Here is a 52,549-nt window from a genome sequence, read left to right on the forward strand (position 1 = left end):
GTCGCTCGTATGCTCGGTGCTGACGGCGAATACGGCAAAGACCTGAAACTGCCGAAAGACTGGGTAGTGCAGATCGTCAAGCAAGTCGGTAACTACGGTGAAGTTTTCGAACGTAACCTGGGTGAAGGCACCGCGTTGAAAATCAAACGTGGCCAAAATGCTCTGTGGAACAAAGGCGGCATTCAGTACGCTCCACCAATTCGCTGATTGACCCTGCGCCCGACAGTCTGAACAACAGGCTGTCGGGCGTTGTTCTGTTCCATTTTTCCTGGGGCATTCAATGGAAAAGCAAATCGTCGCACCCAAGCAAAAGCTCTCTCTGAGCGACCCGAAAGTGCGCGCGTGGGCATTTCAGATCATCACCATAGTGGCGGTGATCTCAATGGGCTGGTTCTTGTTCGATAACACCCAGACCAACCTGGAGCATCGTGGCATCACCTCGGGTTTCAGCTTTCTTGAGCGCAGTGCCGGCTTTGGCATTGCTCAGCATCTGATCGATTACACGGAGTCGGACACCTACGCTCGCGTATTTGTCATCGGTCTGCTTAACACCCTTCTGGTTTCGTTCATCGGTATCGTTCTGGCGACCCTGCTGGGCTTCATCATTGGCGTTGCACGCTTGTCACCCAACTGGATGATCAACAAGCTGGCGACTGTCTACGTTGAGGTTTTCCGGAACATTCCGCCGCTGCTGCAGATTCTGTTCTGGTACTTCGCAGTGTTCCTGACCCTGCCGGGTCCACGTCAGGCGCATGGCTATCTGGAGATGTTCTTCGTCAGCAGCCGTGGCCTGAACATGCCAAGAGCACTCGCCGCTGATGGCGCGTGGCCGTTCATCATCAGCATCGTGTTGGCCATTGTCGCTGTGGTCATGATGACCCGCTGGGCCAACAAGCGGTTTGAAGCCACCGGGCAACCGTTCCACAAGTTCTGGGTCGGCCTGGCGCTGATCATCGTCATTCCCGCCTTGTGCGCCGCGATCTTCGGCGCGCCTGTGCATTGGGAAATGCCTGAGCTTAAAGGCTTCAACTTCGTTGGCGGCTGGGTTCTGATCCCTGAACTGCTGGCCTTGACCCTGGCGCTTACGGTGTACACCGCAGCGTTCATCGCCGAAATCGTGCGGTCGGGTATCAAGTCGGTCAGCCACGGTCAAACGGAAGCTGCACGTTCCCTGGGCCTGCGCCCTGGGCCGACGCTGCGCAAGGTCATCATCCCGCAGGCTCTGCGCGTGATCATCCCGCCGCTGACCAGCCAATACCTGAACCTGGCGAAGAACTCCTCGCTGGCGGCCGGTATCGGATATCCGGAAATGGTTTCCCTGTTTGCCGGTACGGTGTTGAACCAGACCGGGCAGGCGATTGAAGTCGTTGCCATCACCATGAGCGTGTACCTGGCGATCAGTATCAGCATTTCCCTGCTGATGAACTGGTACAACAAGCGCATTGCGCTGATTGAGCGGTGAGGAAGCGCCCATGACTACCCATACTTTCAAACCTGATATGCCACCACCGGGCAAAGTGTTCGGCCCCGTGGCGTGGATGCGGCAAAACCTGTTCTCCAGCTGGATCAACACGCTGCTGACCTTGTTTTCGATCTATCTGGTGTTCCTGGTCGTGCCGCCGATTCTCAGCTGGGCGTTCATCGACGCCAACTGGGTCGGCACCACACGCGCCGATTGCACCAAGGCCGGCGCCTGCTGGGTGTTCATCGAGCAACGTTTTGGTCAGTTCATGTACGGCTACTACCCCAGCGAACTGCGCTGGCGTGTAGACCTGACCGTGATCCTGGCGATTGTCGGCGTTGCGCCGCTGTTCATCTCGCGCTTCCCGCGCAAAGCGGTGTACGGCCTGAGCTTCCTGTTCATCTACCCGGTGGTTGCGTTCTTCCTGCTGCATGGCGGCGCGTTTGGTCTGACCAACGTTGCAACCAGCCAGTGGGGTGGCCTGATGCTGACGCTAGTAATCGCCACCGTCGGTATCGCCGGTGCATTGCCGCTGGGTATCGTGCTGGCGCTGGGTCGTCGTTCGAACATGCCGGCGGTCCGCGTGGTCTGCGTGACGTTCATCGAGTTCTGGCGCGGCGTGCCGTTGATCACCGTGCTGTTCATGTCCTCGGTAATGCTGCCGTTGTTCCTGCCCGAAGGCATGAACTTCGACAAACTGCTGCGCGCCCTGATCGGCGTCATCCTGTTCCAGTCGGCTTATGTGGCTGAAGTGGTTCGCGGCGGCATGCAGGCCATTCCCAAGGGTCAGTACGAAGCGGCTGCGGCCATGGGCCTGGGTTACTGGCGCTCCATGGGGCTGGTCATTCTGCCCCAGGCGTTGAAGATGGTTATCCCCGGCATCGTCAACACCTTTATTGCCCTGTTCAAAGACACCAGCCTGGTGATCATCATCGGCCTGTTCGACCTGCTCAACAGCGTCAAACAAGCTGCTGCCGACCCGACCTGGCTGGGTATGGCCACTGAAGGCTATGTCTTCGCGGCCCTGGTGTTCTGGATCTTCTGTTTCGGCATGTCCCGCTATTCCATGCATTTGGAACGTAAGCTGGACACAGGCCACAAGCGTTAGGAGTTATGTGATGAGTGAAGTTATCAGTAAGCCTCTGGGCGCCGAAGGCATGATCCGCATGGAGGGCGTACACAAGTGGTACGGCCAGTTCCACGTGCTCAAGGACATCAACCTGAACGTGCGTCAGGGTGAGCGAATCGTGTTGTGCGGCCCTTCCGGCTCCGGCAAGTCAACGACCATTCGTTGCCTGAACCGCCTGGAAGAGCACCAGCAAGGCAAGATCGTGGTTGATGGCACCGAGCTGACATCGGACCTGAAACAGATCGAAGCCATCCGCCGCGAAGTCGGCATGGTGTTCCAGCACTTCAACCTGTTTCCGCATCTGACCATCCTGCAGAACTGCACGCTGGCACCGATGTGGGTCCGCAAGCTGCCCAAGCGCAAGGCCGAAGAAATTGCCATGCATTACCTTGAGCGTGTGCGTATCCCGGAACAGGCCCACAAGTTTCCAGGCCAGCTTTCCGGCGGTCAGCAACAACGTGTGGCGATTGCCCGCGCGCTGTGCATGAAGCCGAAAATCATGCTGTTCGATGAGCCGACTTCGGCACTCGATCCGGAAATGGTGAAAGAAGTGCTCGACACCATGGTCGGCCTGGCGGAAGAAGGCATGACCATGCTCTGCGTCACCCACGAAATGGGCTTCGCCCGCACCGTGGCCAACCGCGTGATCTTCATGGACAAAGGCGAAATCGTCGAACAGGCTCCACCAAACGAGTTCTTCGACAATCCACAAAGCGATCGCACCAAACTGTTCCTGAGCCAGATCCTGCATTGATTGGGTGAAGGTGACAGAGAAACCCGGACCTTGTGTTCGGGTTTTTTTATGGGGGCGGTAATTGGTGCCGAGGCCTCTTCACGCAATCCCGTTGGAGCGAGGCTTGCCCGCGAAGGGGTCGGCGCATTGTAGGACCGGATTCATCCGGGAAGGCGGCGTGTCAGGTAATTACGATGTTGGCCGTGTCGCCGCCTTCGCGAACAAGTTCGCTCCTACAAGATTTCGCACTTGCAGAGTTTGTCCTTAGCGCCGGCAGGACGCATATTTTTTTGGAGTATTGATGGGGAAGGTTTATAAAACCCGACCGTACTTTTTCCCCTCATAGAGCGCTCCAATAATGACGGCTGGAACGACGATGACGTAAAGAATCAGGCCTATTGCTCTTACCGCGTGCGGTTCAAGGGTGATGAACTGCAATGGGCCCAACAGGATTGCGCCTGTCACCGGCACGCAAAAAAATGGTACGAAAATACCTATCCTCAGATAGTAGAAAAAGTTCTCCCTGCGGCTATAAATTTCAATATCAGGTTCTCCCGGCTTTAACATCGCGCGTTTTTCTTCGACGGTATATCTAATTGGGCGAGGGATGGCGTAGACATAAGCCAGTATCATATAGCCGGTTGCGGTAACTACAACAGGGCTACGCGCTTCTCCTACGAACTGGATGTGGCCGGTGTTTGCGAAGATCATATGTCCTATGACGATGGCGACGTTATACAGAAAAACGATGAGCTGTTTCTTTCCTGAAAAATTCTCACCCCCGAGTGCGAATTTAGCCCAGAGTGAAGGTGCGAATAATATTGCTGTTATAACGAGATATTGGATGTGAAACCAGGTCGTGTCCATTTTATTCCGCCTTTAAGGATCGCTGCGTGACATTTTAATGGGGGCGTTTATTTGTATTGGGGAAGTGATAGTTGCTGCTACCATAGTAATGTAGGTTTAGCCTAATTTCTAAAACTCCACGGTTTTATATTCCGCTCGGTCGGAAGTGCGTACATATATAGAAAAAGCATTACGAACGAAACCCACCCGATGGTATCGGGCTTTGTATCTCCTATGAGCGGTAGTTGGCTGTTTTGTATGAAATTTAGATGGATGAATATAAGTGTTCCGTTATATATTGTGGCTATTATGCTTTTATTATAGGTGTAGTTTTTTCCAGAGTAACTAAATCTAGCCCAAAGCGAAGGCAAGAAAAATAACAAGCTTAATGTGCAGAATGTGGTGTAAAAAACTGTGTTATTCATTCTTTTCTTTCCATTCGCGACGCATCCCGGCTCCAGTCACGGCATCGGAAGCTCGATCGAACATAAAGGCTCGATTGTTCAAACCTTTATATGCCCGAATATAGTCTGTTTCGACATATTTAAAGAGGCGCCACGATCCAGGTTTTAGCACCTTTCGAAAAGCTCCGTAGCCGGAGAAAGCAAGGTCAAATACCCCGTAAGCCATATTCCCCTCGAACTCCGTCCCGCCGGACATTTCTGATACGCCTTGATAAAACTTTCTAACGTATCCCTGCGAGTCAGTCCGAGCTTCCAGCAGGTTAGTCCCATTTTCGTAGATGTTGTTTAGCCCGTGCGTTGCAGTTAATAGCCCAATACCACAACCTAATCCAGATGTGACTCCACACATTGCGACCCCGCCAGTGACTTGCAGTACTCCAGCCGCTAAACCGATACCTTGCTGAAGAGCAGTTGCGGATTTCGTCAACACGCTCTGCTCAGCCTCCAGCGCCTTCAAACCTTCTTCCGCAGTCTTCCTCCCATCCCCCACATCCCTCACAATCCCTCGCGCGTAATAAGCCACTTCGCGATTGAATTTAATGCGCAGCATTCCATCCTGAATATGCCGCGCGCTTATTGTGCAAGCTTGGGATGTCAGCACGCCCGCCGCGTGGCTGACTTGCCAATATCCATCAGTGCTGGCTATCTTTTTTTTATTTACTGATCCCATTCGGCACCTTCCCATGACGTGTAGCCACTGGTTTTGGCCGCGTGATTTTCCCAGATAATGTCGCGATAGCGGATGGCGATGGTTTCGTTGGGATCTGCGTCATTCTCGAGTACTGAGTGAGGTACGTCGACGGTAAGGCTGGCGATTTGTGCGCCTTTGATTTTGACCGAGTAATATTTTTCCTGCCCCGCCAGATTTGAATGACGGTAGAAGTTTATGGTGCAGGTCAGTTCTTCACGGTCTGACAATGCCTGCGCCAGTAATGGTGATGACTTGTCGAGGAGCTTGGTAATAATTACGGGGTTGTGATGGGCGTGCTTGATATTGCCAATGTTGTTCATGTTGTGAGAGAAGGACAGCACCATTATTTCGTCTTCATGCCCGGCCTGACATTTATTGCCAATGGAAGGCAGACTTGAGCAACCTGCTGAAATCAGGCCTTGATTTTTACCTTCGATAATCATGTAGCTATGACTGGCCATTACGGATCTCCCTGAAAAAATGAGCGACCAGTTTATTCGGATGATTGTCGAGAGGCTGTAGGGCGTTTCCGAAACGCTTGTTGGAAGAGTGAGAAATGTCAGTTGTTGTAGGACCGAACTCATCCGGGAAAGCGGCGTGTCGGGCAATAACGATGTTGGCCGTGCCGCCGCTTTCGCGAACAAGTTCGCTCCCACAGTGTTTGATATCTGCGGGCTGTTAAGCCTCCAACCGATCCAGAGACTTCTCCACCGCCCCGCGCGCCAGATCAATCAGGTGCATGACTGCAAAGGCCAGGTCGCGTTGGGTGCCGTGCAGATGATCGCCTGTTTCGTACGCTGTCGCAGATGCGCAGCGCAGCAGTTCGACGGCGTGGTTCAGGGAATCTTCCACGGTGGGCAGCGGTTGAGCGGGGGTGATCTTGAGCATGTTGAAACTCCTATTGCAGTAAGGAGCCATCACTCGTCGCGACTAAACGAAGGGTGGCGGCTGTGCCACAGGTTAGTCGACCGGCCAATAGGAAACCGGCGCACCCGAAGGCGCCCTGCGCACAGCCACCATGAAGGTGAAACTGTATGCGCCTATTGATCCGGGCGACTAAACCCGATCGCTGATGTGCAGCGACCGACGCAGCCTAGACACCCGAATCGGCAGGCGCAAGCGGCCGGGAGTTTCTAGGAAATTTCACGCAAGGGAAAGAGACGGATCAGGCGATTTTTTTGCAGACTTCCAGAATTCCCTCCGCTTTATATTCCGAGTATGTTGATTTCAAACACGGTAATTGCTGTTTTCGACATAAAATCTTTTATTTTTTTATGGGGAGAAAGATCCTACAAATTAGCTTGTGATTTCCATTAGGTTGCGTCGGCTTTTTCGGATTTTGATAGTTTAAAAGTTAGGCTAGTGTGAGTTACATCGTGTTAGTGATTAATGGCGCGATGCCATGTTGTATTTTATTGGAGATGTTATGATGAGTAACACTATCACTTTGCCGCCTTTGCATATAAACGCCGTGCGGGATGCATTCGCGCCACCACCAACGGGGCTTACTCCTCCAATGCCTAGCCCTGCCATTATTATGGTTGCGCAGCACCGCATGCGAATGAAGATGTATGGGGATGGTTTTTGGCGTGAAATGTTAATAAAGCACATGGAGGAGATGAACAAAGCTTTGAAAAACGGCTGGCGCTTGATGCCTACGGCAGGTTTTTTGTTTGACAGTAAAAAAATTCCCCTCGCAGATAAATACATGTGTATTAACCCCAATGCACTTTCTGCGACTGCGGTACAGGAGGCCATCAATGGCTGGGGTTACGGTAAAAGCATGGCCGACGCACGGGAGATCTCAGGCGGTATTTTGAGTCCTATGGCGGCATTCGGACATTTTTTCAACGGAGGTGGAGCCCAAGTAATTACAAACATAAACAACCTAAGTCTTAATCTATCTCAGTCAAAGATACCTGCGCTAGAAGCAGCGTTTACGGCAGCGATAATTGGCAGTTCACCCATCAGCATCTCAAAGGCGCCGTACAATACGAGCGACAGTTTCTGGATTACAGGGGCTTGGCTAGGAAATATAACGTTGAAGATAGAGGGGGTACTGGATAAGTTTCATGATGGGCGATTGTCATTTGCAGGGTCTGCGCGAGCGTATAATGATACTTTTGATTTTAATGCTAGTATGCATCGAAGCGGATTTGCTGAAGAGTTGACGCGTGTCGGGCGGCTGCTTGGAGAGTCTATGTCCAGTCAGCCTTATGAAATAGCAATTCAAGGAGAGCTGCCATTTTCGATCCACCGTTGAACGGGTAACGGAGTCCGGAACTTTATTAAATATGGTTTACAGAGGTATATTGTATCTTTGTTGTTGTGTTTCAATGTGGCGGGACTGTATATGAGTTCGATCATGGTCAAGGAGCTTAGTTTTCAGAGCACCGTTAAATGCCTGTCATTTTTTGTGGTCGTCTATTGGTCGCTATGGATACCCGTCATCGCGCACTCCGGGAGGGACGAGATTGGGGACGACGGTCCCTTGTTTTTCGGAGCATTGATGGTCATGGGAGTGGGAACCTTGCTGGTATTGCCTGCTTATATTGTGTCGGTTTACCTAGCTATATATTTCCCGGTCAATCGTCTCTTAAGGGGAGCAGCAGTTTTGCTGCTCTCCTTAGTAATCGGTTTTTGTTCAGTATCAGCGCTCCTGTTCAGTCGAGGCAGCGTCGATGGTTTTATACTCTTTCTTTTGCCAGCTTTGGGGTATTGGGCCCTGACAATACTGCTGCTCATGCAGATGGTCTGCGTCTTGCGCCGTCGTTCGTGAATACAAACAGCGTCGATTTGCAAATGCCCTATTCTTGCGCAAACGCTTGGCCGTCCGGGTTTCGTCATCATGCAACAGCACGACTCCGCTGCTCTACGGATCTGTACCCAATCCCCGTGAAACTTGTATTCGTCCTGGTTCTCCAACAGGATGCAGGCTTTGCGCAATGCGCTGTTACACACTGCCCTTTACGAGAATCCCATGACGACCAAGGCGCCATCGGCGAGTACGACTCCAATAAATCATTCCCTTCCTCACGACATCGACGCACAACTGATCGATTGCGAAGCCGACGATACGCCCGCGCAGCCGTTGCTCAAGCGCCCATGGTTGCTGCTGTTGGGGCTGGTGCTGGTGGCGCTCAATCTGCGTCCGGCATTGTCCAGCGTCGCACCGCTGCTTAATAGTGTTTCAACCAACCTTGGGTTATCGGCAGCCGAAGCGGGGTTGCTGACGACGTTGCCGGTATTGTGCCTCGGGCTGTTTGCGCCGTTGGCGCCAAGGCTGGCGCGCCGGTTTGGTGGCGAGCGAGTGGTGTTCGGCATTTTGCTGATGCTGGCGGCGGGAATTATTTTGCGCAGTTGCTTCGGCGAAGTCGGGCTGTTCGCCGGCAGCCTCGTGGCCGGAGCCAGCATTGGCATCATCGGCGTGTTGTTGCCGGGGATCGTCAAGCGGGATTTCCCGAAACAGGCCGGGGCGATGACCGGCGTCTACACCATGGCCTTGTGTCTGGGCGCGGCCATCGCGGCAGGTTCGACAGTGCCGCTGAGCCAGCATTTCGATGACAGCTGGGCCATCGGCCTGGGCTTCTGGATGATCCCCGCCGTTCTGGCCGCCATCGTCTGGCTGCCTCAAGCCCGCCACGGGCATGGCGCGCATCATGTGGCGTATCGCGTCAAAGGCTTGCTGCGCGATCGGCTGGCCTGGCAAGTCACGTTGTACATGGGCCTGCAATCGTCCCTGGCCTACATCGTGTTCGGCTGGTTGCCGTCGGTGCTGATCGGGCGCGGCATGACCGCCACTGAAGCCGGGCTGCTGTTGTCCGGCTCGATCATCGTCCAGTTGGTCAGCGCCCTGACCGCGCCGTGGCTCGCGACCCGGGGCAAGGATCAGCGCTTAGGCATTCTGCTCGCGATGGCGTTGACGCTGACGGGCTTGTTCGGCTGCCTTTACGCGCCGCTGAATGGGCTGTGGGGTTGGGCCATCGTGCTGGGATTGGGGCAGGGCGCGACGTTCAGTCTGGCGCTGACCCTGATTGTGCTGCGTTCCCGGGATTCCCATGTGGCGGCCAATCTGTCGAGCATGGCGCAGGGCATCGGCTACACCATCGCGTCCATCGGACCTTTTGCCGTGGGCGTGGTGCATGACGTCACTGGCGGCTGGGACGCCATCGGCTGGATCTTCGGCGTGATCGGTATCGCTGCCATCGTGGCCGGCATGGGCGCCGGTCGGTCGCTGTACGTGCAGGTCACCAGCGAAAAAATCTGAGTCGGGGTATTTGCCAAGCGAATGGGCATGGCAAATCGCCCGTCGGCCGCTTATCGTGCAAAGACCTTTTGCTCCAACGGACTTGCCTGCATGAGTGACGAAGATAAACGCCTGATCAACAATGCCTTGATCACCCGCTTCTACGAGGCGTTCAATCGGTTGGACGCCGAAGCCATGAGCGCCTGTTACAGCGATGACGTGCTGTTCAGCGATCCGGTGTTTGGCGAGCTGCGCGGCGCTCAGGCCGCTGATATGTGGCGCATGCTGACGTCCCGCGCCAAGGATTTTTCCCTGACTTTCGACAGCGTGCGTGCCGATGAGCGTACCGGCGGGGCGCATTGGGTCGCCACGTACCTGTTCAGCCAGACTGGCAACACCGTGGTCAACGATATTCAGGCGCGCTTCGTGTTTCGCGACGGCAAGATCTGCGAACACCACGATCACTTTGACCTGTGGCGCTGGTCGCGGCAGGCGCTGGGGTTCAAAGGCCTGTTGCTGGGCTGGACGCCAATGGTGCAGAACGCGATTCGCGCCCAGGCGCAAAAGGGTTTGAAGGCGTTTCAGGCTGGGCGTTAAGCCTCTGTTAGAATCGCGCCTTCATGTAACCCGACTTCTGCCATGCCTGACACTTCCCCCGCCGTCATCAGCGCGCCTACCGAACCCGCGGCGAGCAAGCCGTGGTTCGTGTATCTGGTGCGCGCGGCCAATGGCTCGTTGTACTGCGGCATCAGCGACGACCCGCAGCGCCGTTTCGCCAAGCACCAGAGCGGCAAAGGCGCGCGCTATTTCAGCTCCAGCCCGGCGGTGGCGCTGGTCTATGTCGAAGCCTGGCCGGATAAAGGCGAGGCGTTGCGTCAGGAGCGGCTGATCAAGAAGTTGCGCAAGAGTGCCAAGGAGTGTCTGGCTGCGGGTTTTCAGGGATTGGCAGCCGATCCATCCGCGTGATGTCGTGACCTGAGGTTCACTGCGTAGGCCGCAAGCTCGCAGCCAGCTAAGCTGTTGGCTTTCCACCTGGCGGACAGTCCGAACATGACAGAGCTCATCCTGCACCATTACCCAACCTCGCTCTTTGCCGAAAAAGCCCGTTTGATGCTGGGCTTCAAAGGGTTGTCGTGGCGTTCGGTAATCATCCCGTCGATCATGCCCAAACCCGACCTGACCGCGCTCACCGGGGGTTATCGCAAGACGCCGATATTGCAGGTCGGCGCTGATATCTATTGCGACACCGCGCTGATGGCGCGTCGGCTTGAGCAGGAAAAAGTCTCGCCGACGTTTTACCCGGAAGGCCAGGAATTCACCGTCGCCAGTTTCGCCGCGTGGGCTGACTCTGTGCTGTTCATGCATGCCGTGAGCCTGGTGTTCCAGCCTGAGTCACTGGCGGTGCGCTTTGCCAAGGTGCCGCCCGAAGCGGTCAAGGCCTTCGTTGCCGATCGCGCTGGCTTGTTCACCGGCGGCAACGCGAGCCGTTTGCCAGCAGAACAGGCCAGGCATCAATGGCCGACCCTGATGTCACGCCTGGAACTGCAGCTTTCACGTAATGGCGACTTCCTGTTTAGCGTGCCGTCCATTGCGGACTTCGCCGTGGCACACACGCTGTGGTTTCTCAAACAAACCCCGGTCACTGCGCCGCTGGTGGATCAATACCCGGAAATTGTTGCCTGGCTCGGTCGCGTGCTGGGCTTCGGTCATGGCGCTTCCAGCGAGCTGAGTTCAGCTGACGCTGTGGAAATTGCTGCCAAAGCGACGCCCGCCGCGCTGCCGGATGAAGTGTTTGTCGACCCGAATGGATTCCAGCCGGGCGACCAAGTGGCGATTGCTGCCATTGATTACGGCGTTGATCCGGTCGAAGGCGAACTGGTGTTCAGCGGGCGCGAAGAGTTGATTGTGCGGCGCGAAGATGAACGTGCGGGCGGGGTGCATGTGCACTTTCCGCGGTTTGGGTTTCGGGTGGAAAAGCGCTGAGTTTGGTTATGTAAACCCATTGTGGGAGCGAGTTCATCCGCGAAGGGCCGGCATGGCAGGCCTATTTTTCAGCGGTCGGAATATCGCCTCGCGAATAAATTCGCTCTTACCAGGGCTGGCGAGGCTTTTATTGCAAAGCCGCCAATATAGCCTCTTCACTGAAACCCCGAATAATCGTGCCATTCACATCGATCAACGGAATGCCGCGCCCGCCCAGGGCTTCATAGGCCTTGCGGCCCTCCGGCGATTTCTCGATGTCGTATTCCTTGAAGGGAATGCCTTTGCTGTCGAGAAAGCGCCGGGTCTGTTTGCAGTAGCCGCACCAGTCCGTGGCGTACAGCACGACGTTGGCCTGTGCCTGACTTTGCGTCGCGACGACCGGGGACGGGTTGACGAAGTGCTCGATCTTGCCCCAGTTCTGGTAAGCCACCACGAACAGCATGATCAGCACGACTTTCTTCAGAGTGCGCAGCAACATCGCGTCATGCCCTCAGCGGCGTTTGAGCTGATCGGTGAGCTGGGTCGGCAAGCCTTTGATGATCAAGGTACCGGCCGCTTCGTCGTATTCGATCTTGTCGCCCAGCAGGTGCGCTTCAAAACTGATCGATAAGCCCTCTGCGCGGCCCGTGAAGCGGCGGAACTGGTTGAGGGTGCGCTTATCCGCAGGGATCTCCGGCGACAGGCCGTAATCCTTGTTGCGGATGTGTTCGTAGAACGCACGCGGACGTTCTTCGTCGATCAGCCCGGACAATTCTTCCAGGCCCATGGGTTCGCCCATTTTGCTCTGGCTGCTGGCGTAATCCACCAGGGTCTTGGTTTTCTCGCGGGCGGATTCTTCCGGCAGGTCTTCGCTTTCCACGAAGTCACTGAACGCCTTGAGCAATGTGCGGGTTTCGCCGGGGCCGTCGACGCCTTCCTGGCAGCCGATGAAGTCGCGGAAATACTCCGAAACCTTTTTGCCGTTCTTGCCCTTGATGAAGGAAATGTACTGCTTGGAGGACTTGTTGTTCTGCCACTCGGAAACGTTGACTCGTGCCGCGAGGTGCAGCTGGCCAAGATCCAGATGTCGCGACGGAGTGACATCCAGCGCGTCGTTCACCGCTACGCCTTCGCTGTGGTGCAGCAGGGCGATGGCCAGATAGTCGGTCATGCCTTGCTGATAATGGGCGAACAACACATGACCGCCGACCGACAGGTTCGATTCTTCCATCAGCTTTTGCAGATGCTCGACCGCCACACGACTGAACGCGGTGAAGTCCTTGCCGCCTTCGAAGTATTCCTTGAGCCAGCCGCTGAACGGATGCGCGCCGGACTCGGCATGGAAGAAGCCCCAAGCCTTGCCTTGTTTGGCGTTGTAGCTCTCGTTGAGGTCGGCCAGCATGTTCTCGATGGCCTGGGACTCAGCGAGTTCGGAGTCGCGTGCGTGGAGGACTGCGGGCGTACCGTCAGGTTTTTTGTCGATCAAATGGACGATGCAATGACGGATCGGCATGGGCTTCTCGGCTGTGTGTGAGCTCGAGCGGGGTGGCTCGATTTGACGGCGGCCAGTGTAACGCACCAAAGACATGAACACCGCTGCACCCCGTGGTTTTAGCTCCGATCAGGCCCAAACCCTCGTTTTTTTGGGTTGAAACACTTTAATCCTGTCCAAACGGGTAGGTTAGTGCGGATATTTGCGCGGCTCTGTGCTAGTTTTGCGCGGTCTTGCGCACTACAGCGCGCTAAGCACCGCAGTTTGTGTGTGATTGAGCCGAACCAAAGCCCGGTTTCAGTATCTACATTTCGCGATTAATCGTGGCTGCTACTGGAGGGCCAGGTTTATTGCCTGGCCCCAGGCCGACACCGCATCCTGCAATCCAAATGAATTTGATAGGGAAGGAACACCACCATGGCTCTGACTAAAGACCAATTGATCGCCGATATCGCTGAAGCTATCGACGCGCCAAAAACCACCGCGCGTAATGCTCTTGAGCAATTGGGCCAAATTGTTGCCGATCAACTGGAAAACGGCGTTGAAATCACTCTGCCGGGCATCGGCAAACTGAAAGTGGCAGAGCGTCCAGCTCGCACTGGCCGCAACCCTTCGACTGGCGCTGCCATCGAAATCGCTGCCAAGAAAGTCATCAAGTTCGTACCAGCTAAAGTGCTGAGCGACTCGATCAACAAGTAAGCCCACGCTTGCTGTTGAAAAAGCCGTGCTCCGGTCAACCGGGCACGGCTTTTTTGTGGGTGGCGGATGCAAGGTTCGTTGGAGCGAGGCTTGCCCGCGAATCAGGCGCCTCGGTGGCTCAGATCCACCGCGTTACCGTTCTTCGCGGGCAAGCCTCGCTCCAACGGGGTGCTTCCCCTCCCTGATATCAGCTTGCCTCCTGTCACTTCTGACAGCTATTCGGCTTGAACTTCACGTGCTTCCATGATTGCGTGCAGAATTTGCAGGTATGGAGCCGCATCATGAACGCAATTGATGAAATGGATATTGACCACGCTGGCAGTGATGTCCGAAAAATAATACTGGGTTCTGGAAGGATCGATTCGATTCCAGAGGGGATACAGCCCGATTATCTGGCGATTTACTGTCGCCCCGGAAGTTATGATCCCGCCCAAGGTGGACTGGTAGGGCTGCTTGCCGAGATGGGTGTTTCTGTAGACGCCGAACAGGCCGCCCCTGAAATTGACTTTCGTCCAACATTGCCGTGTTGGGTGACGCGTGATTTAAGTAGTGTGGATATTCCCTTCAAAAGATTATTGGTGTGGGAACCCGCAGTTGAAGAAGGTGAAACGCTGCTTAATAAAGTAGAAGAGGCTTTCCAGGCACTGGACAGAACGGCAGGTAAACGGGGAGCGCCGTTTCTGCTTTTACCGTTATGGACAGAAGTAACGAGTGACACTCAGTCAGATATTTTTCGCATGCAGTTTTACACGGCTGCTGCGCTTGCTGCTCGTGCTAGGTGGCAGACAATCTACATGCTGGTTAATAGTGAAGCCGCTGACGAGATGGCAGAACTGTTTGGAACAATGAAGTCGCAGTACCTGGACCCGCCCAGAGTTATTCCAGATCTGCTGGAGCAATTTGCGTCTTTCGGTATTCCGACCAGGCTCTCGGAAGTCAAAATCCACCGGGAGAGCGCGCGCCAGGAGCCTTGGCCTGGCTTGACACAGCGTCAGCACGCAGCGATTTATGATTATTCGCAACTGGCTTATTTATATACAAACAGGGCGCTGCGGCACAACGATTTTGCCCATCCGGATTTCATTGCATTACAGGCGTATATCGAAGCGCTCAGCACCGGATTGGCTAGTCTGCCCAATTATTTGAGCGCTGAACGGGTGCGTCGTCTGGTGACCATTTTTGAGGGTATTGAGGAGCTGTACGTTGATGGGCAGTTGACTCAGGAATTGGCTTTTACCAGTACAACTGCTCGTGAACAGCCTATTGCGGGTGATCGGTATCAACTTCACCTCAAGAGTATTGTGGGGAAAGATATTGCCGATATTTCTTTTTCTCCAGCGGAGAAGGAAGTGTTGTTTGACTACTCAATGCGCCATCTTGTAAGCGATCTCCGGCCAGGGTTGGAGGCCAACTCGGTGCTCGTTACTTGCGATGAGGGGACGGTTCATTCAATGGGCCTGGCATTTACGCATCTTTGATGTGTCGTGTTTATTTGAATGATAGACAACCAAGGGATTCGTTTTCGAGAAGGGAATTGAACATGTCATCGACTATCAGTAACAACGATCTAAGCATTATTTTAACGGCGGCTCCGGATTTCAAACGCTTGAAGGTCGCTGGTTCCCTGGACAAGGCATGGCGGCAAACTTTATGGCTGTTCCTGCATGTGTTGTATCAGCAGGGCTTCGTGTTGAGCTTTGACTGGCAAGCCGAGTTTGCCGGGAAAGAGAAAGACCTCGCCGACGTTGGCGCACTCAGGGTCATGAGCCTTGAAGGCGTCAGAAAGGTGCTGACGGCCCATGTTCGAATGGACCGGCTTTGTGAAGGGCACCTTAATAGCATTGCAGAAAGTGGCTACCTGGAGCAGCTCGTCGAGCGATTGAACGTGCTGAGGTCCTGATGAGGCGTGGGACCGGATTTATCCGGGAAGACGTCGGTTCAGTCAGCAAGGCATTCGGAGCCTGTCCCGGCCTCTTCGCGAACAAGTTCGCTCCCACAAGGCGCTCGATCAGACTTTGATCGAAGCCCAACGCTCCTGCCGCCAGGCTTCCTGCTGCGCCTTGTCGAGGAAGGTCCAGGCCACGAAGCGGCTTTGTTTCTGCCCCTGGCCCATCTCGATGACACGGCTTTCGGCAACGCCGGCTTTTTTCAGAGTGCTTTGAATCAGTGGCAGGTTCGAGGCCTTGGAGACCAGGGTGCTGAACCAGAACACTTGTTTGGGCAAACGCGTGCTTTCGTTGATCATCTGGGTCACGAAGCCGATCTCGCCGCCTTCACACCACAGCTCCTGGGATTGCCCGCCAAAGTTCAATACCGGCAATTTGCGTTTGGGATCGGCTTTGCCCAAGGCGCGCCATTTGCGATGGCTGCCGCGCTGTGCTTCGTCGATGGACGAGTGGAACGGCGGGTTGCACATGCAGACGTCGAAGCGTTCGTCGCTCTTCAACAAATCCAGCAGGATCTGCTTGCGATTGGCTTGCAGGCGCAGGCTGATGGCTTTGCTCAGGCTGTTGGATTTGACGATGGCGGTGGCCGCGGCAATCGCGGTCGGGTCGATATCCGAGCCGAGGAACTGCCAGCCGTAATCACTGTGACCGATCAGCGGATAAACGCAGTTGGCGCCCATGCCGATGTCCAGCGCCTTGATCGATGCGCCACGCGGGATCACGCCTTCGTTGCGCTCGGCCAGCAAGTCGGCCAGGAAGTGCAGATAGTCCGCACGGCCCGGAATCGGCGGGCACAGGTAGTCGGCCGGGATATCCCAGTGCGCCACGCCGTAGAACGACTTGAGCAGCGCCCGGTTGAACACGCGCACGGCGGAAGGGTTGGCAAAGTCGATGCTTTCCTTGCCATACGGATTGATGATCACGAATTCAGCCAGCTCGGGGCTGCTTTTGATCAACTTGGGGAAGTCGTAGCGGCCCTGATGGCGATTGCGCGGGTGCAGCGTGGCCTTTTCCCGCGGCTCGACGGGTTTTGCCGGAGCTTGATGGGCAGGAGTTTTACGCGGAGAGGAGGGTTTGCTCGGGGTCGTCATTGATCTGTCGATTCAGGAGAGGCGTTAGCGCGAGGGCGGCATTGTCCCACATCCCGTGGGGTACCTGTCATTTCTACCAGCTAGACGGGTTGTATTTCCTGTGTTCGGATGATTGTCGTAAGTATACGAACAGGGAGCAATACTGCTATGAAAGCATTTTTCTTTATGATCCTCCTTCTATCTGAGATGTGTATGGCTGCGACCATTTCGGTTGCGGAACATATTATCGATGATCCTTTTATGCCAAAGGCTTCGACGGAGTCAGCACATTATAAGAAACTGGAATATCCAGCCCGTGAGGATTACGATTTCTACCGGGCAATTGGTTTGCTGCAAGGCATCTGCAGTTCATCATTTATCAAGACCAGCAATGACCCTTCCGCGCCAGCGTATCTATTATCTGCCGGGCATTGCGTGCAAGATCTTGATGCGCTGGCTGATAACAGTGTTGTGATAGATAAACCTGTGGAGTTCAGTGCCGCATTCAATAATTTTGTTGATACACAGGACGATAGAATCTTGGTCAATATCGACCAAATCGCCTATTCCACCATGAAGGGCATGGATATCTCGATATTGAGAACTGATAAAACAATCGGTGAGTTACAAGCCCTTAACCTTCAAGCTTTCACGCTGAGCAGGCGTGTCCCCGTCAACGGTGAAGGGACTGTTGTGGCGGGTATGCCTAATGCGGATCCGCTTATGATTGATCGGTGTACAGTCACTGGACGTGTTGATCTTCTGGAGGGTATCTTTCATTTCAATGATTTCCTGGAGAACACCTGTGTGCTCATCGGGGGAATGTCGGGAGGACCATCGTTCAGCGCCGCAACAGATGGGCAGCCAACGGAACTCGTGGCTGTATCGAGCACGGGCGCGGATGAACGTATCTGGCTGGGAACCCCTTGCCACATCAACAAACCCTGTGTCGGCAGGCCAGAAGGTTTCGTTCAGGCTAACAACCATTCCTACATTGTCCCTGTAGCGGGAATACAAGACTGTTTTGACAGTCAGGGACTGTTTCAATTGAGTCATGCAGGCTGCCCGCTGCCGACCCCAACGGGGCTGATCATCGAGAATCATCCCGTCGAAATAACCGGTGCCAGTGCCGCGAGTGAAAATCAGACCTGGAATTTCACGCCGCAGCATCCATCGGGCGGGTTGAAAGTGAAGATGATTGACGTCAGGGGGGCGTCAGATACATGCAAGTCCATGACGGGCTATACACCGGTGGTGTTACCTGGCTTTGATCCGCGACTTGAACAAATACCTGTCCATAAGGAAGGTATCTATCAATACTGTTTGCTTCCTGCTGACAGTCCCACAGCAACTGCTGTCGATGTAATTATGGTCAAGGTCGATAATACACCGTCAGCGGTTCAGCCTGATGTAAGAGTTCTCCCGGGTACTGACAATGCGGTAAAAATATTCTACTCATATATTCTTAATGAAAATTCAAATTTTTACTCTGCGTATGGCCCGCTCGATAGTTTTGTTTGTCCTGTAGTGGGTTCGGGAAGTTATGAGATTGTTGCGCAAATGACCTTTGTTGACGTGCCTTATCCTCGAGTCAAAGTCTGTAGTTATCTCGAAGACTCTGCGTTAAACAAGGGCGTGCTTTATGAACTTGACTATCCACCTGATGGCGCGAAAAAGTGAGGGATGAAGTAGAGAATAATTGGTAAAACCGCGCGCCCCGGAATAAGGGCAAGCAGGATATACAGCTACCCGATAGTTGAGATCGGGTAGCTGTATTGCAGTTACAAACTCGCTATCCGAGCGTGCTGTTCCGCTAGTTTGCCCAAGGCCTGTTCAGCCTCGACCATTTTCGCGCGTTCCTTGGCGATGACTTCCGGCGGCGCCTTGTCGACGAACGCTGCGTTGGACAGCTTGCCGCCCACCCGTTGCACTTCACCTTGCAGGCGCTGGATTTCCTTGTCCAGGCGCGCGAGTTCGGCGTCCTTGTCGATCAAGCCAGCCATCGGCACCAGCACTTCCATCTCGCCGACCAGACCGGTGGCGGACAATGGCGCTTCTGCGCCCGGTGCCAGCACGGTGATGGATTCCAGCTTGGCGAGTTTCTTCAGCAGGTAATCGTTTTCCTTCAGGCGGCGCTCGTCTTCAGCGCTGACGTTCTTGAGGAACAATTGCAGCGGCTTGCCCGGACCGATGTTCATTTCGCCACGAATGTTACGGGTGGCGAGCATCAGGCCCTTGAGCCATTCGATGTCGTCTTCGGCCGCCTGATCAATGCGTGCTTCGTTGGCCACTGGCCAAGGTTGCAGCATGATGGTCTTGCCTTCGACGCCCGCCAGCGGCGCGAGGCGCTGCCAGATTTCTTCGGTGATGAAAGGCATGAACGGATGCGCCAGACGCAGCGCGACTTCCAGCACGCGAACCAGCGTGCGGCGGGTGCCGCGCTGGCGTTCCACGGGTGCGGTTTCGTCCCACAGAACCGGCTTGGACAGCTCCAGGTACCAGTCGCAATACTGGTTCCAGATGAACTCGTACAAGGCCTGCGCTGCGAGGTCGAAACGGAACTGATCCAGTTGGCGGGTCACTTCGGCTTCGGTGCGTTGCAGCTGCGAGATGATCCAGCGATCGGCCAGGGACAGCTCGACCGCTTCGCCGTTCTGACCGCAGTCTTCGCCCTTGTCCAACACGTAGCGGGCGGCGTTCCAGATCTTGTTGCAGAAGTTGCGATAGCCTTCGACGCGGCCCATGTCGAACTTGATGTCGCGACCGGTGGACGCCAGCGAGCAGAACGTGAAGCGCAGCGCGTCGGTGCCATAGCTGGCGATGCCGTCGGCGAACTCGTCACGGGTCTGCTTTTCGATTTTCTTCAGCAGTTTGGGCTGCATCAGGCCGGTGGTGCGCTTGGCAACCAGGTCTTCCAGCTCGATACCGTCGATGATGTCCAGCGGGTCCAGGACGTTGCCCTTGGACTTGGACATTTTCTGGCCCTGGCCGTCGCGCACCAGACCGTGCACATAAACGGTCTTGAACGGGACTTGCGGCGTGCCGTCTTCGTTCTTCACCAAGTGCATGGTGAGCATGATCATCCGGGCGACCCAGAAGAAAATGATGTCGAAACCGGTCACCAGCACGTCGGTGGAGTGGAACGTCTCAAGCGCCTTGGTTTTTTCCGGCCAGCCCAGGGTCGAGAAGGTCCACAGGCCCGAACTGAACCAGGTGTCGAGGACGTCGTTGTCCTGTTGCAGCGCAACGTCCGGGCCCAGGTTGTTCTTGGCGCGCACTTCGGCTTCGTCGCGACCGACGTAAACCTTGCCAGATTCGTCGTACCAGGCCGGAATGCGATGGCCCCACCAGAGTTGACGGCTGATGCACCAGTCCTGGATGTCGCGCATCCACGAGAAGTACATGTTTTCGTACTGTTTAGGCACGAACGCGATGCGGCCGTCTTCGACTGCAGCAATGGCCGGTTCAGCCAAAGGCTTGGTGGACACGTACCACTGGTCGGTCAGCCACGGCTCGATGATGGTGCCGGAGCGGTCGCCTTTCGGCACTTTCAGGGCGTGGTCGTCGACGCTGACCAACAGGCCCGCAGCGTCGAATGCAGCGACGATCTGCTTGCGTGCTTCGAAACGATCCAGACCTGCGTATGCGGCAGGCAGTCGACCATCAACGGTTTCATTGAGGGTGCCGTCGATGTTGAACACCTGCGCCGCAGGCAGCACGTTGGCGTTCTTGTCGAAGATGTTCAGCAGCGGCAGGTTGTGGCGCTTGCCGACTTCATAGTCGTTGAAATCGTGGGCCGGGGTGATTTTCACGCAGCCGGTGCCGAATTCAGGATCGCAGTAATCGTCAGCGATGATCGGGATGCGGCGGCCAACCAGTGGCAGCTCGACGAACTTGCCGATCAGCGCCTTGTAACGCTCGTCTTCCGGGTTCACGGCGACAGCGGCGTCACCGAGCATGGTTTCCGGGCGAGTGGTGGCGACGATCAGGTAATCCAGGCCGTCAGCGGTTTTCGCGCCGTCAGCCAGTGGATAACGCAGGTTCCACAGGAAACCTTTTTCGTCGTGGTTTTCCACTTCGAGGTCGGAAATCGCCGTGTGCAGCTTGGTGTCCCAGTTGACCAGGCGCTTGCCGCGATAGATCAGACCGTCTTCATGCAGGCGCACGAACGCTTCCTTGACCGCGTCCGACAAGCCATCGTCCATGGTGAAGCGCTCGCGGCTCCAGTCTACGGACGAGCCGAGGCGACGAATCTGACGGCTGATGTTGCCGCCGGACTCATCCTTCCATTCCCAGATTTTTTCGAGGAATTTGTCGCGACCCAGGTCGTGACGGTTCAGGCCTTGTGCCTCGATCTGACGCTCCACCAGCATTTGCGTGGCGATACCGGCGTGGTCGGTACCCGGTTGCCACAGGGTGTTGCGACCCTGCATGCGGCGGAAGCGGATCAGGGCATCCATGATCGCGTTGTTGAAACCGTGACCCATGTGCAGGCTGCCGGTGACGTTCGGCGGCGGGATCATGATGGTGTACGGATCACCCGAGCCTTGCGGAGCGAAATAATTCTCGGACTCCCAGGTTTGGTACCAGGAAGTTTCGATGGCGTGCGGCTGGTAGGTCTTGTCCATGCGCGGCGGGAACCTAATTGGCATTAATTCAGGAAAGCCGGCAAGTATAGCGGGGATGAACGGCTGGGCGTAGAGCGGGGCGATCAAACGGGGCAATTTGTCGTAGGACCGGCTTTAGCCGGGAGGGCGTCGGGACTGAGCAGGGAAGTGTTCCGGACGCATTGGCCCTCTCCCGGCTAAAGCCAGTCCTACGGGGCCGTGCCGTTAATTCTGCTGTTGACTGAGCAACCGCTCCATCCTCGCTTCAAGGCGACGTTTGATTTCGGTTTCGATATGCGGGGCGAAGTCGTCGATGACGTCTTGCATGATCAATTGCGCGGCAGCCCGCAGCTCGGTTTCCAGATGCAGCAGGGCATCCGGATTGGCAGCGGGTTTCGGTGACGCTTGTGCCTGAACCGGCTCGGCCTGATGAGCAGGCGGTTGCGGTGTCAGGACCGGGATATCGGCTTCGTCGGTGTCGAAGTCCAGATCATGGCTCAACGCCGGTTTGGCGCCCACCACATCGAACAGCAATGGAATCTGGGTTTCGCTTTTGACCGTATCGGTCAGCAGCGGCGGTTGCAGGGAATCATCGCCGAGCAGTTGCCGGATCGACTCAAGGTCATCCAGCAGGTTGGCGGAGTCTTTCAGGGGTTTCAAAGTATCCATCGTATGCTCAAAGACGCTGTAGCCGGTGATCTTGCAGAGGATAGCCGTGTTCACGATAGAAACGGAAACTCTCTCGTGCGGCCAGACGAATTGCTGGATCTTCGACGACGATTTCCGCTACGCGGGCGAACCGTTTGAAGAACTCGGGGATGCGCAAATCAAGGTTGACCAGCAAATCCTGATGCTGCCCCGGATCGTCCCCCAGGCCCAGAACCACGGGCGAGAGCTGATCGTCTTCGGCGGCACTATGGGGCAGGAAAGCTTCGCCCTTGAAGCGCCAGAGTCGCGCGTCGAGGTCGTCACGTTGCGCGGCATCGCTGCAATGCAGATACACGCGGTGGCCGAGACGCCAGGCTTTTTCGGTCAGTTTGCAGGCAAAGTCCAGGCGAGCCGAAGGTTCGGCGCTGGGAAGAATATAGAAGTCGACTTGGGTCATGTAGAAGTCCGGTACGCAAGATGTGCCTGCCCGATGGCAGGCACATTCATGCAGGCCAGTTATGCGCCGGCGCGGTCGAGCAGGTATTGAGTCAGCAGTGGAACCGGACGGCCAGTGGCGCCTTTGTCCTTGCCGCCGCTCAGCCAGGCGGTACCGGCGATGTCCAGGTGCGCCCACTCATATGCCTTGGTGAAGCGTGACAGGAAGCAGGCTGCGGTGATGGTGCCGCCTTTCGGGCCGCCGATGTTGGCGATATCGGCGAACGGGCTGTCCAGCTGTTCCTGATATTCATCGAACAACGGCAGTTGCCAGGCACGGTCGTCAGCCAGTTTGCCCGCATCCAGCAGTTGATTGATCAGCGCATCGTTGTTGCCCAGCAGGCCGGAGGTATGACCGCCCAGTGCCACGACGCAAGCGCCGGTCAGCGTGGCGATGTCGATCACGGCCTGGGGCTTGAAGCGCTCGGCATAGGTCAATGCATCGCACAGCACCAGACGGCCTTCGGCGTCAGTGTTGAGGATTTCAACCGTCTGGCCGCTCATGGTGGTGACGATATCGCCAGGACGCGTCGCGGTGCCGCTTGGCATGTTTTCGGCGCAAGCCAGCACACACACGACGTTGATCGGCAGCTGCAACTCAAGCACGGCGCGCAGGGTGCCGAACACGCTGGCGGCGCCGCACATGTCGAACTTCATCTCGTCCATGCCGGCCGCAGGTTTGATGCTGATGCCGCCGGTATCGAAAGTAATGCCTTTGCCGACCAGCACGAACGGCTTGTCGCTTTTCTTGCCGCCCGAATAGTTCATGACGATCAAGCGTGGCGGCTGGGCGCTGCCTTGTGCGACAGCCAGAAACGAACCCATGCCCAGTTCAGCGAGTTTTTTCTCGTCATGCACTTCGACTTTCAGGTTTTTGTAGGCTTTGCCCAATGCTTTGGCCTGCTCGCCCAGATAAGTCGGGTGGCACAGGTTAGGCGGCATGTTGCCTAGGTCACGGGTGAACGCCATGCCGGCAGCGATAGCCTGGGCGTGGGTTGCAGCGCGTTCGACGTCGGCAACGCTGAGCTTGTCGGTCAGCAGGGTGACTTTTTTCAGCGCCTTGGGTTCGGCTTTCTGGGTCTTGAAGCGATCGAAAACGTATTCGCCATCGGCCAGGGTTTCCACCAGCAGGCGGGTCTTGCCATAGGTGTCACGGTTCTTGACAGCCAGTTGGTCGACGGCGATGACCGCGTCGGTGCCGCCCAGGCCCTTGAGAATCGACAGCACGCCGCTGATGACTTTCTTGAATTGGCGGTCGGACAATTCCGCGTCTTTACCGATACCGACCAGCAGCACGCGTTCGGCTTTCAGGTTGGGCAGGTTGTGCAGCAGCAGGCTTTGGCCGACTTTGCCGGCCAGGTCGCCGCGCTTGAGCGCTGCCGCGATGGCGCCGCCACTGAGAACGTCGATGGCTTTTGCAGCGTCACTGAGCGCGCGACCTTCGCCCACGGCAACCACCAGCGTGGCGGTCTTCAAGGTTTCTGGGCTTACGCTTTTAACAACCAATTCCATGTCGGGGTCCCCGAATAAACGATGAGCTTTGCGAAATGAATGACGTGCGCGGCAGGGCAGAGGTGTTTCGCATGACGATGCCAGCGACAAGGTCCGCAGTTTGACCCCCGCGCACGACCCCTGACAACCCCGTAAAACGCGCGAGCGGGGCTGCGTGTAGGACGCGTACGTGCGAACTATCCAGAGTGCGCAGTGACAGACCACCTCAATCACAGGATAATGCCGCATATTTTTTTGGTGGTTCCCCTGTTTATCGGGTCTAAACCGTACCGCCGCTGATACCTTTTTCTTGTCCGGCCGCTTGCGCCTGGCAACCCTGGAGTGCCTGGTTTGATTGTCTTCCGTTATCTATCCCGAGAAGTGCTGCTTACCTTGAGCGCTGTCAGCGCCGTGCTGTTGGTAATCATCATGAGCGGACGCTTCATCAAATACCTGGCCCAGGCGGCCTCCGGTGCGCTGGATCCCGGCGTGTTGTTCATGATCATGGGCTTTCGTCTGCCGGGCTTTCTGCAACTGATCCTGCCTTTGGGTCTGTTTCTGGGGATTTTGCTGGCTTACGGCCGGTTGTATCTGGAAAGCGAAATGACCGTGCTCGCCGCCACCGGCATGAGCCAGCAACGCTTGCTGTGGATGACCATGGCCCCGGCGGCGCTGGTTTCGCTGCTGGTTGCCTGGTTGAGCTTCAGCCTGGCGCCGCAGGGCGCGACGCAATTTTCCCTGTTGATCAACAAACAGGATGCGATGACCGAATTCGACACGCTGGTGCCGGGTCGCTTCCAGACCTTGCGTGACGGCAGCCGTGTGACGTACACCCAGGACCTGTCGGACGATCGTTCGAAGCTCGGCGGGGTGTTCATCTCCGAAAAACGTATGTCCCAGGATAAATCCAAGGATCGTGGCATCACCGTGCTGGTCGCTGAAAAAGGCCACCAGGAAATCAAGCCGGATGGCAGTCGCTTCCTGATTCTGGAAAACGGTTATCGCTATGACGGTAATCCGGGCGAAGCCAACTACCGCGCCATCAAATACGACACTTACGGTGCCTTGCTGCCCAAGCCGGACATCAGTGACGAAATCACCGACCGCGATGCGATCCCGACCAGCGAGTTGTTCGGCAACGATACGCCGCGCTACAAGGCTGAACTGCAGTGGCGCGTTTCGTTGCCGATTCTGGTGTTCATCGTCACCTTGATGGCGGTGCCGCTGGCCCGGGTCAACCCGCGCCAGGGCCGCTACCTCAAGTTGCTGCCGGCGATCCTGCTTTATATGGCGTACCTGACGATCCTGATTGCCGCCCGTGGCGCCCTTGAAAAAGGCAAGCTGCCCATGGCGCTGGGCTTGTGGTGGGTTCACGCATTGTTCTTGTTGATTGGCCTGGGACTTCTGTACTGGGAACCGCTGCGCCTGAAAATGGCGAGTCGTCGCAGCGTACCGGAGGTGACCCATGGTTAAGCTCGATCGTTACATCGGTAAAAGTGTATTTGTCGCGATTCTCGCGGTACTCGGGATCATTCTCGGATTGGCCTCGCTGTTTGCCTTCATTGACGAAATGGGCGACGTCAGCGACAGCTACACCTTGCTCGACGCCAGCAGCTTCGTGCTGCTCACCGCGCCACGTCGGCTTTATGAAATGCTGCCGATGGCGGCGCTGATCGGCTGTCTGATCGGCTTGGGCAGTCTGGCCAGCAGCAGCGAACTGACCATCATGCGCGCTGCCGGTGTCTCCATCGGGCGTATCGTCTGGGCCGTCATGAAGCCGATGCTGGTGCTGATGATCGCGGGCGTATTGATTGGCGAGTATGTGGCGCCAGTCAGTGAAAATCAGGCTCAGGCCAATCGCTCGCTGGCGCAAGGCACCGGCGACGCACAAAGCGCACGGCATGGCTTGTGGCATCGCCAGGGTGAAGAATTCATTCACATCAACACCGTGCAACCCAATGGCTTGCTGTATGGCGTGACGCGTTATCGCTTCGACGATCAGCGCCATATGCTGACTTCGAGCTTCGCCAAGCAGGCTAATTTCAAGACCGATTACTGGGAGCTGAAAGACGTCACGACCACGTTCTTCCGCGACGGCAGCACCGAAGTGATCAATACTCCGCAAGAGCGTTGGGACGTGGCCCTCAGCCCGCAACTGCTGAGCACCGTAGTGCTGCCACCTGATTCCCTGTCCATCAGCGGCCTATGGGGTTACGCGCATTATCTGGCGGATCAGGGTCTGAACAGCGGCCGATACTGGCTGGCGTTCTGGACCAAGGTGCTGCAACCGTTGGTGACCGTGGCACTGGTGCTGATGGCCATCTCCTTCATCTTCGGCCCGCTGCGTTCGGTGACGCTGGGACAGCGGGTGTTCACCGGCGTGCTGGTGGGCTTCACCTTCCGCATCGCCCAGGACCTGCTCGGTCCGTCGAGCCTGGTATTCGGCTTCTCGCCACTGTTTGCCGTGCTGGTGCCGGCAGCGGTGTGTGCGGCTGCGGGGATATTCCTGTTGCGTAGGGCTGGGTAGCATCGGGTAAATTGCTGCGATCAAAAAAGCCGACTTCGAGTCGGCTTTTTTGTTTCTCCTGTTGGAGCGAGGCTTGCCCGCGAATCGCAATTCTGGACGATATGTTTATCGTCTGACACGGCGCCTTCGCGGGCAAGCCTCGCTCCCACGGTTGAGTTGAGTTGCATTCACTTCTGCTTGGGAATTCGCACCAGTTGGCTGTTCGAATACATGTCATGCCAGCTGCGCTTTTGCTTGTCGAACAGCGACCAGATGAAGCCAAGCCCGACGCACAGCCACGAAGCGATGGATACCACGAAGCGCAGCAAGGCCTGCCACAGGCTGATGCCAGTACCGTCGGCGTTCTGCACGCGTATGCCCCAGACCTGCATGCCCAGGGTCTGCCCTGAATGTGTCCAGAACTTGGCAAAAAAGCCGAACAGGACGAAGAACAAGAGAGTCGACAGCAACGGGTCGCCGTCCAGGGAACCTGATTCGGACAATGCGCGCAATTTGGCTTCGCCAACGAACGCCATCAGCGCCAGCTTGTAGATGAATGCGGTAATCATCAGTAGCGCAAAGCACAGCAGGGCGTCGTAGCAGATCGCTGCAAGCCGCCGGCCAAGGCCCGCAGCCGGAAATTCACCTTGCGGTCGCAGCAGATGTTTGGACATGGCAAAGCTCTCGGGCAGGGGGAGGACCGACATTTTACGGAATTACGCCCATAAAAAAGCCCCTGATGTCAGCATCAGGGGCTTTTTTAACGAAGAGATTTAAGCTTCCGCTTGAACTTCATCCGCTTGCATGCCTTTCTGGCCCTGCACTGCAACGAAAGTCACCTTCTGACCTTCTTTAAGGCTTTTAAAGCCATTGCCCTGAATAGCGCGGAAGTGCACGAACAGATCCGGTCCGCTTTCTGGAGTGATAAAACCAAAACCTTTCTCGTCGTTAAACCACTTGACGGTACCGCTCTGACGTTGAGACATTTTCTTATTTCCCTGGAACTTGAAATTAATGACCGCTTCTTTCTCATGAAAGAACTGGGGCTGGTTGCAGGAAGTAAGAAACGTAGAGCGGGATGTAGCAAAACTCAGAGCTACTGCCCAGGTCCCGATTCCAGCGACCTATGCAAACACAGTTAGGAAACTCTACGCTATCTCTTGTAACAAAAACAAGCCCCCGCTGAGGCCCGGTTTTGCTGGGTCAAAAGGCTTGTTTTAAATTATTAACCAAACAGGCAGGATCGATAGTTTTTAACTTTCATACGCACTTTTAGGGTGCGTGCCATGGGCTCTAACGGTGCTGGTTTAAACAACGCTATGCAGTTGTATAACTAAGCGGCCCATAGTTATACAACCACATTTTTTTGACGGCAGTTATTAGCCGCGGAAGTAACGCTGTGCTACGAAAGGCATTTTGCTCACTACCATGGGTACTTTCTTGCCACGTACGATGGCCCATACAGGGGTATCCATCGCAGTGAAATCCTTGTCCAGATAACCCATGGCCAACGGGCCGCCCAGGCTTGGCCCGAAACCACCACTGCAAACGGTGCCGATCCCGTTACCGTCGGCATCGACGATTTCCGTGCCTTCACGCACCGGGGTGCGCTCTTGCGGCAGCAGGCCAACGCGCTTGCGGGCCGGAGCCGATTGCTGCTGGGCGAAAATCTGTTCCGCGCCAGGAAAACCGCCAGCACGCGAGCCATCGGCGCGGCGTACTTTGGAAATCGCCCAGAGCAGGCCGGCTTCGATTGGCGTGGTGTCGGTGTTCATGTCGTGGCCATAGAGGCACAGACCTGCTTCCAGACGCAGTGAATCTCGCGCACCAAGGCCAATCGGGGCAACTTCCGGTTCCGCCAGCAAGCGCCGCGCCAGCGCTTCGGCCTGATCGGCCGGGACCGAAATTTCGTAACCGTCTTCACCGGTATAGCCGGAACGGCTGACGTAGCACTCGATGCCCAGCAACGTGACGCTGGCGAATTGCATGAAGGTCATTGTTGCGACTTCCGGCGCCAGGCGCGCCAGGACCGTCACTGCTTGCGGACCCTGCAAGGCGAGCAAGGCGCGCTCGTCGAACAACGGCTGGATTTCACAGTGGCCGGCCAGATGCTTGCGCAGGTGAGCCAGGTCTTCGTTCTTGCACGCGGCATTGACTACCAGCATCAGTTGATCGTTGCCCAGGTTGGCGACCATCAGGTCGTCGAGGATGCCGCCGGTATCATTGGTGAACATCGCATAACGTTGCATGCCAACCGGCAGATCGATGATGTCCACCGGGACCAGCGCTTCCAGCGCCTTGGCGGCTTCGGCGCCGGTCAAGCGGATCTGGCCCATGTGCGACACATCGAACAGGCCGGCTTTTTCCCGGGTGTGCAGGTGTTCTTTCATCACGCCCGCCGGGTATTGCACCGGCATGTCGTAGCCAGCGAATGGCACCATTTTCGCGCCGAGTTCGCGGTGCAAGGCGTGGAGCGGGGTGGTGAGCAGTTGTTCGGTGGTCATGATCGATTTCCTTTTGAAGAGGCGAGGCGCCAGACGTCCGTAGGACCGGCTTTAGCCGGGAGTGCTTCTCTCGCGGCTAAAGCCGCTCCTACGGTCCGATCAGAAAATCACGCCTCTTGATAGCTCTCGATGGACGGGCACGCGCAAATCAGGTTGCGGTCGCCGAACACGTTGTCGACGCGGCCAACCGGCGGCCAGTATTTGCCATCGATCAGCGACTCGACGGGATATACCGCCTGCTCACGGCTGTACGGGTGAGTCCACTCGCCAACGATTTCCGCAGCGGTGTGCGGGGCGTTTTTCAGCGGGTTGTCTTCCTTGTCCAGAGTGCCATTTTCCACCGCGCGGATTTCTTCGCGGATCTTGATCATTGCGTCGCAGAAGCGGTCCAGTTCTTCCTTGGATTCGCTTTCGGTCGGCTCGATCATCAAGGTGCCCGCCACCGGGAACGACATGGTCGGGGCGTGGAAACCAAAGTCGATCAGGCGCTTGGCGACGTCATCGACGCTGATGCCGCTGCTGTCCTTCAACGGGCGCAGATCAAGGATGCATTCGTGAGCCACCAGGCCGCTGCTGCCGGTGTACAGCACTGGATAGTGTTCTTCCAGGCGACGGGAAATGTAGTTGGCATTGAGTATCGCCAGTTGTGACGCCCGCTTGAGGCCTTCGCCGCCCATCATGCTGATGTACATCCAGGTGATCGGCAAAATGCTCGCGCTGCCGAAAGGTGCCGCGCATACCGCGCCTTCCTTGCGCTCCATGGTGCCGTGGCCTGGCAGGAATGGCGTCAGGTGTGACTTCACACCAATCGGGCCAACGCCTGGGCCGCCACCGCCGTGGGGGATGCAGAAGGTTTTGTGCAGGTTCAGGTGGGACACGTCGCCGCCGAACTTGCCGGGTGCGCAGAGGCCGACCATGGCGTTCATGTTGGCGCCGTCGATGTAAACCTGGCCGCCGTTGTCATGCACGATGCCGCAGATTTCGCGGATGCCTTCTTCGAACACGCCGTGGGTCGACGGGTAGGTGATCATCAGTGCAGCCAGGTGATCACGGTGCTCGATGGCCTTGGCGCGCAGGTCTTCGATATCGACGTTGCCCCGTGCATCGCACGCGGTCACAACCACACGCATACCAGCCATGTTGGCGGTGGCCGGGTTGGTGCCGTGGGCGGAAGAAGGGATCAGGCAGATATCGCGACGCTCATCGCCACGGCTCTGGTGATAGGCGCGAATCGCCAGCAAGCCTGCATATTCGCCCTGGGAACCGGCGTTCGGTTGCAGGGAAATCGCGTCGTAGCCGGTGGCGGCGCAGAGCATCGCTTCCAGTTCGTCAGTCAGTTGCTGATAACCGGCGCTCTGCTCGGCAGGTGCGAACGGGTGCAGGTTGCCGAACTCGGCCCAGGTCACCGGGATCATTTCGCTGGCGGCGTTGAGCTTCATGGTGCACGAACCCAACGGGATCATGGTGCGATCCAGCGCAAGATCCTTGTCGGCCAGTTTGCGCAGGTAGCGCATCAGCTCGGTTTCGGAGTGATAACGGTTGAACACCGGATGGCTGAGAATCGCCGATTGGCGCAGCAATGCCCGTGGCAGGCGCGACTCAGCGCTGGCAGCCAGTGCAGCGAAGTCCGGCAGAGTCTGGCCGTCGCCAGCAAAAATGGCCCACAGGCTTTCAACAGCGGCTTGCGAGGTGGTTTCGTCGAACGACAGACCCAGGCGCTGGGCGTCGATTTCCCGCAGATTGATCTGCTGGGCACGCGCCTTGGCGTGCAACGCGGCAGTATCGGCGCCGGTGTTCAGCGTCAGGCTGTCGAAGAAAAATTCTTGCTCGACGTTCAGGCCCAGTGCAGTCAGGCCCTTGGCGAAGATCGCCGTCAAATGATGCACGCGATTGGCGATTTGCGTCAGGCCGCGCGGACCGTGGTACACGGCGTACATGCTGGCAATGTTGGCCAGCAGCACTTGCGCGGTGCAGATGTTGCTCGTGGCTTTCTCGCGACGGATATGTTGCTCGCGGGTCTGCATCGCCAGGCGCAAGGCTTGCTTGCCGTGGCGATCCACCGATACGCCGACCAGACGGCCCGGCATGTCGCGCTTGAAGGCATCGCGCGTCGAGAAGTAAGCCGCGTGCGGGCCACCGAAGCCCAATGGCACGCCGAAACGCTGGGCGCTGCCGATGGCGACGTCGGCGCCGAATTCACCCGGCGGGGTCAGCAAGGTCAGGGCCAGCAGATCGGCGGCGACGGCGACCAATGCATTGGCGGCGTGGAAGCGCTCAACCAGTTCGCGATAATCGAACAGGTCGCCATTGCTGGCAGGGTATTGCAGCAGGGCGCCGAAAAACGCGCTGACATCGCTCAGCTCGGCTTCGTCCGCCACCACAACCGTGATGCCCAGCGGCTCGGCACGGGTGCGCAGCACGTCGAGGGTTTGCGGGTGGCAATGGCTGGAGGCGAAGAACTGATGGCTGCTTTTATTCTTGCTCAGGCGCTTGCAGAAGGTCATGGCTTCAGCGGCGGCGGTGGCTTCATCGAGCAGCGAAGCGTTGGCAATCGGCAGGCCGGTGAGGTCGCTGATCAGGGTCTGGAAGTTGAGCAGCGACTCCAGACGGCCTTGGGAAATTTCCGGCTGATACGGCGTGTAAGCCGTGTACCAGGCCGGATTTTCCAGCAGGTTGCGCAGAATCGGCGCGGGTGTGTGGGTGTTGTAGTAACCCTGGCCGATGTAGGTCTTGAACAGCTGATTCTTGCTGGCAATGGCTTTGATCGACGCCAGGGCATCGGCTTCGCTCAAGCCCGGTTGCATGCCGAGCACGCTGGTGCCCTTGATGCTTTCCGGGATGACGCTGGCGCTCAGGGCTTCCAGCGAGTCAAAGCCCAGGGTCGCGAGCATGGTCTGTTCGTCAGCGGCGCGGGGGCCGATGTGACGGGCGATGAATTCGTTGGCGGTGCTCAATTCGATACGGTCAGTCATGTCGTGCTCCTCAGGCTTCAGCGTTTGCTTTGATCAGGCGGTCGTAGGCGTCCTGATCCAGCAGGCCATCGATGGCGCTGGCGTCTTGCGGGATAAAACGGAAGAACCAGCCTGCGCCCAAAGCGTCTTCGTTGACCAGTTCCGGGGTGCTGTCCAGAGCCGAGTTGACCTCGACCACTTCGCCATCGAGCGGCATATTGATGCTGCTCGCAGCCTTCACCGATTCCACGACCGAAGCCTCGGCGTGTTGACTATAAGCCTGCAATTCCGGGAGTTGCACATACACCACGTCGCCCAGGGATTCTTGCGCATAAGGCGTGATGCCAACCGTGACACTGCCATCGGCTTCGGCACGCAGCCATTCGTGGTCAACGGTAAATCGCAACTCGCTCATAAAAACTCCTCAAGGGGACAAAGGCTCGTGCCAGGCGCGAGCGTAATGGCATTGTCCTTAGCAAGTTTGCGGCCAAAGTCGTTTGGGGTAATGAAATCAGGGGTTTTCAGGGTTTTTACCAAGCCGTGCATGGGCTTGGTGTAGCGAAATCGCTACAGTTTGACGTCGTTGGGAATTGGTTGTTTGCGCAAGGGCCAGGCGGGCATGGCTATGTGGAGGTCGTAGCGATATCGTTACGTCTGTATTGAAATCGCTACATGTGATTGGCGGATGTTGCCTAAATTTGTAGCAGGGAATTTGTTCCCGAAAGGGCAGGTGAATTCACCGAAGAGGTTCAACGCATGCTCCGACGTCCTCCCGGATGAATCCGGTCCTACAAGGATTGCGTCAAATGGCGCTAAACCTTCCCCGAAATCCCGTATTTGCGCAACCGATGGGCAATCGCTGTGTGTGAGGTCTGCAACCGCGCTGCCAACTGGCGGGTGGACGGGTGTTCGCCGTAGAGCTTTTCCAGCAGCGTTTTTTCGAACTGTTCGACGGCCTGCTCAAGGCTGGCGACTTCACCATCATTGACTCCGGCGACCGCAGTGCCGGCGATGTCCAGGTCGCCGATGTCCACCAGATTGCTTTCGCTGATCGCGGCGGCGCGGAAAATCACGTTCTGCAATTGGCGCACGTTGCCCGGCCAGCGGTTGCTGAGCAGCGCCGGATAGGTTCCGGGCGCAAGGCGACACACCGGGCGCTGGATCTGCGCGCACGCCTGCTCCATGAAATACCGCGCCAGCAGCAGAATATCCTGACCCCGATCACGCAACGGTGGCACTTCGAGATTGAGTACGTTGAGGCGATAGAACAAGTCTTCGCGGAACGTGCCTTCGCCGACCATTTTTTCCAGATTGCGATGGGTGGCGCTGAGGATGCGCACGTTGACCTTCACTTCCCTGTCGCCGCCCACCCGCCGAAAACTGCCGTCATTGAGAAAACGCAGCAGTTTGGCTTGCAGGTAAGGCGACATCTCGCCGATTTCGTCGAGGAACACCGTGCCGTGGTTGGCCAATTCCATCAGGCCCGGCTTGCCGCCACGTTGCGCGCCGGTGAAGGCGCCGGGGGCGTAGCCGAACAGCTCGCTTTCGGCGAGGTTTTCCGGGAGTGCCGCGCAGTTCAGCGCCAGGAACGGCGCGCTGTGTCGGGCGCTGGTGGCGTGGCAGGCGCGGGCGACCAGTTCCTTGCCGGTGCCGGTTTCACCCTGGATCAGCAGCGGCGCATCCAGTGTCGCCACCCGTTGCGCGCGGGTCTTGAGGGTGCGGATGGCCGGGGATTCGCCGAGCAAGGCATCGAAACCTTCGGCGTGATCATGGTGCAGCGCGGACAGCCGCTCGCCAATCCTGCTCGGTTGATAAAGGGTCAGCAGCGCGCCGGCATCGGTGATTGGCGTGGCGTCCAGCAGCAAGGCTTCGCCGTTGAGGGTGACTTCACGCAACGGCAGGCGAAAACCGTTTTCCAGCAGTGCGCTTTGCAGGCCGGGATCAGCGAACAACTCAGCCACCGATTCACCGGCCGGTTCGCGACCGATCAGGGTAATCAATGCCGGGTTGGCCAACAGCACATGGCCGGCGCTGTCCAGCGCCAGGACCGGATCGGTCATGGCGGCGAGCAAGGCATCCAGTTGCAGATGGCGGCGCTGGCCGGGGAGGATGTCGACCACGGTGATTGCCTCGACACCCCGCACCCGGAACAGCGCGTCCTTGAGTTCTTCAAGGACCTGATGGCTCAGGGTAGGCGCATCGATATAGACGTTGGGCGGCACCATTTCCACGGCATCGAGGTTGAGATTGCGTCCACCCAGAATGGCCAGGACTTCCTGGGTGATGCCGACTCGGTCGATGAAGCTGACGTGGATGCGCATGGCAAGCTATGGATTCTGGGCCGCGAGGGGGGCGATTATGCCAGTAAATGGCGCACGCCGAGCCACGGTGAACTTGTTGGAGCGAGCGGGCGGCGCTTCCGACTTGCTCGCGAAGGCGATGTTTGCGCATCGAACATCGCATAACTATCTGAATTACCGCGTCACTCCGTAGGACCGGCTTTAGCCGGGAGAATGCCCTCCCGGCTAAAGCCGGTCCTACGGTTGTTCCAGATGTTGTTACGTCAGATGTTCCGGCTTCACCGTATCGCCCGATTCGGCGTGCAGCTTGTGGCGCACGTCTTCGAACATCTGATCGTATTCCTTGTGCATTGCCAGGGGCAGCGTTGCCAGATGCGGCAGGCCGTGTTTGATGGCGATGCGATTGGCGTCGTGGGCGAAATTGAAGGCCAGATCGCGTGGCAATACGAACTCATCCTGAAATTGATTGCCGGCGACCTCGCCTTCCATGACGAAACGCATGCAAGTGCCTTCTCCCGGGCATTCGCAGACTTCATAGCGGATGTGGATGTTGTAGCCAAAATCGGAAGCTTGCAGCGCCGTGCGAGTGATATGCAGGTGACCTGGCTCGAACATGTGCATTGCCCCATTGATAAGTAGAAGAGTACGAATAGACCCACGGGCCCATTCGGGGTTCAGCGGCAGTCAGTGTTCAACCGTAGACAATGCCCGTGCAGGCGGTGCTGATGCGGGTGCCAGCGGTGCCTTTGACGATTTCATCAATGTCCGCCAGCGAACCGATCACCGCAGGGTTGCCGGTGTGACGAGCGAATTCGCAGGCAGCCTGAACTTTAGGCCCCATTGAGCCTGCTGCAAAGCCCAGTTTTTCCATGTCGTCCGGATGCGCTTCGATGATGGCTTTTTGGGTCGGTTTGCCCCAGTCGATGAACGCCGCGACAACATCCGTGGCAATCACCAGCAAATCGCTGTCCAGTTGCTCGGCCAGCAAGGCTGAACACAGGTCTTTATCGATAACGGCTTCAACGCCCTGCAACTTGCCATCTGCGCCATACATCGTCGGAATGCCGCCACCGCCTGCGCAAATCACAATGCTACCTTTTTCCAGCAGCCATTTGATCGGGCGGATTTCGAAGATACGTTTAGGCTTGGGACTGGCGACCACGCGGCGGAACTTGTCACCGTCCGGGGCGATGCTCCAGCCTTTTTCCTGGGCCAGACGTTCGGCTTCTTCCTTGCTGTAAACCGGGCCGATCGGTTTGCTCGGATGCTGGAACGCTGGGTCATTGCCATCGACTTCGACCTGCGTCAACAACGTTGCGAAGGGCTTTTCGATGGGCAGCAGATTGCCCAGTTCTTGCTCAATCATGTAGCCGATCATGCCTTCGGTTTCTGCACCCAGCACGTCCAGAGGATACGGCGTGACGCTGGTATAGGCAGCGGCCTGCAAGGACAGCAGGCCGACTTGCGGACCATTGCCGTGGGCGATGACCAGTTCGTTGCCATCGACAATGCGAGCGATTTGCTCTGCGGCGACGCGAATGTTGATCCGCTGATTGTCAGCAGTCATCGGCTCGCTACGGCGAAGCAGGGCGTTGCCGCCCAGTGCTACGACGATACGCATGGTGATTTCCTTCAATAAGTTCGGTGGTAACCCTGTTGGATCGAGCGGGCGGCGATCCAACGCTATTGCGCAGTTCAGAAATCAGATATCCGCCAACGCCGCGACCAATATTGCCTTGATGGTGTGCATGCGGTTTTCCGCTTGCTCAAAGGCGATATTGGCGGGCGACTCGAAGACTTCTTCAGTGACCTCAACGCCGCCTGCCAGATGCGGATACCGGCTGGCGATGTCTTTGCCGACCTTGGTTTCGCTGTTATGGAACGCGGGCAGACAATGCATGAACTTCACCCGCGGGTTGCCGGAGGCCTTCATCATCTGCGCATTGACCTGGTAGGGCAGTAGTTGCTCGATGCGTTCATCCCACGCCTCGACGGGCTCGCCCATGGAAACCCAGATGTCGGTATGGATGAAGTCCACGCCTTTGACCGCTTCTTTCGGATCTTCAGTGATGGTGATCCGCGCGCCACTTTCTTCGGCGAAGGTTTTACATTGGGCGATGAAATCTTCGTGCGGCCACAGCGCCTTGGGCGCGGCGATGCGCACGTCCATGCCCAGCTTCGCGCCAATCATCAGCAGCGAATTGCCCATGTTGTAGCGCGCGTCGCCCAGGTACGCATAACTGATGTCATGCAGCGGCTTGTCGCTGTGTTCGCGCATGGTCAAGGTGTCGGCGATCATTTGCGTCGGGTGGAACTCGGCGGTCAAACCGTTGAATACCGGCACGCCGGCGAACTTGGCCAGCTCTTCGACAATGTCCTGCTCGAAGCCGCGGTATTCGATGGCGTCGAACATGCGGCCCAATACGCGGGCGGTGTCCTTCATGCTTTCTTTGTGGCCGATCTGTGATGAAACCGGATCAATGTAGGTGACGTGGGCGCCCTGATCATGGGCGGCGACTTCGAAAGCGCAGCGGGTGCGGGTCGAGGTTTTTTCGAAGATCAGCGCGATGTTCTTGCCTTTGAGGTGCTGCTGCTCGGTGCCGGTGTACTTGGCGCGTTTGAGGTCACGGGACAGGTCCAGCAGGTAGTGCAGCTCGCGATTGGTGTGATGCATCAAGCTCAGCAGGCTGCGGTTGCGCATGTTGAAAGCCATGGTTTGAATCTCCTCGTTCGGCACAGTGAAACCGGGTTTCTGTGGGCCGAACGTCAATAAGCGGGAAATTTAGTAGTCGATAGGGTCGCGGATGATCGGGCAGGTCATGCAGTGACCACCGCCGCGTCCACGGCCCAGTTCGCTGGCGCTGATGGTGATGACTTCAACGCCCGCCTTGCGCATCAAGGTGTTGGTATAGGTGTTACGGTCATAACCGATGACGACACCGGGCTCCAGCGCTACAACGTTGTTGCCGTCGTCCCATTGCTCGCGTTCGGCAGCGAAGCTGTTGCCGCCTGTCTCGACGACCCGCAGTGCCTTGAGGTTCAGGGCTGCAGCCACGGTGTCGAGGAAGTTGGTCTCTTCGCGACGGATATCGATGCCGCCGGGTTTGCTCTCATCCGGGCGCAGGCTGAACGCAACGATCTGAGCGACGACTTCCGGAAAGATCGTCACCAGGTCGCGGTCGCAGAAGCTGAAGACGGTGTCCAGGTGCATGGCCGAGCGCGACCGGGGTAGTCCGGCGACAATCACCCGCTGCACGGCGTTGTTCTTGAACAGGTTCTGCGCGAGCTGACCGATGGCCTGACGCGAGGAGCGTTCGCCCATGCCGATCAACACCACGCCATTGCCGATGGGCATCACGTCGCCTCCTTCAAGGGTCGCGTTGCCGTGATCCTGATCGGGATCGCCATACCAGACCTGGAAGTCGGCTTTGACGAAGTCGGGATGGAATTTATAGATCGCGCTGGCGAGCAGCGTTTCCTGGCGTCGGGCGGGCCAGTGCATAGGGTTCAGGGTCACGCCGCCGTAGATCCAGCAGGTAGTGTCGCGGGTGAATTGAGTGTTGGGCAGCGGTGGCAGGATGAAGCTTGAATGCCCCAGAAAGTCGCGGAACATTTCGATGGTCTTGCCACCGAAGGTGTTCGGCAGGTCATCGGCGGAAACGCCACCGATCAGGTATTCGGCAAGCTTGCGTGGTTCGAGACTGCGCAGCCAGCTATCGACTTCGTGGACCAGCCCGACGCCCACCATGTTCGGAGTGACTTTGCGTTGCAGAATCCAGTCCAGTGCTTCGGGGATCGCCACAGTGTCGGTCAGCAGGTTGTGCATTTCCAGGACGTTGATGCCCCGTTCGCGCATTTTGCTGACAAAGTCAAAATGATCGCGTTTGGCCTGGCTGACCCATAGCACGTCGTCGAACAGCAGCTCGTCACAGTTGTTGGGCGTCAGGCGCTGATGGGCCAGTCCAGGCGAACACACCATGACCTGTCGCAGCTTCCCGGCTTCGGAATGGACTCCGAGTTTGGTGTTATCAGTGGACATATCTGTTCTCCTCCATTGGAATTGCTTGCGATTACAGGGTCAGGAAGCCGTCGTACAGACCGTAGGCGGCGACCAGCGCACCGATGACCACTGCGGTGAAAATCAGCTTTTCGATGGTGTTGAAAATGGGTTGGCCGGATTCGCGCTTGGCCTTGACGAAGAGCAGGACGCCCGGCGCATACAGCAACGCCGACAGCAGCAGGTACTTGGTACCCCCGGCATACAGCAGCCAGATGGCGTAAATCAGGGCGATGCCGCCGATGATGAAATCCTTGCGGCGTTCGCCAGGCGCATGTTCATAGGTTTCACCGCGCACCGTCAGCAGGAAGGCGTAGGCTGCCGACCACAGATACGGCACTAGAATCATTGAGGTCGCCAGGTAGATCAGCGACAAATAGGTGCTGGCGGAAAACAGGGTGATAACCAGGAAGATCTGCACCATGGCATTGGTCAGCCACAGCGCGTTGGCGGGCACCTGCTTCGCGTTTTCCTTCTTCAGGAAGGCCGGCATGGTGTGATCCTTGGCGGCGGCGAACATGATCTCCGCACACAACAGGACCCATGAAAGCAACGCGCCGAGCAGGGAAATGATCAGACCGACACTGATCAGCACTGCGCCCCATGGTCCGACGACGTGTTCGAGTACGGCTGCCATCGACGGATTTTGCAGTTTGGCCAGTTCCGGCTGAGTCATGATGCCCAATGAGAGGACGTTCACCAGTATCAGGAACAGCAGCACGGTAATGAACCCGATCACCGTGGCCTTGCCCACGTCCGAACGTTTTTCAGCGCGGGCGGAAAAAATGCTTGCGCCTTCGATACCGATGAATACCCAAACGGTCACCAGCATCATCTTGCGCACTTGATTGGCAACGGTGCCAAGATCCGGATTTTTCAGACCCCAGATATCAGCAGTGAAGATATCCAGTTTGAAAGCGAAGAGGGCGATCAGAATAAATAACAGCAGCGGTACAACTTTTGCCGCGGTGGTGATCAAGTTGATAAACGCCGCTTCCTTGATGCCGCGCAACACCAGAAAATGCACAGCCCACAACAGTATCGACGAGCCGATGATTGCTGCAACGGTATTGCCTTCGCCGAAGATCGGGAAGAAATAACCCAGCGTACTGAACAGCAGAACGAAATAGCCGACGTTGCCCAGCCAGGCACTTATCCAGTACCCCCAGGCCGACGAAAAACCCATGTAGTCGCCGAACCCGGCCTTGGCATAGGCGTAAACCCCGCCATCCAGGTCTGGCTTGCGATTGGCCAGCGTCTGGAACACGAACGCCAGGGTCAGCATGCCGACTGCAGTGATCACCCAACCGATCAGAATTGCCCCGACATCGGCGCTGGCAGCCATATTTTGCGGCAGTGAGAAAATACCACCACCAATCATTGAGCCAACGACAAGGGCAACTAACGCGCCAAGCCTGAGTTTTCCGGAAGTGTCAGACATTTCATCGTTCCATCCGTTAGAGAAGGAAGCAGGTTAGTCCAACTATGTTGTACACAGTTGATCCTGATCAGATCATCGACACATTTAACGTGTTAGTGCCGTTTGCGAATGAAAATGTCGCATTTCAATAAGCAAATGGCATCAGCAAGTATCAGGGGGAAATGGTTTAGACGTTTCGGTCAATTAATTCGAGGTTCTGGTTCCGGGCGCGACCAGATCCACAGATTGCCCAGGCTCATGCCCGCGACTGCGGCATACAGTGGCCAGCTGTGGGGCATCAGGCTGAACATGAGGATGGCGCAAACCAGCATGCTGATCGTGGCACTGATCTTGGCTTGCCGCGCGACCAGCTTGCCATTGCGCCAGTTACTCAGGATCGGGCCGAACAGACGATGGTTTTCCAGCCAGGCGCTCAGGCGTGGCGAGCTTTTGGTCGCCGCCCAGGCAGCCAGCAGGATGAATTCGGTGGTGGGCAAGCCAGGCACAAAAATGGCGATCAGGCCGATGCCCAGGCTGATGTAAGCGAGCAGGCCAAAAAGGCAGCGGGAAATTCTGGACCCTGGAGGTTTGCTGGTCATGGTCTCGTCAGTGGTCGATGGGGACATGGCTGTCATGGAAATCCCGGCCAGCTTAACAGGCCGGGCCGGTTTTCAGGTGGCGGCCATTGCAGCTGGCTTTGCCGTGGCGTAGGCGTGTTGCAACAGGACGTTGAAGCGTTCGAACGCGTCGATGGCGCCTTGCTCGGCCTGCGCTTCCTCTTCTGCGCTTAAGGTCTGGCTGTCGAGGATGCGCGTGAAGGTCTTCCAGCCTTCCGCACGACCACCGGCGGGTTCGCCGAGATGGCGGGCGCCGAAGGTGTCGCTGAGGTTCAACGCGGCAGCACGCTTGATCAGAAACGCAGCACCGAGTTTCGAGCCTTCGGAGACGAACAGCCAGCCCAGCGCCTGGGCTTTGGCGGGATTGCGCAGCGCACCGCTGACCGGCGCAGGAATGTCGGTGTTCAGGTCGCCAAGATCGGCCATCGCCTGCTCGGCGCGGCAGCGGCTCGCCAGGTCGGGGAATAGCTTGATCAGATCAGGATCGGTGTACAGCGCCTTGAGTTCCGCCTGGAACAGATACTGCGCAACCACGAAGCGGGCGTAACTGGCCAGGGTTTCGAAGGGCGCATTGGCCTTGACGGCTTTATCCAGTTGCTCGTGGGGCGCGTGGGTCACCAGATTCAAACGTTGCGAACGCAGAGCTGGAGCATGAGTTTCGGGAGTCATCGGGTCTTCCTTGTGAAAGCGACGGGCTTGTTAACAAGACGATTGGCAGGCGTCATTTACGTAAAAAACATGCATCTGTAGGATGCGAACTTGTGTGGGAGCGACCGGGGTGGCGATCCACCTTGCTCGCGAATAGGCACGCCGTTTCGCCAACAAGTTGGCTCCTACAATTTCGACATCGACGCGATCCTGTAGGACCGGACTTGTCCGGGAAGGCGTTGGCGTAGACGCTGGATTGGGTCAGTCGAAATGGTGTTGGCCAGTCCGACGCTATCGGGGACAGGTCCCCTCCTACCAGTGCGCTTCGCGAGCAAGGTGGATCGCCACCCCGGTCGCTCCCACAATGGATCTCCGGTGGATCAGATATCCCACACCACGTTGACGGCGAAATTGCGTCCCGGTTGGGTAAGGCGATCCAGTGACGCCGGGCTGGTCACGCCTGCTTCGCCCACGCCGTCATAGCCGCGCACGTCGTCCCACTGCCAGTATTTCTTGTCGGTCAGGTTGTACAGACCGGCATTGAGGGTGACGTCGTCGGTGACTTTGTAGAAACCTTCCAGGTCGAGCACGCCATAACCGGGTGTCTTGAACTGGCTGGACGAACCGTCCGGTGCGTGGAAATTGGTGCTGTCCACGCGATCCTTGCGTTTGACCAGGGTCCAGCTGAGCAGGCCGCCATAGTTTTCCTGTTCATAGCCCAGGCCCATGACGCCCTTGAGCGGATTGACGCTATTGATCGGTTCGCCGGTGTCGTCGTTGCGACCGTATTGATAAGCCGCCGATCCCAGGGCGTACAGGCCATCGGCAGCGCCGAAGGTATCCAGATTCAGGCGACCCTTGAGCTCGACGCCCTTGATGGTGGCGTGCTTGATGTTGTTGGACTGGAACACCGCCTGGGTGGCGGTCGCCGGCTGGATCGCGTCTTCATTGATGAAGTCGCGGTACTTGTTATAGAACACCGCGACGTCGAACGACCCCGCATCGAAATGGCCGCGCAAACCGGTTTCATAGCTCTTGCTCTTCTCGGGTTCGAGATCCGAGTTGGGCTCGACGATGTAGCCGGTTTGCAGATTCTCGAAGCGCCCGTACAAGGCTTTGGCGCTTGGTGTGCGGAAACCTTCGGCGTATTGGCCGTACCAGGTGTATTGCTCGCTGAGGGCGTAGGTCACGCCGAACTTGGGCGACAGGCGATGCCAGGTTTTGCTCTCGTCGCTGACCTGACCGCCGCCGGTTGGGTTGACCGTATTGAGGAATTCCTGGGTGATGTGCGGGCTCAGGTCGATGTAGTCGTAACGCACGCCGGGCAGGAAGGTCCAGTCGTTCCAGTGGATCTGATCCTGGGCGAACAGGCTGTAGGTGTTGATGGTCGGGTCCGGGAAGTCACTCGATGGCGTCAGGCTGTCCGACGCGGTCGGGCTTTTCGCGCCGATCACTCGGCAAGTGCCAAGCACGGCGGCGCAGGTCGCGTCGCCGCTGCGCTGACCGGTGACTTTCTGTTGCTTGAAGGTGGTGCCGTAGGTCAGCACATGCTCGGTGTCGGCGATGCTGAATGCCTTGTCCAGTTGCGCGTCAAGCACCCACTGGCGTTCCTTGTAATAGGTATCGCGGGACCGCCAGACATCCCGCGAGCCGGGCACGTAGCGCTCAAGGGTGCTTTGATCGGTCTTGGCGATCTGGTAATTCAGGCTCAGCTTGACGTTATCGACCAGCAGGCTATCCAGCGCGAAGCTGTTCTCCAGGCCGAAGCGCTCGCGGGTAATGGTGTCGTTGCCGGTTCGCGCCCGATAGAAGCCAAAACCGCTGCCGGCGTTGAACGGCCCGCCTACCGCGCTCTTCTGGTTGGTGTCGCGGTCATCCTTGTACTTTTCGTAGGTCAGGCCCAGGCGCGAGCCGTCGTTGTAGTTCCAGCCCAGCTTGGCGAGAACGTTGGTGGTGCGCGCGTCTTCCGGGTTGGCTTCGGTGCGTTGCAGCCCGGTGCCGCCAGTGCTGCCGTAGGATTCGGTCTCATGACCATTGCGCTGGCTTACATGCAGCAAGCCGTCGAAGTCGCCCTGGCGCCCGGCGACAGTAGCGGAGGTCAGCCAGCTGTCATCGGCGGAGCTGTAGCCGGTCTTGAGGCGTGCGCCGACGTCCTTGCCATCCTTGATGATGTCGCTGGCATCGAGGGTGTAATAGCTGACAGCGCCGCCGATGGCGCTGCTGCCGTACAGCGCCGACGCCGGGCCACGCAGGATCTCCACGCGCTTGACGATTTCCGGGTCCACGTAGTTGCGATGGGTGTTGGCGTAGGGACCTGAGAAGAAACTGTCCGGGACTTCAACGCCATCGACTTGGGTCAGGATGCGGTCGCCATCGATGCCACGGATGTTGTAACCGGTGGTGCCCGCGCGCTGGCCTGCACCGCCCACCGAAACTCCCGGCTCATAGCGCACCAGGTCGCGGATGTTATTGACGTTGTGCCGGTCCAGATCCGCGCGGTCCTGAACCGTCACGCTGTTGGGCACCGAGGTGACGTCCTGAGCCTGACGCGTGGCGCTGACCGTGATCTGCTCCAGGGCGATGGCGCCAGCGGTGCGTTTTTCCAGCACGACGTTGTTGTTGCCCAGATTGCGATAGCCCAGATTGGTGCCCGCCAGCAGGCGTTCCAGGGCTTTACCCGCGGACAGATTGCCGGTCGCGCCGGGCGAGGTGACGTTGTTGGCCAGCGCCGATGACAGGCCGACTTGCCAGCCGGTGATGCGGCTGAACTCGTTCAGCGCGGCAGCCAGGGGTTGTTGCTCGATGGCGAAGGTGTAGGTGCCGCTGCTGCGATTGGCTTTTTCGGCACTGCTGGTCTGGCTCGGGCTCGCGGCGAATGCCATTGGGGTTGCAGCGAGCACAGCAAGGGTCAAGACCGATAGCGTGAAACGTTGCAGTCCAGCAGTGGCCGGCGTGGCAAAACCCGTGGCGGGGGTGAACATGGACGACATCGATAAAGCTCCCTGGCTCGCTGGCAATAGTGTGTGCAGAAAGTTCGCTAATACGAATCAGTTGCATTGACTATGACTAGACGAGCGACGAGCGGTTATCGCGTAAAAATAATCCGGACGTCATCGTCGCCTGAGCTGACGTCATCGGGGACAAGTCCCCTCCTGCAGTGGGTTCTATGTCTGATCGGTAGGAGGGACTTGTCCGCGAATGCGATTGGTCAGGTAAAGAGATAATCCGGATCAATTCAATATGACCAGCGCCGGCAGCTCATGCAGGCTGGCGGAGGTGATGTGGGCGAGGGAGCGGACCACCTCAAGCGGGTTGTCGAGACGATAATTGCCGGTGACGGCGACGCGTTCCAGCGTGTCGTTGGTGTTGACGATCCAGCCGGGGTAATAGCGCCGCAGCTCGGCCAGCACCTCGCTTAACGGGCAGTTATCGAACACCAGACGACCCTGAACCCACGCCAGGTCGGTGTTCTGATTAAGTTTCTGGCGATGGCTGGTGCCGTTCGAGTCAACGCTGATGCTGTTCCCGGCGATGACCGTCTGCGCATTGTTTTGCGGGGTGCGTACGTCGAGCGCGCCCCGTTCGACGTGAATCTGCGCCACGCCATCCAGATAGCGCACGGCGAACGCGCTGCCGCTGGTACGCATGCTCACCGTTCCCGCCTGGACTTCCAGAGGCAGGTTATGACTGGCGGCAGGCACTTCAAAAAACGCTTCGCCCTGCAACAGGTGCGCCACGCGGGTCTTGTCGGTGATGTCGCTGGAGAACGCCGAATTGGTATTGAGCAGGACTTTGGAACCATCGTCGAGCTGCAAGCGCTGGCGCTCGCCGACCACGGTCAGATGATCGGCCTGCAAGCGCAAACCCAGATTGCTGAAATGAAACACCGCGACCAGCAGCAGCGCCGCCGTGGCCAGTGGTTTCCAGCAGGCTCGCGCCCGACGACGCCAGACCGTCGGCCGGGCAGGTTCCATGGCGGCGGCAGCCTGTGCCACCGGCTGCGAATGCCAGACCGAGTGCACCCGGTCGAAGGCTTTGCGATGAGCAGGGTCGGCCGCCAGCCAGGCCTGAAAACGCGCCTGCTGCTGTGGGTCGTCGCTGTCCAGCTCGATCAGCCAGTTCAAGGCCTGATCCATCGCGCTGTCGTTGAGTACATCCTGTGCGACTGAAGGCGCGCGCAGGGTGTCAGGATCCTTCACGGATGATCCTCGGTGGTTCTTGTTGATCGGCTGCCGATCCGCAGACCGGTGCACAGGTTGTCCGCAGCCTGCTGCAACACCTAAACGTGGTCAAGTCTTGCCGCCACCGCGACGCAAATCGCCATGATCAGTTTCAGTTCTTTTTGCACCGTGCTGGCCGACACGCCCAACTGCTCGGCGATCTCCACATAGCTGCAACCGTTGAGGCGGCTCATGGTGAAAATCTGCTGTTGGCGCGGGCTCAGCTTGCTCAGGCTTTCATTGAGGCCTTCGAGCATGCGCGTCGCGTGAGTGGCGTCTTCCAGGGTCGTGGCCTGAGCGACGACGTTTTCGATATCCGCCTGTGGTGTGTCATCGGCGACGGTACGGGCCACAATCCGTCGGGACCGCAGATGATCCAGCGCCAGATTGCGCGCGGTCTGATAGACGAAGGGTTCCAGGTGATCGATGGCGCGACTGCTCAAGGCCCGCGTCACGCGCAGGTAGGTCTCCTGCAGCAGGTCTTCAGCGGTACTGCGGTTGCTGACCATCCTTTGCAGCGTGCGCAAAAGGACCGGCCGTTGGGAAAGGAATACTTCGTTTAAGCGCGACTGACTCACGGGAATACCCGACCGGAAAAAGCAGTTGATGATAATGCTTATCATCCACGCCTTCGGTCAAGTCTTTGTGCAATCCGTTGGAGCGAGGCTTACGGTCGAGCATGTGTTCAGGTACGCCGCCTCGCCTGTAGGAGGGAATTTATTCCCGAAGAAATCCATCAGGCGCTGGAAATGCAGCGCCTGCCCCGACCACTTCCCGGATGAATCCGGTCCCACGGGGATCGTATTCCAACCAGGGACATGATCTGTATGGATTACTGCGCGTTATGCAGCGCCAGGCAGTTGTCGAGCATGCGGTTGGAGAACGCCCATTCGTTGTCGTACCAGGCCAGAACCTTGAGCAGCTTGCCGCTGACCTTGGTGTGGTTGGCATCGAAAATCGACGACAGCGGGTTGTGATTGAAGTCGTGGGAAACCAGCGGCAAGGTGTTGTAGCCGAGGATTTTCGAGTGCTGGCTGGCTTCTTTCATGATCGCGTTGACTTCATCGACCGTTGTTTCGCGGTTCAGGTGCAACGTCAAGTCGACCAGCGAAACGTTGATCACGGGTACGCGCACGGCCATACCGGTGAGCTTGCCTGCCAGTTCCGGCAATACCAGGCCGACCGCTTCGGCGGCGCCGGTCTTGCTCGGGATCATCGACTGGGTGGCCGAGCGCGCGCGGTACGGGTCGGTGTGGTAGACGTCGATCAGGTTCTGGTCGTTGGTATAGGCGTGGATGGTAGTCATCAGGCCACTTTCGATACCCAGTTCACGGTGCAGGACTTGCGCTACCGGAGCCAGGCAGTTGGTGGTGCAGGATGCGCTGGAAATGATTTGATGCGATTGGCGCAGGGTGTCGTGGTTGACGCCATACACGATAGTGGCGTCCGCGCCTTTGGCGGGAGCCGAGATAATGACCTTGCGAGCGCCGGCAGTCAGATGCGCGGCGGCCTTGGTGCGATCGGTGAACAAACCGGTGCATTCGAACACTACGTCGATGTTCTGCGCTTTCCACGGCAGTTCGGCCGGGTTGCGAATGGCGCTGACTGCAATTCGGTCACCATTGACCGTCAGGCTTTCGCTGTCGCATTCAACGGTTCCGCCGAACGGTCCATGAACCGTGTCGAAGCGCAGCAGGTGCGCATTCATTTCGCTGTCGCCCAAATCATTGATGGCGACGACTTGCAGGTCCTGGCGATAGCCTTGGGTATAGAGTGCGCGTAGGACGTTGCGGCCGATGCGGCCAAAACCATTGATTGCAATACGGAGAGTCATACAGCCGTCCTCAGTAAATTTGTTGTTGGAATTACAAGATTATTCGCATAGAAATAGAAAACAAGCCTTTTTAATGGCAATATTTTGTTTTATCTACAACGAGAAGCCTGTAAGACCAGTACAGTTGATCGAGATCAAGCTTTTACAGACAAGGCTCGTGCCTCGATTTCTGGAACAGTCCGAGCGGGTGACCACACACGTTAGCCTGGAGTTCATCACATGCATCCCCGCGTCCTTGAGGTAACCGAACGGCTGATCGCCCGTAGTCACGATACACGGCAGCGCTATCTTCAACTGATTCGAAGCGCTGCGAGCGATGGTCCGATGCGTGGCAAGCTACAGTGCGCCAACTTCGCCCACGGCGTCGCGGCCTGCGGTCCTGAAGACAAAAACACCCTGCGCATGATGAACGCCGCCAACGTGGCCATCGTTTCTTCCTATAACGACATGCTCTCGGCACATCAGCCCTACGAGCATTTCCCGAATCAGATCAAACAGGCTTTACGTGACATTGGTTCGGTCGGCCAATTCGCTGGCGGCGTGCCGGCGATGTGCGACGGCGTGACTCAGGGTGAGCCGGGCATGGAGCTGGGCATCGCCAGCCGTGAAGTCATCGCCATGTCGACCGCCGTCGCGTTATCTCACAACATGTTCGACGCCGCCTTGATGCTGGGCATTTGCGACAAGATCGTGCCGGGCCTGATGATGGGCGCGCTGCGTTTTGGGCATTTGCCGACCCTGTTCATTCCGGGCGGGCCGATGGTCTCGGGGATTTCCAACAAGGAAAAAGCCGACGTGCGCCAGCGTTACGCGGAAGGCAAGGCCACCCGCGAAGAACTGCTGGATTCGGAGATGAAGTCCTATCACGGTCCCGGCACCTGCACGTTTTACGGCACCGCGAACACCAACCAGTTGCTGATGGAAGTCATGGGCCTGCATTTGCCGGGCGCATCGTTCGTCAATCCGTACACGCCGCTGCGTGATGCGCTGACGGTCGAGGCTTCGCACCAGATCACACGCATGACCATGCAGAGCGGCAATTTCATGCCGTTGGGCGAAATCGTCGACGAGCGTTCGTTGGTCAATTCCATCGTCGCGTTGCACGCCACCGGTGGCTCCACCAATCACACCTTGCACATGCCGGCGATTGCCCAGGCGGCGGGCATTCAGTTGACCTGGCAGGACATGGCCGACCTTTCCGAAGTGGTGCCGACCCTGACTCACGTCTACCCGAACGGCAAGGCGGACATCAATCACTTCCAGGCGGCGGGCGGCATGTCGTTCCTGATCCGCGAGCTGCTGGAAGCCGGTTTGCTGCACGAAGACGTCAACACCGTGGTCGGTCGCGGCCTGAGCCGATACACCCGCGAACCGTTTCTGGAAGACGGCAAGCTGGTCTGGCGCGAAGGCCCGATCGAAAGCCTGGACGAAGATATTCTGCGTCCGGTCGCGCGGCCGTTTTCCCCTGAAGGTGGCTTGCGCGTCATGGAAGGCAATCTGGGTCGTGGCGTGATGAAAGTCTCGGCCGTGGCCCTTGAGCATCAGATCGTCGAAGCACCGGCCAAGGTCTTCCAGGATCAGCAGGATCTGGCCGATGCGTTCAAGGCTGGCGAGCTGGAATGCGATTTCGTCGCGGTGATGCGCTTTCAAGGCCCGCGCTCCAATGGCATGCCGGAACTGCACAAAATGACGCCGTTCCTGGGCGTGTTGCAGGACCGGGGTTTCAAAGTCGCGTTGGTGACGGATGGACGGATGTCCGGCGCGTCGGGCAAGATCCCGGCGGCGATTCACGTCTGCCCGGAAGCCTTCGATGGTGGCCCTTTGGCGCTTTTGCGTGATGGCGACATCGTGCGGGTTGATGGCGTAAAAGGGACGTTGCAAGTTCTGGTCGAACCGGCAGAATTGGCCGCCAGAGAACCCGCTATCGGTCAGCTCGACAACAGTGTCGGCACTGGACGCGAGCTGTTCAATTTCATGCGCATGGCCTTCAGCTCGGCAGAGAAGGGCGCCAGCGCCTTTACCTCTAGTCTGGAGACGCTTAAGTGAAGTTGGCCCTGGTCGGTGATATTGGCGGTACCAATGCACGTTTTGCCATTTGGGAAGACGAAAAGCTGCATTCCATCCGGGTATTCCCGACCATCGACTACGTAAGTCCGGAGAAGGCCATCGAGGTCTATCTTCAGGATCTGGAGTTGCAGCGCGGCGATGTCGGTTTCGTCTGCCTGGCGGTTGCCGGCCCGGTGGATGGCGACGAATTCCAGTTCACCAACAGCCATTGGCGGTTGAGCAAGTCGGCGTTCTGCGCGGACCTGAAGGTCGATGAGCTGCTGCTGATCAATGATTTCACGGCCATGGCCCTGGGCATGACCTGCCTGAAAGATGACGAGTACCTGACGGTCTGCCACGGCATCAGCGAGGCTGACCGGCCGCGCGTCGTGGTCGGGCCGGGCACCGGTCTTGGCGTGGGCACGTTGCTCAGCGTCGGCGTCAATCGCTGGATGGCGCTGCCCGGTGAAGGCGGTCATGTGGATCTGCCCATCGGCAATGCCCGCGAAGCCTTGTTGTGGATGCGGTTGATGGCCGACCACGAACACGTCAGCGCCGAAACCATCCTCAGCGGTGCGGGCTTGTTGTTGCTGTATCAGGTCAGCTGCGCCCTGGACGATATTGAGCCGACGCTCAAGTCGCCCGCTGCGATTACCTCGGCTGCGGTGGCCGGTGATCCGGTGGCGGCTGCGGTGCTCGACCAGTTCTGCGTGTTTCTTGGCCGGGTGGCCGGGAACAACGTGTTGACGGTCGGCGGTCGTGGCGGTGTATACATCGTCGGCGGTGTGGTGCCGCGCTTCATCGAGTTTTTCATGAGTAGCGGCTTCAAGCGTGCGTTCGCCGAGAAGGGCGTGATGAGCGATTATTTCAATGGCGTGCCGGTGTGGCTGGTGACTGCCGAGTATCCGGGCTTGATGGGCGCGGGTGTTGCGTTGCAGCAGGCGTTTGGTGACGTGCTGGATGGTGAAGAGTTGTAGGCGCTGCAGGAGCCGTTGGAGCGAGGCTCGCCCGCGAAAGCGATAGTCCAGGCTATGCATATGTTGTGCAAATCCTGGCCTCTTCGCGGGCAAGCCTCGCTCCAACGGGCTTCATTTACTCAAAACAATAACGATTCATTGCGACAAGGATGATCCAGGTGAGCTCAGTCAGTAAATCGATCCTGCTGGTTGATGACGACCAGGAGATTCGTGAATTGCTGCAAACCTACCTGAGCCGCTCGGGCTTTCAGGTACGGACGGTCGGCGACGGTGCGGATTTCCGTCAGGCCTTCAACGACGAACCCAGTGACCTGCTGATCCTCGACGTGATGCTCCCCGACGAAGATGGCTTCAGCCTGTGTCGTTGGGTGCGTCAGCACAATCGCCAGCCCCACGTGCCGATCATCATGCTGACCGCCAGTTCGGACGAAGCCGACCGGGTTATCGGTCTGGAGTTGGGCGCGGACGATTATCTCGGCAAACCCTTCAGCCCGCGTGAACTGCTGGCCCGGATCAAGGCGCTGCTGCGGCGGGCGCAATTCGGTCAGGAGCGGGTCGGCGGCGATGTGCTGGTGTTTGATGAATGGCGGCTGGACATGGTCAGTCATCGGCTGTTTCACAACGATGGCGAGGAAGTGATTCTGTCCGGCGCCGATTTCGCGTTGCTCAAGCTGTTTCTCGATAATCCCCAGCAGATTCTGGATCGCGACATGATCGGCAACGCGACCCGTGGCCGTGAGCTGATGCCCCTTGAGCGCATTGTCGACATGGCGGTCAGTCGTCTGCGTCAGCGCCTGCGCGATACCGGCAAGTCACCGCGTCTGATCCGCACGGTGCGCGGCAGCGGTTATCTGCTGGCGGCGAACGTCATTTCTCAGGTCAGCAACGGTTATTAAAACTATGGTTACCGAATGTTGAGCGACGCCGCGCCGAAGCGTCGGTTCCCGCTGCCGCGTTCGCTGCTGGGGCGCATGTTGCTGCTGACCTTGCTGGCGGTATTGCTGGCCCAGGCGCTGTCCAGCGTCATCTGGCTGTCGCAGTTGCGCGCGACGCAAATGGAAGGCCTGATCACCAGCGCCCGCAGCCTGGCGTACTCCATGGCGGCCAGTGTCAGCTATTTTCGCTCGTTGCCGTTGGCCTATCGGCCGCTGGTGCTCGACCAGTTGCGCAGCATGGGCGGCACGCGTTTTGTCGTGTCCCTCAATGATCGTCCGCTGGACATGCAGACTCTCGAACCGACGCCGCGCAAGCAGGCTGTGCTCGATGTGGTCGATGAAGTGTTGCGTCAGCATCTGGGGACTGATCCGGACATTTCTGTCTGGTTCGTGCGCCCGGAGGACCTGCGGATTTTCAACAGCGGTCTGAAACTCGATGAACTGCCGCGCTCCTGGGCGCATTACGCCCTGAGCCTGGAGCCGGTCAATCCGCCGATTCTGGTCACCCAGATCGAGCTGGCGCCCGGCGAATGGCTGTACATCGCATCGCTGCTGCCCGAGCCCTACACCACCCTCGAAGAACAGGAATTGCCCCTGCAGCAAGTCTGGTTCATCGCCCTGACCAGCGGTTTCCTGTTGTTGTTCATTGGCCTGTTGGTGCATTGGCAAAGTCGTCCGCTCAAACGGCTGGCCCGCGCTGCGCGGGACATGTCGCTAGGTGCGGAGGTGGAGTCGGTGGTGGAGGGCGGCGGCAGCGAAGTGGTGGAAGTCAGTCGCGCCTTCAATGCCATGCGTACCCGGATCAGTCGTTACCTCACCGAACGTGGCCAGTTGTTCAGCGCCATTTCCCACGACTTGCGCACGCCCATCACGCGCCTGAGGCTGCGGGTCGAGCTGCTGGAGGATGAAACCCAGCAGCGCAAATTCAGCCGTGATCTGGACGAACTGGAGTTGCTGGTCAAAGGCGCGCTGCAATGCGTGAAAGACACGGACATTCACGAGAACATCGAAGCGGTGGACCTGAACTATGTGCTCGACTGTCTGGTGGAGCCTTTTCTGCCGCCCAATGGCAACGGCAGCGCCACCCAGGACGGCAAGGCCGAGGCGCCTTATCCTGGCAAACCACTGGCCCTCAAACGCTGCATCGGCAACCTGATCGACAACGCGATCAAGTACGGACACAAGGCGCATCTGCGGGTCGAAGATAACGCCAAGGCGTTCGTGCTGCATGTCGACGACGAAGGGCCGGGCGTGCCTGAACAACGTATGGAACAGGTCTTCGAACCGCATTTCCGCCTCGCGGGCAGCCAGCAGCAAGGCTACGGCCTGGGCCTGGGCATCGCCCGCAACATCGCCCACAGCCACGGCGGCGAAGTCAGCCTGCAAAACCTGCGCGGCGGCGGGTTGCGGGTGACGCTGTATCTGCCGAGGACGGTTGATTGAGTTGACGCGTGCAGATCCGGTAGGAGGAACTTGTCCCCGAAGAGGCCGGGCCAGCCAGACTCAATCGCTCTGCCAGACTTCATTGCCTGAGCCGACGCCTTCCCGGACAA

The 52,549-nt window shown here is 57.8% G+C and carries 47 protein-coding genes and 1 pseudogene (1 of these 48 running past the window's edge); 20 read left to right on the forward strand and 28 right to left on the reverse strand.

Going from position 1 to position 52,549, the window contains the following annotated elements:
* The 4 genes from AFK24_RS20765 to AFK24_RS20780 form a co-directional block, all read left to right on the forward strand.
* Positions 1 to 207, forward strand: the 3' end of a protein-coding gene (locus AFK24_RS20765) for an amino acid ABC transporter substrate-binding protein (RefSeq protein WP_065835008.1). Its footprint begins 822 nt before the window's first position; only the last 207 of its 1,029 coding nucleotides appear in the window; its start codon lies off the left edge, out of view; its stop codon occupies positions 205 to 207.
* A 73-nt stretch (positions 208 to 280) separates the two neighbouring features.
* On the forward strand, positions 281 to 1,462 hold the full coding sequence (locus AFK24_RS20770; RefSeq protein ID WP_065835009.1) for an amino acid ABC transporter permease: 1,182 nt from the start codon (positions 281 to 283) through the stop codon (positions 1,460 to 1,462).
* Positions 1,463 to 1,472: 10 nt separating this feature from the next.
* The gene (locus AFK24_RS20775) at positions 1,473 to 2,570 is read left to right on the forward strand and encodes an amino acid ABC transporter permease (protein ID WP_065835010.1); all 1,098 of its coding nucleotides are present in this window, start codon (positions 1,473 to 1,475) and stop codon (positions 2,568 to 2,570) included.
* 10 nt (positions 2,571 to 2,580) lie between these two features.
* A complete protein-coding gene (locus tag AFK24_RS20780; protein ID WP_065835011.1) occupies positions 2,581 to 3,345 on the forward strand; it encodes an amino acid ABC transporter ATP-binding protein in 765 nt (254 codons plus the stop codon).
* 291 nt (positions 3,346 to 3,636) lie between these two features.
* Here the strand turns inward: AFK24_RS20780 and AFK24_RS20785 are convergent, their stop codons facing one another.
* The 4 genes from AFK24_RS20785 to AFK24_RS20800 all read right to left on the reverse strand — a co-directional run bounded on the left by AFK24_RS20785 (position 3,637) and on the right by AFK24_RS20800 (position 6,213).
* Positions 3,637 to 4,191, reverse strand: coding sequence for a hypothetical protein (locus AFK24_RS20785; protein WP_065835012.1), 555 nt, complete (start codon positions 4,189 to 4,191; stop codon positions 3,637 to 3,639).
* Between the two features lie 396 nt (positions 4,192 to 4,587).
* The gene (locus AFK24_RS20790) at positions 4,588 to 5,304 is read right to left on the reverse strand and encodes a DUF4225 domain-containing protein (protein ID WP_065835013.1); all 717 of its coding nucleotides are present in this window, start codon (positions 5,302 to 5,304) and stop codon (positions 4,588 to 4,590) included.
* Positions 5,292 to 5,786, reverse strand: a complete 495-nt coding sequence (locus AFK24_RS20795; protein WP_065835014.1) for an Hcp family type VI secretion system effector — start codon at positions 5,784 to 5,786, stop codon at positions 5,292 to 5,294. Before AFK24_RS20795 ends, AFK24_RS20790 begins: the two co-directional genes overlap by 13 nt.
* A gap of 217 nt (positions 5,787 to 6,003) precedes the next feature.
* A complete protein-coding gene (locus tag AFK24_RS20800; protein WP_065835015.1) occupies positions 6,004 to 6,213 on the reverse strand; it encodes a DUF6124 family protein in 210 nt (69 codons plus the stop codon).
* A gap of 541 nt (positions 6,214 to 6,754) precedes the next feature.
* Here AFK24_RS20800 and AFK24_RS20805 point away from each other — a divergent pair.
* From AFK24_RS20805 to AFK24_RS20830, 6 genes are all read left to right on the forward strand, one after another.
* Positions 6,755 to 7,588, forward strand: coding sequence for a lipid II-degrading bacteriocin (locus AFK24_RS20805; protein ID WP_170826374.1), 834 nt, complete (start codon positions 6,755 to 6,757; stop codon positions 7,586 to 7,588).
* A gap of 90 nt (positions 7,589 to 7,678) precedes the next feature.
* Positions 7,679 to 8,104, forward strand: a complete 426-nt coding sequence (locus AFK24_RS20810; protein ID WP_139110548.1) for a hypothetical protein — start codon at positions 7,679 to 7,681, stop codon at positions 8,102 to 8,104.
* A 201-nt stretch (positions 8,105 to 8,305) separates the two neighbouring features.
* On the forward strand, positions 8,306 to 9,592 hold the full coding sequence (locus AFK24_RS20815; RefSeq protein WP_065835053.1) for a CynX/NimT family MFS transporter: 1,287 nt from the start codon (positions 8,306 to 8,308) through the stop codon (positions 9,590 to 9,592).
* A gap of 90 nt (positions 9,593 to 9,682) precedes the next feature.
* Positions 9,683 to 10,168 carry a nuclear transport factor 2 family protein gene (locus AFK24_RS20820; protein ID WP_065835018.1) on the forward strand — a complete coding sequence of 162 codons (486 nt, stop codon included), beginning with the start codon at positions 9,683 to 9,685 and terminating at the stop codon, positions 10,166 to 10,168.
* A gap of 42 nt (positions 10,169 to 10,210) precedes the next feature.
* Positions 10,211 to 10,537, forward strand: coding sequence for a GIY-YIG nuclease family protein (locus AFK24_RS20825; RefSeq protein WP_080482231.1), 327 nt, complete (start codon positions 10,211 to 10,213; stop codon positions 10,535 to 10,537).
* An 84-nt stretch (positions 10,538 to 10,621) separates the two neighbouring features.
* Complete coding sequence (locus AFK24_RS20830) at positions 10,622 to 11,554, forward strand: glutathione S-transferase family protein (RefSeq protein ID WP_065835019.1); 933 nt, start codon at positions 10,622 to 10,624, stop codon at positions 11,552 to 11,554.
* A 127-nt stretch (positions 11,555 to 11,681) separates the two neighbouring features.
* Here the strand turns inward: AFK24_RS20830 and AFK24_RS20835 are convergent, their stop codons facing one another.
* Both AFK24_RS20835 and yejK read right to left on the reverse strand, forming a co-directional pair.
* Positions 11,682 to 12,032: a glutaredoxin family protein gene (locus AFK24_RS20835; protein WP_065835020.1), complete on the reverse strand. Its 351-nt coding sequence runs from the start codon at positions 12,030 to 12,032 to the stop codon at positions 11,682 to 11,684.
* Between the two features lie 12 nt (positions 12,033 to 12,044).
* The gene (gene yejK, locus AFK24_RS20840; RefSeq protein ID WP_065835021.1) at positions 12,045 to 13,046 is read right to left on the reverse strand and encodes a nucleoid-associated protein YejK; all 1,002 of its coding nucleotides are present in this window, start codon (positions 13,044 to 13,046) and stop codon (positions 12,045 to 12,047) included.
* A gap of 396 nt (positions 13,047 to 13,442) precedes the next feature.
* Between yejK and AFK24_RS20845 the strand changes: the two genes are divergently transcribed.
* The 3 genes from AFK24_RS20845 (at position 13,443) to AFK24_RS20855 (ending at position 15,624) form a co-directional block, all read left to right on the forward strand.
* A complete protein-coding gene (locus tag AFK24_RS20845; protein ID WP_020292090.1) occupies positions 13,443 to 13,724 on the forward strand; it encodes an HU family DNA-binding protein in 282 nt (93 codons plus the stop codon).
* Between the two features lie 281 nt (positions 13,725 to 14,005).
* Positions 14,006 to 15,202: an ADP-ribosyltransferase domain-containing protein gene (locus AFK24_RS20850; protein ID WP_065835022.1), complete on the forward strand. Its 1,197-nt coding sequence runs from the start codon at positions 14,006 to 14,008 to the stop codon at positions 15,200 to 15,202.
* A gap of 62 nt (positions 15,203 to 15,264) precedes the next feature.
* Positions 15,265 to 15,624 (forward strand): DUF6508 domain-containing protein, encoded by a 360-nt coding sequence (locus tag AFK24_RS20855; protein ID WP_065835023.1) that lies wholly within the window; start codon positions 15,265 to 15,267, stop codon positions 15,622 to 15,624.
* A gap of 108 nt (positions 15,625 to 15,732) precedes the next feature.
* Here the strand turns inward: AFK24_RS20855 and rlmF are convergent, their stop codons facing one another.
* Entirely contained in the window at positions 15,733 to 16,761 is a 1,029-nt protein-coding gene (gene rlmF, locus AFK24_RS20860; RefSeq protein ID WP_065835024.1) for a 23S rRNA (adenine(1618)-N(6))-methyltransferase RlmF, read from the reverse strand.
* 147 nt (positions 16,762 to 16,908) lie between these two features.
* On the opposite strand from rlmF, the gene AFK24_RS20865 reads away from it, so the two are divergent.
* Entirely contained in the window at positions 16,909 to 18,420 is a 1,512-nt protein-coding gene (locus AFK24_RS20865) for a trypsin-like peptidase domain-containing protein (RefSeq protein ID WP_065835025.1), read from the forward strand.
* Between the two features lie 101 nt (positions 18,421 to 18,521).
* On the opposite strand, the gene AFK24_RS20870 is transcribed toward AFK24_RS20865, so the two are convergent.
* The 4 genes from AFK24_RS20870 to AFK24_RS20885 form a co-directional block, all read right to left on the reverse strand.
* A complete protein-coding gene (locus tag AFK24_RS20870) occupies positions 18,522 to 21,368 on the reverse strand; it encodes a valine--tRNA ligase (RefSeq protein ID WP_065835026.1) in 2,847 nt (948 codons plus the stop codon).
* Between the two features lie 204 nt (positions 21,369 to 21,572).
* The gene (locus tag AFK24_RS20875; RefSeq protein ID WP_065835027.1) at positions 21,573 to 22,016 is read right to left on the reverse strand and encodes a DNA polymerase III subunit chi; all 444 of its coding nucleotides are present in this window, start codon (positions 22,014 to 22,016) and stop codon (positions 21,573 to 21,575) included.
* Between the two features lie 7 nt (positions 22,017 to 22,023).
* Positions 22,024 to 22,452, reverse strand: coding sequence for a DNA polymerase III subunit chi (locus AFK24_RS20880; protein WP_065835028.1), 429 nt, complete (start codon positions 22,450 to 22,452; stop codon positions 22,024 to 22,026).
* A 59-nt stretch (positions 22,453 to 22,511) separates the two neighbouring features.
* Positions 22,512 to 24,002 carry a leucyl aminopeptidase gene (locus tag AFK24_RS20885; protein WP_065835029.1) on the reverse strand — a complete coding sequence of 497 codons (1,491 nt, stop codon included), beginning with the start codon at positions 24,000 to 24,002 and terminating at the stop codon, positions 22,512 to 22,514.
* Positions 24,003 to 24,332: 330 nt separating this feature from the next.
* On the opposite strand from AFK24_RS20885, the gene lptF reads away from it, so the two are divergent.
* Positions 24,333 to 25,454 carry an LPS export ABC transporter permease LptF gene (gene lptF / locus AFK24_RS20890; protein ID WP_047579341.1) on the forward strand — a complete coding sequence of 374 codons (1,122 nt, stop codon included), beginning with the start codon at positions 24,333 to 24,335 and terminating at the stop codon, positions 25,452 to 25,454.
* Positions 25,447 to 26,508 carry an LPS export ABC transporter permease LptG gene (gene lptG / locus AFK24_RS20895; RefSeq protein WP_065835030.1) on the forward strand — a complete coding sequence of 354 codons (1,062 nt, stop codon included), beginning with the start codon at positions 25,447 to 25,449 and terminating at the stop codon, positions 26,506 to 26,508. Before lptF ends, lptG begins: the two co-directional genes overlap by 8 nt.
* Before the next feature lie 167 nt (positions 26,509 to 26,675).
* On the opposite strand, the gene AFK24_RS20900 is transcribed toward lptG, so the two are convergent.
* The 17 genes and pseudogenes from AFK24_RS20900 to gap all read right to left on the reverse strand — a co-directional run bounded on the left by AFK24_RS20900 (position 26,676) and on the right by gap (position 47,038).
* Positions 26,676 to 27,161 (reverse strand): RDD family protein, encoded by a 486-nt coding sequence (locus AFK24_RS20900; protein ID WP_065835031.1) that lies wholly within the window; start codon positions 27,159 to 27,161, stop codon positions 26,676 to 26,678.
* A gap of 99 nt (positions 27,162 to 27,260) precedes the next feature.
* Entirely contained in the window at positions 27,261 to 27,473 is a 213-nt protein-coding gene (locus AFK24_RS20905; RefSeq protein ID WP_003175786.1) for a cold-shock protein, read from the reverse strand.
* A 393-nt stretch (positions 27,474 to 27,866) separates the two neighbouring features.
* On the reverse strand, positions 27,867 to 28,991 hold the full coding sequence (gene gcvT / locus AFK24_RS20910; RefSeq protein WP_065835032.1) for a glycine cleavage system aminomethyltransferase GcvT: 1,125 nt from the start codon (positions 28,989 to 28,991) through the stop codon (positions 27,867 to 27,869).
* A 107-nt stretch (positions 28,992 to 29,098) separates the two neighbouring features.
* Positions 29,099 to 31,963: an aminomethyl-transferring glycine dehydrogenase gene (gene gcvP, locus AFK24_RS20915; protein WP_065835033.1), complete on the reverse strand. Its 2,865-nt coding sequence runs from the start codon at positions 31,961 to 31,963 to the stop codon at positions 29,099 to 29,101.
* A 10-nt stretch (positions 31,964 to 31,973) separates the two neighbouring features.
* Positions 31,974 to 32,357, reverse strand: coding sequence for a glycine cleavage system protein GcvH (gcvH, locus tag AFK24_RS20920; RefSeq protein WP_065835034.1), 384 nt, complete (start codon positions 32,355 to 32,357; stop codon positions 31,974 to 31,976).
* Between the two features lie 397 nt (positions 32,358 to 32,754).
* Entirely contained in the window at positions 32,755 to 34,263 is a 1,509-nt protein-coding gene (locus tag AFK24_RS20925) for a sigma-54-dependent transcriptional regulator (RefSeq protein ID WP_065835035.1), read from the reverse strand.
* Between the two features lie 237 nt (positions 34,264 to 34,500).
* Positions 34,501 to 34,857: a DUF5064 family protein gene (locus AFK24_RS20930; RefSeq protein WP_065835055.1), complete on the reverse strand. Its 357-nt coding sequence runs from the start codon at positions 34,855 to 34,857 to the stop codon at positions 34,501 to 34,503.
* Positions 34,858 to 34,933: 76 nt separating this feature from the next.
* The gene (gene arcC / locus AFK24_RS20935) at positions 34,934 to 35,863 is read right to left on the reverse strand and encodes a carbamate kinase (RefSeq protein WP_065835036.1); all 930 of its coding nucleotides are present in this window, start codon (positions 35,861 to 35,863) and stop codon (positions 34,934 to 34,936) included.
* A gap of 81 nt (positions 35,864 to 35,944) precedes the next feature.
* A complete protein-coding gene (locus AFK24_RS20940; protein ID WP_065835037.1) occupies positions 35,945 to 36,955 on the reverse strand; it encodes an ornithine carbamoyltransferase in 1,011 nt (336 codons plus the stop codon).
* Between the two features lie 69 nt (positions 36,956 to 37,024).
* Positions 37,025 to 38,281, reverse strand: coding sequence for an arginine deiminase (gene arcA / locus AFK24_RS20945; RefSeq protein ID WP_065835038.1), 1,257 nt, complete (start codon positions 38,279 to 38,281; stop codon positions 37,025 to 37,027).
* 31 nt (positions 38,282 to 38,312) lie between these two features.
* The gene (gene arcD, locus AFK24_RS20950) at positions 38,313 to 39,740 is read right to left on the reverse strand and encodes an arginine-ornithine antiporter (RefSeq protein WP_065835039.1); all 1,428 of its coding nucleotides are present in this window, start codon (positions 39,738 to 39,740) and stop codon (positions 38,313 to 38,315) included.
* A gap of 179 nt (positions 39,741 to 39,919) precedes the next feature.
* A pseudogene (locus AFK24_RS20955) lies at positions 39,920 to 40,410 on the reverse strand (YbaN family protein).
* Positions 40,391 to 41,005: a biliverdin-producing heme oxygenase gene (locus AFK24_RS20960; protein ID WP_065835041.1), complete on the reverse strand. Its 615-nt coding sequence runs from the start codon at positions 41,003 to 41,005 to the stop codon at positions 40,391 to 40,393. Before AFK24_RS20960 ends, AFK24_RS20955 begins: the two are co-directional and overlap by 20 nt.
* A gap of 359 nt (positions 41,006 to 41,364) precedes the next feature.
* Positions 41,365 to 43,974 (reverse strand): TonB-dependent receptor, encoded by a 2,610-nt coding sequence (locus AFK24_RS20965; RefSeq protein WP_065835042.1) that lies wholly within the window; start codon positions 43,972 to 43,974, stop codon positions 41,365 to 41,367.
* Between the two features lie 240 nt (positions 43,975 to 44,214).
* Entirely contained in the window at positions 44,215 to 45,183 is a 969-nt protein-coding gene (locus AFK24_RS20970; RefSeq protein WP_065835043.1) for a FecR family protein, read from the reverse strand.
* 80 nt (positions 45,184 to 45,263) lie between these two features.
* Positions 45,264 to 45,782: an RNA polymerase sigma factor gene (locus AFK24_RS20975; protein WP_065835056.1), complete on the reverse strand. Its 519-nt coding sequence runs from the start codon at positions 45,780 to 45,782 to the stop codon at positions 45,264 to 45,266.
* Positions 45,783 to 46,036: 254 nt separating this feature from the next.
* Positions 46,037 to 47,038, reverse strand: coding sequence for a type I glyceraldehyde-3-phosphate dehydrogenase (gene gap / locus AFK24_RS20980; RefSeq protein ID WP_065835044.1), 1,002 nt, complete (start codon positions 47,036 to 47,038; stop codon positions 46,037 to 46,039).
* 219 nt (positions 47,039 to 47,257) lie between these two features.
* Between gap and edd the strand changes: the two genes are divergently transcribed.
* The 4 genes from edd to AFK24_RS21000 all read left to right on the forward strand — a co-directional run bounded on the left by edd (position 47,258) and on the right by AFK24_RS21000 (position 52,439).
* Positions 47,258 to 49,084 carry a phosphogluconate dehydratase gene (gene edd / locus AFK24_RS20985; RefSeq protein ID WP_065835045.1) on the forward strand — a complete coding sequence of 609 codons (1,827 nt, stop codon included), beginning with the start codon at positions 47,258 to 47,260 and terminating at the stop codon, positions 49,082 to 49,084.
* Entirely contained in the window at positions 49,081 to 50,061 is a 981-nt protein-coding gene (locus AFK24_RS20990; RefSeq protein WP_065835046.1) for a glucokinase, read from the forward strand. Before edd ends, AFK24_RS20990 begins: the two co-directional genes overlap by 4 nt.
* Positions 50,062 to 50,210: 149 nt before the next feature.
* A complete protein-coding gene (locus AFK24_RS20995) occupies positions 50,211 to 50,957 on the forward strand; it encodes a response regulator (protein WP_430962171.1) in 747 nt (248 codons plus the stop codon).
* 15 nt (positions 50,958 to 50,972) lie between these two features.
* Entirely contained in the window at positions 50,973 to 52,439 is a 1,467-nt protein-coding gene (locus AFK24_RS21000; protein ID WP_170826375.1) for an ATP-binding protein, read from the forward strand.
* Positions 52,440 to 52,549 lie beyond the last annotated feature (110 nt).

Source organism: Pseudomonas syringae (assembly GCF_001698815.1).
Taxonomy (GTDB): Bacteria; Pseudomonadota; Gammaproteobacteria; order Pseudomonadales; family Pseudomonadaceae; genus Aquipseudomonas; species Aquipseudomonas syringae_A.

Excerpts from the sequence above, each read along its gene's own strand:
- AFK24_RS20875 (WP_065835027.1), bottom strand. The coding sequence starts at position 22,016 with ATGGATACTTTGAAACCCCTGAAAGACTCCGCCAACCTGCTGGATGAC.
- AFK24_RS20790 (WP_065835013.1), bottom strand. The coding sequence starts at position 5,304 with ATGGGATCAGTAAATAAAAAAAAGATAGCCAGCACTGATGGATATTGG.
- AFK24_RS20855 (WP_065835023.1), top strand. The coding sequence starts at position 15,265 with ATGTCATCGACTATCAGTAACAACGATCTAAGCATTATTTTAACGGCG.
- AFK24_RS20905 (WP_003175786.1), bottom strand. The coding sequence starts at position 27,473 with ATGTCTCAACGTCAGAGCGGTACCGTCAAGTGGTTTAACGACGAGAAA.
- AFK24_RS20845 (WP_020292090.1), top strand. The coding sequence starts at position 13,443 with ATGGCTCTGACTAAAGACCAATTGATCGCCGATATCGCTGAAGCTATC.
- AFK24_RS20880 (WP_065835028.1), bottom strand. The coding sequence starts at position 22,452 with ATGACCCAAGTCGACTTCTATATTCTTCCCAGCGCCGAACCTTCGGCT.
- AFK24_RS20900 (WP_065835031.1), bottom strand. The coding sequence starts at position 27,161 with ATGTCCAAACATCTGCTGCGACCGCAAGGTGAATTTCCGGCTGCGGGC.
- AFK24_RS20870 (WP_065835026.1), bottom strand. The coding sequence starts at position 21,368 with ATGGACAAGACCTACCAGCCGCACGCCATCGAAACTTCCTGGTACCAA.
- arcA (WP_065835038.1), bottom strand. The coding sequence starts at position 38,281 with ATGTCCACTGATAACACCAAACTCGGAGTCCATTCCGAAGCCGGGAAG.
- lptG (WP_065835030.1), top strand. The coding sequence starts at position 25,447 with ATGGTTAAGCTCGATCGTTACATCGGTAAAAGTGTATTTGTCGCGATT.
- AFK24_RS20810 (WP_139110548.1), top strand. The coding sequence starts at position 7,679 with ATGAGTTCGATCATGGTCAAGGAGCTTAGTTTTCAGAGCACCGTTAAA.
- AFK24_RS20800 (WP_065835015.1), bottom strand. The coding sequence starts at position 6,213 with ATGCTCAAGATCACCCCCGCTCAACCGCTGCCCACCGTGGAAGATTCC.
- AFK24_RS20825 (WP_080482231.1), top strand. The coding sequence starts at position 10,211 with ATGCCTGACACTTCCCCCGCCGTCATCAGCGCGCCTACCGAACCCGCG.
- AFK24_RS20885 (WP_065835029.1), bottom strand. The coding sequence starts at position 24,002 with ATGGAATTGGTTGTTAAAAGCGTAAGCCCAGAAACCTTGAAGACCGCC.
- AFK24_RS20865 (WP_065835025.1), top strand. The coding sequence starts at position 16,909 with ATGAAAGCATTTTTCTTTATGATCCTCCTTCTATCTGAGATGTGTATG.
- AFK24_RS20820 (WP_065835018.1), top strand. The coding sequence starts at position 9,683 with ATGAGTGACGAAGATAAACGCCTGATCAACAATGCCTTGATCACCCGC.
- arcD (WP_065835039.1), bottom strand. The coding sequence starts at position 39,740 with ATGTCTGACACTTCCGGAAAACTCAGGCTTGGCGCGTTAGTTGCCCTT.
- AFK24_RS20770 (WP_065835009.1), top strand. The coding sequence starts at position 281 with ATGGAAAAGCAAATCGTCGCACCCAAGCAAAAGCTCTCTCTGAGCGAC.
- yejK (WP_065835021.1), bottom strand. The coding sequence starts at position 13,046 with ATGCCGATCCGTCATTGCATCGTCCATTTGATCGACAAAAAACCTGAC.
- gcvP (WP_065835033.1), bottom strand. The coding sequence starts at position 31,963 with ATGACTGACCGTATCGAATTGAGCACCGCCAACGAATTCATCGCCCGT.
- AFK24_RS21000 (WP_170826375.1), top strand. The coding sequence starts at position 50,973 with ATGTTGAGCGACGCCGCGCCGAAGCGTCGGTTCCCGCTGCCGCGTTCG.
- AFK24_RS20805 (WP_170826374.1), top strand. The coding sequence starts at position 6,755 with ATGAGTAACACTATCACTTTGCCGCCTTTGCATATAAACGCCGTGCGG.
- edd (WP_065835045.1), top strand. The coding sequence starts at position 47,258 with ATGCATCCCCGCGTCCTTGAGGTAACCGAACGGCTGATCGCCCGTAGT.
- AFK24_RS20960 (WP_065835041.1), bottom strand. The coding sequence starts at position 41,005 with ATGACTCCCGAAACTCATGCTCCAGCTCTGCGTTCGCAACGTTTGAAT.
- arcC (WP_065835036.1), bottom strand. The coding sequence starts at position 35,863 with ATGCGTATCGTCGTAGCACTGGGCGGCAACGCCCTGCTTCGCCGTAGC.
- AFK24_RS20835 (WP_065835020.1), bottom strand. The coding sequence starts at position 12,032 with ATGTTGCTGCGCACTCTGAAGAAAGTCGTGCTGATCATGCTGTTCGTG.
- rlmF (WP_065835024.1), bottom strand. The coding sequence starts at position 16,761 with ATGACGACCCCGAGCAAACCCTCCTCTCCGCGTAAAACTCCTGCCCAT.
- AFK24_RS20965 (WP_065835042.1), bottom strand. The coding sequence starts at position 43,974 with ATGTCGTCCATGTTCACCCCCGCCACGGGTTTTGCCACGCCGGCCACT.
- gap (WP_065835044.1), bottom strand. The coding sequence starts at position 47,038 with ATGACTCTCCGTATTGCAATCAATGGTTTTGGCCGCATCGGCCGCAAC.
- AFK24_RS20850 (WP_065835022.1), top strand. The coding sequence starts at position 14,006 with ATGAACGCAATTGATGAAATGGATATTGACCACGCTGGCAGTGATGTC.
- AFK24_RS20775 (WP_065835010.1), top strand. The coding sequence starts at position 1,473 with ATGACTACCCATACTTTCAAACCTGATATGCCACCACCGGGCAAAGTG.
- AFK24_RS20995 (WP_430962171.1), top strand. The coding sequence starts at position 50,211 with ATGATCCAGGTGAGCTCAGTCAGTAAATCGATCCTGCTGGTTGATGAC.
- AFK24_RS20930 (WP_065835055.1), bottom strand. The coding sequence starts at position 34,857 with ATGTTCGAGCCAGGTCACCTGCATATCACTCGCACGGCGCTGCAAGCT.
- AFK24_RS20785 (WP_065835012.1), bottom strand. The coding sequence starts at position 4,191 with ATGGACACGACCTGGTTTCACATCCAATATCTCGTTATAACAGCAATA.
- AFK24_RS20795 (WP_065835014.1), bottom strand. The coding sequence starts at position 5,786 with ATGGCCAGTCATAGCTACATGATTATCGAAGGTAAAAATCAAGGCCTG.
- AFK24_RS20940 (WP_065835037.1), bottom strand. The coding sequence starts at position 36,955 with ATGGCTTTCAACATGCGCAACCGCAGCCTGCTGAGCTTGATGCATCAC.
- AFK24_RS20780 (WP_065835011.1), top strand. The coding sequence starts at position 2,581 with ATGAGTGAAGTTATCAGTAAGCCTCTGGGCGCCGAAGGCATGATCCGC.
- AFK24_RS20830 (WP_065835019.1), top strand. The coding sequence starts at position 10,622 with ATGACAGAGCTCATCCTGCACCATTACCCAACCTCGCTCTTTGCCGAA.
- gcvH (WP_065835034.1), bottom strand. The coding sequence starts at position 32,357 with ATGAGCGAGTTGCGATTTACCGTTGACCACGAATGGCTGCGTGCCGAA.
- AFK24_RS20925 (WP_065835035.1), bottom strand. The coding sequence starts at position 34,263 with ATGCGCATCCACGTCAGCTTCATCGACCGAGTCGGCATCACCCAGGAA.
- AFK24_RS20815 (WP_065835053.1), top strand. The coding sequence starts at position 8,306 with ATGACGACCAAGGCGCCATCGGCGAGTACGACTCCAATAAATCATTCC.
- gcvT (WP_065835032.1), bottom strand. The coding sequence starts at position 28,991 with ATGACCACCGAACAACTGCTCACCACCCCGCTCCACGCCTTGCACCGC.